We start from the raw sequence: 57,671 nt of genomic DNA on the forward strand, positions 1-57,671 counted from the left end.
TCCAACATCCTCGCTAACCCGCCGATAGAAACGTGGGTCGTTTTGGGCATCGAGCACGACGACTGGCTGGCGGGTGGTAATTGCTGCCCCAACCAAACCTTGGCCAGGTGGAACCCGCACGCCCGCCAATTTTTCTTCGCCCGCCTCAAGCGTCATCACAAAGACCAATTCGTTGGTCACGGGATCGAGCAGTAGCAGTGAACCAGCCTCAACCTGAAAATATTCGTTGATCTTCTTGACCACCAAGCGATAGACTTGGCGTGGATCAAGCGATGAAGTGATTGTGGCGGCGATATCGTTGAGCGTATTAATTTCTTGATTACGTTTAGCGGTATAGTCTTTAAGCTGAACCGCTGAAATCGCTAGAGCCAAATTATGCGCCAACAACTGAGCAGCCTCGATTGCTTCAGCCGACCAACGGCCTTTTTTGGGCAAGAGCAAGGCCAAAAAGCCAATTAATTGCTGGCTGGCCAATAACGGCAACACCAACAATTGGGCTTGGGCACTCTCGTCATTGCTTGGCAACAGGGCAGTTTTTTGTTCGATGGTTTGGGCAATCGCTTGATCGAGCAATTTTTGGGTGGCTTTGCTGGGGTTGCCATAGAGATATGGCGTGGACGAACCGCTATGGTGTTCGTTATCAAGCAGCCCCAACTTAACGACTTCGACCCCAAAACCAGTAGCACATAACTCGGCCACTGTAGCTACCAAAGAACTAAGATTTGCTGCGTTGTTGATTGCCTCGGCAATTGCCAACAACTGAAAACCGCTGATTGGACGTGCGTGATTTTGGGTAGTTGCAACGTCAGCCATATGTATTGTGCTCAAATCGTAGATTTCAGGCTTCTCTGAGGAAAATTATACTGTAGAGCATGCCCCAAACGCAAGGAGTTTTACCAACAAACTTAGCTCCACGCCAGTACATCAACCAGCGTGGAGCCAAGCGATTTAGGCGCTAATTACCACAAAATCAAGGGTAAATTGTTTTCAATACTATGTTGGGCAGCCGCACGTAATTCGTGCAAGGCTTGGTGAGCAGCTTGGCCTTCGGCTCCACGCAAATTGCGCACATGGCCTTCGAGTTCAGTCAATTCGCGCGACAAAGCAACCGATGAGCCAAATGAGACCACATCTTCGCTGCCTTCTTCCCATTCTTCTTCGTCAGCTTCTTCGCCTTCGTAGCTCAACCAAATTGGCTCAGCGAAATCGACTGGCAAATAGTAGCCACCTTCGCCTTGATGGTTGATCAAGTGTGGATATTTGGTTTGGCTTTCGCCTTCCCAAATATTTGCCAACACTGGGTCAACTTCATCATCTTCGAGGTTAGCTGGCAAATTATCCAAATCGCTGCCTTTTTCTGAATGAGCAGCTAAGCGACGCAAGTTGTAGAGATCGGCAAATGTCGCAATGCCGCCGTTGTAAACTTCTGCTCCAGGCATTGAAAGCAGATCAACCTCAACGCCTTCTTCGCGCAACAGGTCTTGAACATCTTCAACCCAAGCTTTTTCTTCTTCAAACATCGCTCGATCATCTTCTGGGCTGACGGTGATCATCGAGCCTACTACTAAATCTAGCTCATGAGTTGGCATGCCATCGGACATGAGAGAATCTCCTTGTATGTGCAAACACGCCCCTAAGTGCAACTTAGGAGCGTGTCCATTATACCATGCTCGTTGTCGGATTATGCCCGAACAACCAAGGTGTCAGCAATTTTATCATGCAAGGCTTGCTTCTGCCCATCCCACAATGGCCACAGATAATCCAAAAGGGTGGCAATCCCAATTACAAAACTAATAATCCCCAAAAAGCCAAATGATGCTGTTGCAGCGCTAAGATTGCCAGCAGCAATATCATCGATACTATTAAAGCTGATCATCCCAATCACCAAATTTATAACTGTGGATGCAATGGTAATCGCCAAACGCTTCACTGCCACCACAAAATCCATTGGTTGATTGGTGCGCCGAATAACCCGAATTTTCACGATTTTTTTACCGATAGTTTGTCCAGTTGTACCATGGAAATAGGCAAAGTAGCCAATATTAATAATGAGATTCAAAAGCGAACCAATAATATACATGCCAAGGCTTGATGCTGAACTGGTGCTTCCGGTGAGATTAAAGTTTGCAGTGACACCAATCCCTGTAATGAGATTTATTATAACGCTTGGGATAAGTAAGATCAAAACATCCAAGAAATATGCGCCAAAACGAATACCCCAACTGGCATACATTCCGGCAGCACTAGGCACTGCATAGCCACCTTGGACAAATGGTTGTTGGCCGTAAGGCTGTTGACCATAGGGTTGCTGACCATACGGCTGTTGTGGTTGTTGACCATAGGGTTGCTGACCATACGGCTGTTGTGGTTGTTGACCATAGGGTTGCTGAGGTTGTTGGCCATACGGCTGTTGTGGCTGCTGAGGTTGTTGGCCGTAAGGATTGTTAGGGTCTTGTGGTTGGTATGGATTACTCATAAGGGCGTTCCTTTCAACACAATCAAGGACTACTTACTTCAACTACATCTTCTCTAACGACGACGGCGTTCGCGTTGATCGTCACCATCGCTGACAACAGCGGTCAATACAATACTAATCAACGAAATAACAATCGACCCAAGCAATGCTGTGCCAAAATCTTCTACATAAAATTGTAGACCTAAATCTTGCGAGATTGCCGATGTGAGCATCAGCATCGCCGCATTGATTACAAAGATAAACAAACCGAGCGTCAAAAATACGAGTGGACATGACAAAAGTTTCAGAATTGGCCGAACCAAGGCGTTGATCAAGCCAAAAATCAAACTAACAGCCAATAAGGTTTTAAGATCAATGCTCAGTGGCTGATCAATTGAGCTAACCCCACCACTGATCCCAGGCACTAAATAAACCGTCACAGCAATTGCAATCGCATTAATCAGCCAACGAATAATCAGACTCATACCATGAACCTTCCTATGCCAAACCAATTACTATACAGCTCAGCCAATTATCGCATGCGGCATCAGCCATATCAAGGGTTTGCTAATGGATTACTAATCACAATCGTATTGGCATAGGTTTGATAAGGCGCTAGTTGCAACCCTACGCTCGCGGTTATTTCACGTTGCGGCTGGCGCGGATCGTTGCTGTTGATCTGCACAATGCTGACCGCAGGATGTTGCAACCAACTGATTGCCCCAAAGCCCTTAAGCTGAACCAACACGGTGGCTTGTTGATTGGGCGCGATCGTCAGGCTACTTGGCGTAGCACTCAACCATTGCTGACTACTTGGCTGATTGAGCAATTGCCAATTGTGGGCCGCCAAATATTCATGGCTTTGATGGCAACCCAAAGCCTGCCCAACACTACTATTGGTATGCGTGCCAACTCCCCAGCGGCCTGGAAAGTAGCCCATCGCCCCATAACGATACTCAACCTGCCCACTACGCTCAATAATTAATTGGAAGGTGTAGGTTGGGGCAGCCGTGGGAAGATGTTCTTCTTGCCAGATTGGAACCTGTTCATAACTCGCCACAAACGTATCAGCATCAACCCTTCCAGCACGGATAATGCCACCCTCTGAAGGATCAAGATCAGTCCAGAAGGGGGCAAGCGTGGCATTGGGCAAATTGTTGGCCGGAAAGCAGTTAGCGCTAGGGGCAGCACTCCGCGTTTGATTCAATGAAACCCAGCCATTTGAACTCAGATAAACCTTGTTTGCCAAAGTGCCAAACAATGGCGCACTAAAGCCCAAATCCAAGGCATCGGTATACACTTGGTCATCATCGAGCTTTAATTCGGCCAAGCCAGTTGTATCGTATAGGGCGGTTCTCGGGACTGGGGTAATCTGCCATTCCTGATTTGGCACATGCGGCGAAACGACTAGCGGCTGAGTGCCCGCATTGGTCAAGGTTACCGCAAATGTGCGTTGTTCAGCAAAAGCCAAGCTAGCACTGATCGGCGGAATTTCAGCCAGCATATGCGGAATATCAGGCGTTAATGTCAGCACATTGGTCTGCTGGAGATTTAAATCAACCATCGTAGCCGCTGGATGATAGCCAGTAGCTTGGGTCGAGATCTCATGGCTGCTGGTTGTCAGGGTCATGGTGTAATGGCCGGTTGGATCGGTATAACTAGAAGGCCCGCCACCAATGCTGACCCGCCCATACACCCCACGTCCATGCCACCGATCAACTAATTGGCCGGTAAATTGGCTAGTATTGGCTGCGGCCTCGACGATCAGTTCTAATTCAAAGGTGTTTGTACCTGAACTAGCGACCACCAAAACATTCGCCCGATAGCTCCCCGCTGCGCTGACTTGGCGGGTATCCAAAGTGATCGGAATCGTCACGAGGGTATTCGCTGGAACAAGCAACTGCTCAGGCAAACTCAGCCAAGCCACATCAACTCGTGCCTGACGTACCGCTGCATAGGCATCGGCACTGCCCCAACCATACACATTATTGGGCCGTGCTGTTGGCGCATCGCCACATTGGGCCGAGTAACGCGCTTCGCTTGTGTTCGTCAACAAGGCTTGGGTTGCAGCTAAATCGCCAATATACTGCGGGTTCGCCGACCAAATTAGCGCAGCAATACCGCTCACATGAGGAGCCGCCATCGATGTGCCATCGAGCAAGGCTGTCGATCCATTCGGCCAAGCTGAAGGAACACGCACACCTGGCGCACTCAAATCGGGGTTGGTACGACCATCGCTGGTTGGCCCACGCGAAGAAAAATCGGCGATCAGATTATTAATATCGACAGCACCAACACTGAACACATTGGCATTATTACCAGGTGCAGTGCTCGTATAGCAGCCAGAGCGCCCAAAATTGCCCGCCGCAAACACACTCAAAATGCCTGCTGCATCCCACGCAGTAATATACCCGCTGTACCACGTGCTTTCGCCTGGCCCACCCCACGAATTATTGATGATGTGTGGACGTAAATCGGGCCGCGGATCGCAAGCAATTTGCTGATTGCGTTCGCAGCCAACCCGGGTTGGGGCAAGCATCCATTGGGCACTTCTGATCAAACTCAAGTCATCGCAGGTCAACGCCCCACACGCGCGGGCGGCAATCCAACGAGCGGCTGGTGCAACACCCAAGGCCATGCCCTGCTGGTCATTCGCTCCCACCAAACTGCCCATCGTGTGCGTACCATGGCCCGCCGGATCGGTTGGCAAACGATACTGATACAGCGGATCAAACCAGTTGTAATCATTGCTCAAGCCATTGGCTGACCAACCACGATAATTATTCAGCAAAGCTGTATGGCTTACGGTAACGCCAGTATCAATATTGGCAACCACAATCCCCTGACCACGCACGCCCCAATCAGACCAAACATGGGGCGCATCAACCGCCGCCACCCCCCACGCCACATTCTCAGGCTCAGTTACAAGAGTCGTCGCTACGCTTGGGAGATTAAAAACATGGTTAGCCCCAATGCTAGCAACCGCTGGATGTTGCGCCAGATCCAAGGCCAACTGCTGATCACCCTCAACAATCAAACTATTGACAATCCACAACGATTGTGGGTTGTGGCCTTGCGCCCGTAATGCGTTTAGCAAAGGGGTTTGGCTATGTTGGGCATGGTCAGTCAGGGTTTTGTAGACGTAATCACCACGTGCAGCCCAATCATCAAAGGTGCTGGCCAAGCTCAAATCGGCTTGCTCGGCCAAAAATACCAGCAGCGTTTGCGGCTGGCTCGGAGCATCATGCCAATAGTTTTGTAAATTTGGGTCAATTTTTTGGGGAAAGCTTGGCACAGCCACCCGCAACAACGGATCAGGCTGGCGTTTGGCTTGGGTTGCAGGCCAAGCCTCGTACAACTGAAGCGTGCGTTGAGGCAAGCCACGATTATCGAAGCTTAGGCCGCGATTGGTTACGCTGGCAATTGGCATAACAAACTGAATGGGCAGGGTTGTTCGGGCACTAACCGAGGGTAAAAGGCCAAAAACGAGCAGGCCGATTGTTAAAACGCGCCACATAGCACCACCTCACAGCTACAGCATAAACTGATTAAACCATGAATAAAGATGCAGGGCTATATTCCAATTGGCCTATTTCGAGGGCGGCAACCACACCCAAACTGAGTGTGGCTGCCCAATTTAGAGGTTACCAGCTAACACGGTCGTACCAGGCGCGGTTTGCGAACCACCAGCCGCCTCAATCGTCACCATCACCTGTTGAAAATCGTTGACTTGACTATCAGCGGTGATCACTAATTGAGCATGACCAGCCGCATTCACGGAAAACTGATCGCTTGGAATTGGCTCTTGACCAGCTCGGGCTAGCCAAAATTGGTAAACTTGGCCTTCAGGCAGGGGCGCTAGGCCATCAACCACCAAAACTGCCGTCTGATTGCCAGGCTGCATATACATTGTGCCAACCGCTTTGGGCGATTGCTCAGTAGCTGCCAATTGGCGCGACGTGGTGGTTTGCGCTACCACAAAGGCAACCGCCTGCTCGGCCTTGGCAATTTGCTCGTCGGCCTGCACGCGCCGCAACCGTTCGCTGGCAACTTCGCGTTCAAGCCCAGCCACATTGGTGCGCAATTGATTATTCTCATTACGCAAGCCAATATTCCAACCACCCAAGGCAATGAGCAAGGCCAAAGCCGCAGCCCACGCCAACGAGAGGCGACGAGTCGTAGGACGGGTTATCGGACTAGTCTGCTTGCTAGCACGAGCACGAGCCAACAACTGCTGCTTAACAATTGGCGCTGGTTGAACCCGTGGGGCCGCCAAAGCCAATTGATGGACAGTCCGTTGCAACTGCTGAATTTTCGTGCGCAGCAGTGGATTATTGGCGATTTGAATTTCGACCGATTGTTGCTCATCGAGACTCAAAATGCCAAGTGCATAACCAATCAAGAGTTCTTCTAATTGTGCATCCATCATTCGTTCCACTGTTGTGTACCCAAAAGATCACGCAGTTTCAAGAGACCAAGCCGCACACGCGTTTTGATCGTGCCCAAGGGATTGCCTAATTTATCGGCAATTTCACGTTGAGTCAGCCCACTAAAATAGGCTAGTTCCAACGCTTCACGTTGTTCGGCAGAAAGCGCCTGCATTGCTGAGCGCACAACTGAGCGTTGTTCACCCAACCAGACAACTTCTTCCACATTGGCTTCATCGGCAATCGCCTCAAGCAATGGTCTTTCAGGGTCTTCATAGGCAGCTTGAGGGCGAGCCGCACGACGGCGCAGTTCGTCGATGCTCAAGTTGCGAGCAATGCCAAAAAGCCAAGGGGCACAATTACCACGGCTATTATCAAATGTGCTTGCCCGTTGCCATACTCGCCAAAAAGCCTCTTGGGTAATTTCCTCGGCAATCTCGCGTTGACGCACGATTTTCAAGGCAATCCCCATCACTGTTGCAGCATACCGATCGTAAAGTTGCGATAGCGCCTGCTCATCGCCCTGGGCAATCCGCCGAATTAACACATTATCACCTGGCGGATCACCAGGCATTGGGCGCTGATTATCGTTAATTGGTACTACGTCCGAAGCATCCGAACGGATGGTTGAAGCAGCCCACCATAGCTGAACCTGTTGAACAATTTGGGCAAACCATGAAGGGCTTGAGATGGCTTTAACGTCGCCTAAATCAAATTTTGGTCGTGCAAACACCATTAGTGCCTCAACTTTGGGTGATGAGTACGCGCAGCATTAAACACGAAAATCTGGAATTGGTACTCAGCAACATTTGGTTTCATGATGAATCATTGTATCATACAGATTAAGCATTGCATGGGGCGATTGTACCGCTCCCCTTGTGGCTTGAAACTCGGTGTTATAATTCCCAAACAATACGCATATCTGTGGAGTATCCAATGGCCGCGAATGAACCTGGTCAGGTGACAAGCCCCGAAGATTCATATCAGCGTTTGCGAACCGAGTATGAACGGTTGCAGTTGCTCTATAGCCTCGCTCAACAGTTTGCGACGATGTTAAGTTTACCCAATGTTTTGCAGCATGTGCTCTCAGCCACAACCCGCTTTACCAATGCTGTGCGTGGTAGCATTTTCCTCTATGGCGAGTACGATGAAGTTCAAATGCATTTGCTTTCTGAGCGTTTTCAACAAGCTCGCTTGACTCCTTTTACTAATCGTATTTTACGCGAAGGCTTGGCAAGTTGGGTGCTCAAGCATCGCCAAAGTGCCTTAATCGCCGATACCAATCTCGATGAACGTTGGATCGATTATCCCAGTGATACGTTGGATGTACGCTCAGTGCTGTGTGTGCCGCTTTTGCGTGGGCGACGAGTGCGCGGCGTGCTGACCTTGGTGCATCCTGAAATTGGTTTTTTTACCATGGATGATGAGGCGCTGCTGAATGTGATTGCCCAGCATGCAGCCATGGCGATTGAAAATGCCCAGCTGATCGCTGATATTAATGATGAGCGGCGCAAGTTCGAGGGAGCTTTCACCGCTATGGAAGAAGGCTTGATTTTGGTTGATGGCGATGGTCGGATTCACTTTGTTAATCCCCAAGCCTTAGCCTTTTTTGCGGTCACTCCACCCGTGCCCGAACACCTGAACGAGCTTTCGCAGCAAGTTTTGGGCTTATTCAAAGAGGCCCAACAAACTGGTGATAGTGTGCGTGCCGAGATTGTGCTTGAGCAGAATCCCACCACCGATCTGGCCATCCACATTGCCTACATCCCCATTTTCAGTGAACAAGAAGATTGGTGGACGATCGTGCTCCACGATATTACGCGGCTGAAGGAGTATGATCGGCTCAAAACTCAGTTTGTCGCCAATGCTTCGCATGAATTGCGCACGCCTTTGGCCAATATTAAGTTGTATGCCCGGTTGGCCCAGCAAGTCAAAGCTAAAACCAAGTTACCTCAATATCTCGAAACTATTGCGAGCGAAGCAGGCCGCTTGGAAGCAATCGTTGAAGATTTGTTGACCCTGACCCGCTTGGATAGCGGCTTGATGCATAGTAGTCCTGAATGGGTTGATATTATTGAATTGTTGCGCAACTTAGCCCAAACCTATCGCCCGCTGGCCGAAGCGCGGGAACAACGCTTGATTTTTCAAGAATGTACCAGCAATTTGCCCAAGCTTTGGTTAGCCCCCGATCAATTTATGCGGGTGGTCGTGAACTTGCTAAGCAATGCCCTAAAATTCACACCAACTGGCGGCACAGTCACGCTATCGGTTGATCGCCAAACCCAAGCGGGGCAGGCTGGCACGCTTATCACCGTAGCCGACACTGGGCCAGGCATCGCACCTGAACATCAGCAACGCTTATTTGAACGTTTTTATCGCGGTAGTAACCCAACCGAGAGTGGTAGCGGTTTAGGTTTAGCCATTGTGCGTGAGTTGTTGGCCTTGATGGGAGGCACAATTTCGGTAGCCAGCACCGTTGGTCAAGGTTCGCAATTCACCTGTTGGTTGCCCTTAGAACAACACACTCACACCGCATGATTACTCAATTAATCGTAATTTTGTTCGTAAACTCTCACCCCTAGAGTGGATATGCATTGTCCATTTTTTGACCGTTTTCGCATCTGTTCTGAAGAAGGAGTACCCCATGCGGATCCTGATTGTTGATGATCATCCGGTGTTTCGGGAAGGGGTACGTGCCCTGCTCGAAACCCACGATGAGATGGAAGTTGTTGGCGTGCTTGGGCATGGGCGCGACGCTGCCGTAGTTGCTAAAGATCAATTTGTTGATGTGGCCTTGCTCGATGTGAGCTTGCCCGATATGCCTGGCTATGAAGTTTGTCGCTCCATTGTGGAAGCGTCGCCACGCACTCGCGTGTTGATGTTGACCGCCAACGACACCAACGATGTGATTCGCCAATCGCTGGCCGCTGGGGCTGCTGGCTATGTGCTCAAAACCGAAGATCCCTCACGCTTGATCAGCCACATCAGTGCAGTTGCTCAAGGTGAAACAGTTTTGGCTGGCCCAATTGCTCAAAAAGTTGTGCGCCAACTATTGGAAGGCCCACAGCCAACCGTCTCGACCAAAACCAACGATGCCCTGAATGCCTTGACCGAACGCGAACGCCAAGTCTTTTTCTTGGCAGCCGAAGGGCGGCGCAACAGCGATATTGCTCAGCAATTAATTCTGAGCGAAGAAACAATTAAAACCCACTTGCGCAATATTTATAGCAAATTAGGTTTAGGCAATAAAGCTGAATTACGCTTGTTCGCGGTGCAAGCTCGCCTCGCACCACCCCAAATCTAAGCTAAAATTCCCACAATCGAGGGATAAAACAGGGCTTGGACGTGGAGATCAGTTCATGCTAAGATGAAAATCATTGCAATTGACCCTTGTGGTTTGAGTACACACTTATGAATGAGCACGCTCCACAACGATTTGTCCGTGATCCGGCGATTGTTACCCGTAGCATTGGGAGTGAAACGGTGTTGGTGCCTGTGCGACCAAACACCGCTGCCCTCAATGCTATTTTTGCCCTTAACGAGACTGCCGCGCTGGTTTGGCAAGCTTTGGCTACACCCCAAAGTCTAGCCGAATTGATCGACCTCGTGTGTGCTGAATACGATGTTGAGCCTCGGGCCGCCCAAGCCGATCTGATTCCGTTGTTGGAATCGATGCTTGAGGCCGCTGTTATTCAGGAGGTTGCCTAAGCATGGAATTATGTGCTGAAACCAACGATGCGGCGTTCAATGTTCGATTAGCAGCTTTAGGTCGCGTGCCGGTCTCGATGTCGTTCGAGTTAACCGAGCGCTGCAATTTAAATTGTCAGCATTGCTATATCAACTTACCAGTTAATCACCAAGCTGCCCGCCAACGTGAGCTTTCGACCGACGAATGCAAACGGCTTTTCGACGAAATGGCAGCAGCTGGCACGCTTTGGTTGCTGCTGACTGGCGGCGAAATTATGGTGCGGCGCGATTTTGAAGAGCTGTATCTCTACGCTCGTAATCTTGGCTTTGTGATTTCGATCTATAGCAACGCCACCATGATCACGCGCCAACGCGCCGAATTTTTGAGCCAATACAAGCCCCATTTGGTCGAAGTAACCTTGTATGGAGCCACCGCCGAAACCTACGAAACCGTAACCCGCGTGCCTGGCTCGTTTGCCAAGTGTATGCAAGGTTTGGCGCTGTTGGCCGAATATGAGATTGATGTGGTGCTCAAAACCGTCTTGCTCAACATCAACTCGCACGAATTTTTGGCAATGAAGGCCGTTGCCGAGCACTATGGCTGGGATTTCCGCTACGATGGCATGATTCACCCACGCTTGAATGGCGATCGTTTTCCCACCACCTTGCGGCTTAGCCCCGAAGAGCTGATCGAAATTGAAAAACTCGATCCACAGCGGGTTGAAGAATGGCAAGATTACTGCAACGGGTTTTTGGGCTACCAAATGAAGGGTGGCGAAAAAACCTTCACCTGTGGCGCTGCCAATAAATCAGGCCATGTCGATGCCTATGGGATGGTCAGCCCGTGTATGATTACCCGTACCCGCGCTGTCGATTGGCGAGCAACCAATTTTATGGAAGTCTGGGATGGCTACTTGGCCGATGTGCGCGAAACCCGCAATACCGAAGCCACTGCCTGCCACTCCTGCGAAATGTCTTTGGTCTGTACCAATTGTCCAGGTTGGTCGGCCTTAGAACGTAACACGTTGGAAAATCGCCCCATTGAATGGGTGTGTGATAGTACGAAGGCGCGAGTTTCTGCTTTTGCCGAAAATGCCGACCGTTGGATCAATAATGCAATTTGTCTAGAGGTTCGCTAACCTCATACCGGGAGGATGTCTCATGGCACAACAATCATCAAGCCAGCCCGAGCGCAAGCCACACAAAGCCTATGTCAAACCAACGATCGAAACGGTTGGCTTGCGGATCAAAGAAGATGTGTTGGCGGTTTGTCGCACGACCAGCAGTGCTACATCGGGCGCAAATTGTAAAATTACCCCCTGTTTTACCTAAGCGTTATTTTCACCATGGTTATGCTTACAATTGGCGGTTGTCGGTTGGCGCTTGATCTGCCAACGTGGCCAGCAATGGTCGATCAACAATTTCAAACCACCAACACAACCGCCGATCTGACGATTCTTAGCTGTGCTGCCGCTGACCGCTACCCGCTTGGTCAGCGGCTTTTTCAGGCCGATCAAGTTTGGGCGCTCTGGCAATCTGCGCATGTTCGCAGCATCGTTGGCCACCCACCAACCCATGCTGAGCCATTATGGGTGTTGCAACAAACCGCCAGCGATACCTGGTTGTTAAGCCATGATCCCAGCATTAGTGCCGCCGAAGTGCTGTTCGATTACCCCGCTTTGCAGCTGATTTTGATCGAATGGCTCAGCGCCAATCAAGGCGGCTTATTGCATGCTTGCGGCTTGATCGATGGCGAACAAGGTTTGCTCTTGGTTGGTCCTCCAGGTGTGGGCAAATCGACTTCAGCTCGTTTATGGCATAGTGCTGGAGCCTGCATTTTGAGCGACGATCGAGTGATTGTGCGCTGGCAAAATGAGCAACTTTGGGCTTATGGCACACCTTGGTATAGCAGCGCTGGCTTGATCGCAGCCCAAGCTGCCCCAGTTCGGACGATTTGCTATCTCAGCCATGGTCCAGCCAACCAAGCGATCAGTTTGAGCAGTGGTCAGGCCTTGCGCCATTGGTTGCCAGAGCAATTTCTGCCCTTGTGGAATCCAATCGCGCTTGATCAGGCCTTGCAAGTTGCCGATTATGCTACCAGCAAGCTGGACCAATGGCACTTGGCGTTTGTGCCCGATTCTGAGGTAATTAGCTATGTGCGCCAACAGCTTGGCTGAACGAGTGCTGAGTGCCGCCGAGGCCTATGATTTGGCGCAGATCGTAGCGCAGGCTGGTGGGCAATTACAGCTTCAAGTCGCGGGCCGCAGCATGCATCCCATCTTGCCCGACCAAACGTTAGTAACAATTGCAGGCTTGCCCAATCGTATCCCACTCGGCAGCGTGGTTTTGGCCAAAGTTGGTCAACGGGTGGTCATTCATCGCTTGCTTTGGCGTAAACAAGCACACTATTTGATTGCTGGCGATGCCTGTCCCTATTTCGATGGCTGGATCGAACGCTCGGCAATTGTGGCTCAAGCAGTAACCTGGCAGGCTGCCGAAAAATCATTGAGCATGAATAACGGGTGGCGTTGGTATCAATGGAGTTTGGCATGGTTGCGCCATGCACGGCGTTGGTTAATTCATCATTTGAGGTAAGTATGCTACAACGTTGGTTAATTGGCTGTTTGGTTGTGTCGCTGATGTTGATTCGACAGCCCGTGATTGCCCAAATTACCACGGCGACACTCACGCTACAACGCCACGATCAGCAACTGCATATCAACGTGCAATTACCCAAACCAACCCTGCAACCCAATAGCATCAACATTGCAGGCTGGCAAAATGATGCCACACCTGATCAGCCGGCCTTGCCGCGTTCAAGCCACTGGTTAGTTGTGCCAGCAGGCTACCAACTCAGACTAAAATCGGTTAATCCTCAACAACTACAACACTATCAGCAACAACTTAGCCTCACTCCTAGCAGTGGTTGGCAGGTTGATCCACTCGCGCCAAGCAAGGCCATAGCGCTAAGCGCACCAAGTGTAGCCGTCAAACAAGCCCAATATCCAACCACATGGGCCAACCTTGGTCAGAGCGTCCAAGTGCGGGAGCAACAACTTGTGCCATTAACTATTTTCGGGGCGCAATGGCAACCAAGCAAACAGCAAATAGTTGTACCAAGCTCAATCGACATAGCGCTAGAATTTGTGGCAAGTACCGAGCAACCCAGCTTGCGAGCTGATCCATTTTGGAACGAACTGCTACGTCAGCAAGTGCTCAATCCCAGCGATCTACAAAATCCAGCATTACGCCCAGCCTTTGCCACAACCACGCCAGTAACCAATGGAGTGCGAGTGAGTTTTGCCAACCCAGGCATCAGCGAAATTCGTTGGAGCGATTTGCAGGCGGCGGGCGTGCCAAGCCAATGGCTCAATCAATCGGCTAATTTACAACTATGGCAAGGGCGCAATCAACTGCCACGGTTGCTGACTGCCACGGGCATGATTTTTTATCTACCGCCCTACAATCGTGATCAAAGCCTGCAAGGGAGCGTGATTGTGCGCTGGAATGGACAGCAACCAGGCAATGTGTTGGTTAGCGAATCAGTCAATTCGGCCAACCCAAGCCTGAGCTACTATAGCGAGACCTTGCGCTTGGAAGAACAAAAACTCTATCTGAGCGCCTTTCCGGCCAGCGGCACAAATCGTTGGTGGTGGCAATATTGGTATAGCCCAGGCTCCGGCCAAAGCGCTCAGCCCTTGCAAATTAATTGGAATTTGGATAATGCAACTCGCTTCGATCAGCCAGCCCGCTTGCGGTTGCGCTTGCATGGCGGCAAGCTTGGCAATCGGCATCAAGCCGAAATTCGCCTGAACAATCGTTTGCTCACAACCGTCACAATAACCGGCTTTCAACTGCTTGAGTCAACGATTAACCTGCCAAGTGGCTGGCTTAGCGCAACCAACCAACTCACAATTACCCCAATGAGTACCGAGCGCGAAACCAGTTTTCTCGATTGGGTTGAGCTAGATTACCAGCGTCAAGCGCAGGCAGTTGCGGGCCAATTACAATGGTCAAGCAGCCAAGCCAACCAAAGCATTAGCAATATCATCAGCGAAAATCCGTTGCTATTCGATGTGCAAACGCCCTTGGCTCCGCGCCGCTTGATTGGCTGGAATTTGCAGCAAGGCCAATTAAGCTGGCAAACCAGTGGCAATCGCCGCTACCTTGTGCAGAGCCAACGCCAAACACCGTTGAGCAGCGTTTGGTTTAGTCAGCCCGATTTGAGCAGCACCAGCCAGCAAGCCGATTATTTGCTGATTAGCTATAACCCAGCCAACTCCTCGAGCTGGAGCGATGCACTGCAACCATTGATTACCCAACGCGCCAGCCAAGGCCTCAAGCCATTATTAATTGATGTGCAGCAGATTTACGATCAATTTGGCGATGGGCGGGTTGATCAACAGGCGATCGCTGATTTTATCAAGTATGCCTATCATAATTGGCAAGCACCAGCGCCTAGTTTTGTGGTGTTAGTTGGCGATGGCACGGCAGATCCGCACGATTATGCTGATATTATTGGACAACCCGTGACCAATTTTATTCCACCCTATTTGGCCGATGTTGACCCGTGGTTGCGCGAAACAGCCGCCGACAATCGCTATGTAACGGTTGCTGGCAACGATACTTTGCCCGATTTGTTCTTGGGGCGCATTCCAGCGCGTTCGCTGAGCGATGTTGAACATGTAGTTGCGAAAATATTAAGTTACGAAGCCACGCCCAGCAACGCCGATTGGCTGAACAAGCTGTTGTTTATCGCCGATGATCCAGATGTATCGGGCGATTTTCCGTGGCTTTCAAATGAGGTGGTGGAAATTTTACCGCCAACGGTTGATGATCAGCAGTTGTACTACACAGCGAATACCAATCTGACGAATTTTCGGGCAGAAATCGTTAATCAGATCAATAATGGTCAATTTTTGGTCAATTATGTTGGCCATGCGGGCATCGATGTTTGGGCTGATCCGACGATTTTCAACCAGCAATCGGTGGCAAGTTTAAGCAATAGCGCCTTGCCGTTGATGCTCTCGTTGAGTTGCTATGCTGGCCATTATCAACAAAATGACCTTGAATCGTTGGCCGAAATGCTGGTGTTGCAGCCTGAGCATGGAGCAGTTGGTATGTGGGCGGCTAGTGGTTTGGGCATCGCCCATGGCCACGATTACCTGAATCGTGGGTTTGTAAACTCGATTATCAACGATGGTTGGCGCTTGGTTGGGCCAGCAACAATTCAAGGCAAGCTTGATTTAGCAGCGGCCAATATCTCGCCCGATTTGCTCGACACCTTCAGCTTTTTTGGTGATCCGGCCTTGCGTTTGCCCTTACCAACCAACAATGCTTGGCAACCACAGGCCGATTATTACGAAGTTTTGCAATATTCACAGGCTAATCGGCTAACTCCATTGGCGAATGATCAAGCCGATTTTAGCCAAATTATCAGCCTTGAACAACCACAACATGGCCAAGTATGGCTCGATGCAGATCAACGCAGCGTTCGCTACACGCCTGATCCCGTTTATAATGGGCTTGATTCATTTAACTATCAGGTGCGCAATTTGAGCTTGAATCAAACCCTAAGTGCGACAGTGACGATTAGCGTAACCGCGATTGCGCCGCAGCTTTACCTACCATTGACCATCGCAGATTATTAAGAATTTGCTTTACAACCAGCGGGCAAAATAAGGCTTTAATGCGATATGTAGCCTTTTAGTCCTATTGCACAATTGTAAAGAGAGCTATATAATTTGCGCCATTCTAGGGATGATTGAAGCATATAGAGTACGAGTTTGTAGTGGTACAACCGCCAACCATCGATTCGACACACGACGATTTGGGCTTGCTTCAAGAATTGCTGGCAGCACCACCACCAGTGCGTTCGTCATTGCATCGGCCAGCCCAACTCCGTTCGCTCAAAGAAGAGCGGAAAACTGCACTTCAGGGTTATCGTTTCCGTGGGGTGCTTGACGCTATTTTAGTGCGCTCGGAACGTTTGTTGATTGTTGGGGTAATCATCTTTTTTGGTTATTGGGTGGTCAACATCTACGGACGCGATTGGTGGTATGCTCGTAACAATCCGGCGGCTCCAGCAGTGGCTTGGGAAGCACTCGCACCAGGAGCTAGTGCCGCTGAACTTGATCGAGTGCTAGGCCAACAATTACCAGTGATTGCACCCGCCATCAGCGCGGCTGCACCCGATTATCTTGTGCCTGCTCAGGCGTTTATCTTGCCACCTGCATCGCCAACCCCAACGCCTGATCCCATGAGCTTTGTTCCCAAACGGATGATCGTGCCAACAATGGAGCTTGATAGTCCGGTGCGTGAAGTTTTTCTGCGCGATGGCATTTGGGAAGTTGCCGATTATGCTGTGGGTTATCATCATGGCACGGCCTTACCAGGCAAAGGGAATAGCGTTTTTGCGGGGCATGCAGGGATTCGCGGTAGTGTTTTCGCCCGCCTGAATGAACTTCAGATTGGTCAAGATATCTACGTCGAAACTGCCGATACCCGTTATCATTATCAAGTCCAGACAATTCAACAAGTTTGGCCAAACCAAGTCGAAGTTATGTATCCAACCGAGCAAGCAATTATCACCATGATCACATGTACCGCTTGGGACACCCAGCGGTTGGTAGTTAAGGCTCGGCTGATTGATCAGGCAGCGCTCTCCTCTTAATTGCGGAGGCAATAGATCGAGGGGTTTCGCATGAAATCTTTTTTTCGTCGGCAACGCCCGACATCCCTCCGCGAACGAGGTAAAGGCAAAGTTCGCTGGACAATCTGGGAGTTAACAGCGCTGGTTGTTAGCATCGTTATGATGGCAACCCCTTTGTTAGCTGCGATTAGCAGTGCTATTTTTCCATTTAATGCTCAGGCGCAAGCCACGATTCGGCCAACGTCAGCAGCAACACCGGTTACGCCGTTACCACCAACCGCCACCCAGACCTATCCGGTGCCAACCGAAACACCGCTTGTCACGCCGTGTCCAACGTTTGAGCCAACCGAAACACCAACCGAAACCGCCACAACCTATCCTACACCTGGCACACCTGGCACACCGACCGATACGCCAAGTGTCACGGATACGCCAACGACAATTATTACGTCAACCAATACACCAGCTGTGACCGATACGCCGAGCGTCACCGACACCCCAAGTGTGACAGACACGCCGAGCGCACCAACGGCTACGACGATCATCACACCAACTGAAACCAGTGTTGTAAGCCCAACGATACCCCGTGGTGGGATGAGTGGAAGCACGCGTTTGCATCGGCCTTTAGCCCAAACGCCTGATCCATGTGCAACACCACCAACGATTGTCATTCCACCAACCGATACCATTCCACCTGATGAAACACCAACGGGCACAATCACTGGTCCGGTTACACTGACCCCAGCAACGCCAACCATTGATTGTTTGGTTGCAAGTTGTACGCCAGTTCCAACCCTACCAACTGATATTGCCACGGCAACCGAAACCACCTTGCCAGCCGATGAGCCAATCGCGGTGGGCAAGAGTAGTTCGCGGGCGCTCGTGCAGCCTGGCGAAACATTTAGTTATATCATCACGGTAAGTTTCCAAGATAATGGCGATGGGCAAACTTCGCGCTCAGTCAGCATTAGCGACCCATTACCAAGCCAGGTAACCTTTATTGCAGTTCAACAACTTGGCACAGCGACCTGCGTTGGTGGCACAACCGTCAACTGTAATGGGACGGTCAGTGCAGGTAACCCAATTGTGGTCACGATTCAAGTCCAAGTTAATGCCAGCGTGGCATTGGGCACGAATATCGTTAATATCGTTAGTGCCACGGCGGCCAATCGCACGTTGCAAGCAAGCGATACCGTGATTGTGCCTGATACCTTACCAACCAGCACGCTTGGCACAGCTGGCCCAAGCTTCACGCCAATTGTTGTGACCAATACACCAATTACGCCAATTGTGACCAATACTCCGATTACGCCAATTGGTGTAACCAATACTCCACCTACCAGCACACCAGTCACACCAATTGGTGCAACCAACACACCTGGTGGCTCAACCAGCATACCTGTTACGACTGGTCCAAGCAATACGCCACGGCCAAACCAGCCGAGCAATACGCCACGGCCAAATCAGCCGAGCAATACGCCACGGCCAAACCAGCCGAGCAATACGCCACGGCCAAATCAGCCAAGCAACACACCACGGCCTGATATTACGCCAGTGCCAGCAACCAATGTGCCTGTTGCCACGGTTGTTCCACCAAGCAACCCAAGCGCAACGCCACGCCCAGGTGTGCCAGTGCCTTCGGCAACTCAGCGCCCAGGCGGTGGTTCAAATCCAAGTGCAACGCCACGGCCAGGCGCACCAGTGCCTTCGGCTACCAATGCACCAGCTGGCAGCCAACCAACCAATGCACCCGCGCCAGCTACAGCAACGCCAACCAATCCAGCTGGCTTCGTCACCGATCCAATCGTGACTGGCTTGCAGTTCCAAAAGAAGAGCGATTGGGGCAGCCGCTTTGCAGGCGAAAGTTTGATTTACACAATCACGATTATCAGCCCAACTAATTCGTTGAATGCTGGTACGATGCGTGATGTCGTGGTGGTTGATCAATTGCCAAGCAACTTGGAAACCAATGGCCCAATCAAGGTCAGCGACCAAAATGCACGGGTTGAACAACAAGGCAACCAAATTACCGTGCGGGTCGGGGTCTTGCCAGCAGGCCAAACCTTGACAATCATGATTCCAGTCAAGATCAAAGATGGTGTGGCTGCTCAAACGCGGATCGTCAACCAAGCTCAGTTGAATTTCACTGGCTTGGCCCAGCCAATCTATTCGAATATTTCGAGTGTTTTGGTGGTCGGCGAAGCTCCTGCAGTCAGCGCCACAGCAGTTCCTAAGGGCAATGTCGGCGGCGGTGCTGCAACTGCCAACCCAGCAACCGTCACGCCAAATACTGGCATTGGCGGCGGCCAAGGTAGTGGCGATGGCACTGGCGCAACCGATGTTGGGGTTAGCAACCCAGCTACGAATATGGGTATTCCAGCAGCAGGCTTTGTGCTCTTCGCCCTGACGATGTTCGTTCACGTTATACGGGTTCGCCGCGAAATGACGCGGATCTAAACGACAATTTCAACCAAACCAAAACCCCGCTCACGTGAGCGGGGTTTTGGTTTTAGCTTATTTAATCAATACTTGGCGATCATGTTCAAATTGCCAATCGCTGAGCGCTTCCAATTCAACTTCTAAGCGTGGATGTAACGGGTCAATCCGTTTGACCAGATGAATATCGACAACCCGATTATCGTTAATTCCAAGGCTGGTGCAAATACTATCTTGGGTTATTTTGAGGCCGCCATCGAGATCGCGGCGCAGCGGCGTTTCAAAATAGAAATCGAGGAATAGCGCAATATAACCTTGATGAGCTAGCGCCAGAAATTGCTCCGAGATCGTATCGCGTTGTTGTAAAAGCGCTAGTTGGCGTTTGACTTGACGTTTGAAAGCTTGGGCTTCGCGGCTGAGCACACGGCGATTACCAACCGTCACATATTGGCTGTTGATTGATGGTGGTAATGGCAAACTAAATTGAACAACCACATGCCCCTCCAAACAACATCAAATGCAAACACAAGCTTAGTATAGCACATGCTTGCCAAACATTTGTGTTATTTGATTAAAAATTTAATCGAATAGCCTAAAAAGCTTTGACTTATCGCCTAGAATATGCTATAGTTGGCAAGCCAACACCCTAACGCTGATGAGGTCGCGTTTAGGGCTTTGTTGTGTTTTGATGTCCTTTTTTGGAAGGAGCCTCCTATCAGAGACAAGCTACGAATCAATAATCGGATTCGCGTGCGTGAAGTGCGTCTGATCGACGAAAACGGGAACCAAGTTGGGATCATCACGACCCGTGATGCACTCGACATGGCACATGACCGCGATCTCGACTTAGTTGAGGTTGCCCCGAATGCTAGCCCGCCGGTTTGCCGCCTTATGGATTACGGCAAGTACCGCTACGAGCAAACCAAGAAAGAACGCGAAGCCCGCAAGAATCAAAAACAGGTCGAACTGAAAGAGATTCGCATGCAGCCGCGCACCGACACCCATGACTTGCAGGTAAAGGTGAACAATGCTCGCCGTTTCCTCGAAGAAGGGCATAAAGTGAAGTTCTCGGTACGTTTCCGTGGGCGTGAAATCACTCACCCTGAAATTGGCCGCGAAATGCTCGAGCAAATTGCCGAGGATTTACGCGATCATGGGGTGCTTGAGCAAAAACCCACGCTCGAAGGTCGGGCCTATTCGTTGATCATGGCCCCATCACCAAGCAAAACGCAGCCTGCGAAACGTAGCGATAAACCGGCTCCACCATTATCATCATTAGGAGATATTGATTTCGATGCCGAAGATGAAGACCAACAAGCAGGCCAAGCGCCGCTTTAAAATCACTGGCACCGGTAAGATTATGCGCACCAAGGGTGGCAAAAGCCACTTCCGCCGCCGCAAATCAACCCGTGTCAAGCAGGCTCTCGATAAGATGTTCCCAGTGAGCCCATCAGACGTGAAGCGTCTGCAACGCTCATTGCCTTACGGCCTGAAGTAGTTCGCCCGTCGGAAAATTGATGCTGGTTAGTAGCGGGATCAGGGTTACAAGCTTTGCAATGCTCCTGTACCGTCTCGCCAGCATTTTGTCTGTACTCAATTTGGAGGTATCTCGATGGCACGTATCAAACGTGGCATTATGACGCACAAGCGTCACAAGAAGCTTTTGAATCAAGCCAAGGGTTTCCGCGGCAGCCGTTCTCACAACTATAAAACCGCTCACGAAGCAGTGATGAAGGCGCTTGCCTACGCATATCGCGACCGCCGCAACCGCAAACGCGATTTCCGCCGCTTGTGGATCGTGCGGATCAACGCTGCTGCTCGCTTGAATGGTTTGAGCTATAGCAATTTGATCAATGGCTTGAACAAGGCTGGCATCGTGATCGATCGCCGCCAATTGGCCGACTTGGCTGTCCGCGATGCTGCCGCTTTCACGGCAATTGTCGCTCAAGCTAAGCAAGCTTTGGCCTAGTTCAAGGCATGGTGCTGTGTTGATCGACCTCATTACCAGCACTGCTAATCATCACGTTAAATACCTGCGTTCGTTGTTGCGTTCCCGTAAGGATCGTCATAGCGAACGCAGGTTTGTTGTTGAAGGGGTGCGCTTGGTTGGCGAAGCGCTCAATTTTGCCACACCAAGTTTGTTGCTCTATGTGCCTGAGCAGTTGGCAAGCACCGAACGCGGCCAGCAGTTGCTCGATCTCATTGCTCAATTGCCCAATGCTTTTGCAACAACCCCAGCAATCTTGGCTGGACTCAGCGATGTTGAGACCCCTCAAGGCATCATCGCGGTTATCCCAATGCCTCAATTCACCAGCCAATCAGCCTCATTAATCTTGATGCTCGATGGCGTGCAAGATCCTGGCAATGTTGGCACGCTGTTGCGCTCAGCCGAAGCCGCTGGCGTTGGCCAAGTGTTGTGTTTACCAGGCACTGCCGATGTGTGGAGTCCCAAAGTTGTGCGCTCAGGTATGGGCGTGCATTTTCGGCTACCCATCGTCGATGGCTTAAATTGGGAAACTGCCTTGCCGCTGATTGAGCATTGCCAACAACGCTTCGCGGCGGTGCAAGATTCACCCTTATCCTATGATCAGGCTGATTTGACCCAACCAACTGTGTTGATTATCGGCAATGAAGCTAACGGCGTTTCGGCCACCACCCTCAGCTATTCCAGCACCATCACCATCCCCATGCTTGGCTCGCTCGAATCGTTGAATGCTGCGGTTGCCGGCAGTGTGTTATTATTCGAGGCCGCCCGCCAACGCCGAGTAAAGTAAAAAGTCAGAAATCAAAAGGCAAAAAGCTCAATTAATGCAGTAGAGCAAGGGTTATAGACTTCATCCAAAATTCTCTGCGCCGCTGCGTTAAAAAATTATTCTCCAAAGTACCCCAAGTACAGGGTTTAGCCACAGACGAGCACAGATTTATTTGATTATTTGGCTATTGGCTGTTTGTAATGGGTCATTGGGTTAACAACCAGTTCTAGCATGCCCTCACCCCAACCCCTCTCCCACAGCGGCGGGCGAGGGGCGTTCAACCGTTCATAATGGGATGGTTCCCTATCGCCTCGCATGCGGGAGAAAGGCAGCGGTTGCCACCCTCATAAACAATTACGGCTATTGGCTTTTGTTGTTTGACTTCTGCCTTTTGATTTCGCCTTCATCCCTCATAATTAAAAAAAGCTCCTCGCCCGCCGAAGCAAGCAAGGAGCTGGGATTCATCTATGCTCAAACATTTAGAGCAAGAGCTTGAATGGGTTTTGCAGCAAGTTCTTGAGTTCAACCAAGAACTGGGCAACGCTTGCTCCATCAGTGGCGCGGTGGTCAGCTGAAACCGTGACATTCATCAATTGACGAATCACAATTTCACCATCGCGGACAACTGGAGTGGCAATTGTGCTGCCAACTGCCAAAATTGCGCTTTGGGGTGGCGTGATAATCGCGATGAAGTTGGTGACATCGAACATCCCCAAGTTGCTGACGGTAAACGTGCCGCCTTGGAGATCGTCGAGGCCAGCTTTGCCATCGCGGGTGCGGCCAATCACATCGCGCATTTGGTTGGAGATTGCGCCGAGGCTCAAGCTATCGCAGTTGCGCACGACTGGAGCCAACAAGCCAGCATCGGTTGCTACAGCCACGCTGATGTGAACATCTTTGTGAACCAACAACTTATCGCCAGCGAAGGTCGAGTTGAGTGCGGGGAACTTCTTCAAGGCGATAGCACAAGCCTTCAGCAACAATTCAGTCACTGAAAGTTTGCCACCATGAGCTTCACGCAACTTAGGCAACAAGGCTTGAATCGCATCCATTTCAATCGTTGAAGTAACGAAGAATGGTGGCACTTGTTGTTGGCTTTCGACCATGCGCTTGGCAGCGGTTTGGCGTAAGCGCGAGAGTGGCTCCTCGGTGTAGACCGAATTTGGTGCTGGTGGCGCGAAGATCAAGCCAACTGGTGCTGGCACTGGTGATGCAACTGGAGCCGCTTGTGCAGCAGCTGGCGCAGCGGCTGGGGTAGCAGCAGGTGCAGCCTTTGGTGCAACGGCAGCAGCCAATACATCGGCCTTAACAATTCGGCCATCAGGGCCAGAACCCTTGAGGCCAGCCAAATCTACGCCGCGTTGTTCGGCCAAACCGCGAGCAGCTGGAGTTGCAAACAAGCGCCCAGTGCTGGTTGCCGGAGCACTGGCTGCTGGTGTAGCCTCAACTTTTTCTGGTTGAGCGACCACGGCAGGAGCCGGCGGAGCGGCCTCGCCACCCTCGCCAACTGCTGGAGCATCGCTGGAAGGCGTAACGCTGGCATTGGCTGCTTCGGCCTCGTCATCGCCTGAGCCATCGTCAATTTCGGCGATTGGCGCACCAACTGGCACGGTTTCGCCTTCGTTGACCAAGAACTTTAAGATTGTCCCAGCCTCAAAAGCCTCGATTTCAATCGTGACCTTATCGGTTTCGACTTCAGCAATTGGTTCACCACGCGAAACCTCATCGCCTGGCTTTTTCAACCATTTGGCCAAAGTACCTTCGACCATATCGTAGCCCATTTTGGGCATTTCTAGTTTCTTCGCCATCGTGACCTCGTGTGTTGGTGGTTTGGCAACAAGCTTAGAATTCACGAAACCGTTTTCTTTAGCCTGCTGCCAAGCCACCCAACCTCAACTACTGCTGCCGAATCTTTTGGGTCTTGCCTGCCAGCACATTCTTGACTGCTTGAATGACTGAATCGGCATTGGGAACCACATGGGCTTCCAAGTTTTTGGCATACGGCATTGGCACTTCGTCAAAGCCCACGCGCCAAATTGGAGCATCCAAGTGATCAAAGCCTTCGGTATACAAGCGAGCGGCAATTTCCGAGCCAACACCAACTGATGTCCACTCTTCGGTGGCAATTACAGCGCGGTTGGTTTTGCGGAAACTTTCCAAGACTGGCTCCATATCGAGCGGACGAATGGTGCGCAAGTCAACCAAGGCTGCATCGATGCCTTCGCTTGCCAAGGTTTCAACGGCTTGTTGGCAGTAAGGAATCATGCGGCCATAGCCCACAATCGTCACATCTTTGCCATCGCGCAACAAGTTCGATTTGCCAATCGGAACGGTGTAGCTTTCTTCTGGCACTTCGCCCTTGATGTTGTAGATCCCAGTGTGTTCGATGAAAATCACGGGATCGGGATCTTCGATCGCGGCCTTCATCAAGCCTTTGGCATCGTATGGAGTGCCAGGCACAACCACTTTCAAGCCTGGCATGTAGGCATAGTAGTTATCGAAGGCTTGCGAGTGGGTGGCGCTCAATTGACCATAGCCATTGGGCATGCGGAACACGATTGGGCAGGTAAATTGACCACCGAACATATAGTGCAATTTAGCAGCGTGGTTGATAATCATATCCAGCGCCAAAATTGCAAAGTTGGTGGTCATCATTTCCACGATCGGGCGCAGGCCGTTCATCGCAGCGCCGATGCCTAAACCAGCATACCCAGCTTCAGCAATTGGCATATCTTTGATGCGTTCGGGGCCGAATTCTTTTTCAAACCCTTTGGTGACACCGTAAGCGCTATCGTAGTGAACAACATCTTCACCAATGATAAACACCCGTGGATCGTTGGTCATTGCTTCGCGCAATGCTTGGCGCAAGGCTTCCGAGTAGGTTATAACGGGCATTGATATCTCCTTAGAGCGGCTTCGAATAGATTTCGGTCCATGCTTCGCTCAGGTCTGGGGCAGGGCTTTCTTCGGCAAATTGCACCACTACATCCATTTCCTTTTCAACTTCTTTATCGATTTGCTTGGCTTGTTTTTCAGTCAACAAGTTTTGATCGATCAGTTTTTGCTTGAGCAAAGCAATTGGGTCGCCGGAACGCCGAGCATTAATATCGTCGCGAGTTCGATACATTTGAGGGTCGGCAGCCGAGTGACCACGGAGACGATAGGTCATCGCTTCTAAGAAATATGGGCCTTCGGTGCGGGCATGGTTGACGGCGTAAAGGGCGCGAGCACGCATTTCTTCAACGTCGTTGCCATTCACCCGTTCGCCAGGCATAAATGGCGAAGCTTTTTTGTGAATTTCGGTGACCGAGGTGTGCACGCTGAGCGGCGTACCCATGGCAAATTCGTTGTTTTCGCATAGGAAAACGATTGGCAATTTATATAATGCGGCCATACTGACGGCTTCGTAGAATTCGCCGCCATTGGTTGCGCCATCGCCAAAGAAACACATGACAACACCATCTTGATCAGCTTGGCCAAGCACTTCGCGCTTGTATTTGATCGAGTAGGCAATCCCCATGGCCAACAGCAAGTGGGCACCAACGATGGCGTAACCGCCCCAGAAATTTTTATTTTTATCAGCAAAGTGCATTGAGCCGCCTTTGCCTTTACCGGTGCCAGTGCTGCGGCCAAACAATTCAGCCATCAGAGGTTTGGGTTCCAAGCCACGAGCAAGGGCGTGGCCATGGTCGCGATAGTGAGTGACTAAATGATCTTGTGCTTTCAAGGCACCAATCGCACCAACCGCGACTGCTTCTTGCCCAACATATAAGTGCAAGAAGCCGCCGATCCGAGCACGGGTGTACTGTTGCTGGCAATGTTCTTCAAATGAGCGAATCAGCACCATCGTGCGGTAATCGGCAAGTAAATCTTGCTTTTCCATCAAGGCTCCTTTATCGAGGGTTGCAGAAGAAGAAAAGCCATACCTGGCCGTCCTATCAACGGGGATAGAACGCCTCTATAAATTAAGTAGTTTAAGGTGATTTGTGTCGTCGTTGACAGGCCTTTTGTACCATTGGCTATTATAGCATATCGCATTGCATGCCGTCAGAGAGCTTTATTTTCGACACAGTGCGTCATAAAAAAGTCAAAAGGCAAAAGATTAAAGTCAAAAGCTGCCTTTTGATTTCTGCCTTTTGATTTTTGCCTTTATAATGCTGATTGGCTTAAACTACTAGATACGATGAGGTAAAACGGCATGCGAGTACCGCTTTCGTGGTTACGCGAATTTGTTGATATAACGATTAGCCCAGAAGAATTGGCCGAGCGTCTCACGCGGGCGGGCTTGGAAGTTGCCAGCATCGATTATGTCGGGCTGCAAGCTCCTGCCGGCTCAGCGTGGGCACCAGATTTGAGCAGCGCCACCCCACCAGATTATATTCCGTGGGATCGCGAGACGATTTTCGTGGGCCAGATCGTCGATGTGCAGCCGCACCCCAACGCTGAACGCCTAAAATTACCACGCATTGCCTATGGCGAAGGCCGCGAATTGACCGTGGTGACCGGCGCACCGAATATCGAGCTTGGCATGAGCGGCCAAAAAGTGGTGCTAGCCACTAAAGGCGCTCGCCTGCTCGATGGTCATAGCGAAACCCGCCAATGGTTGACGCTCAAACCAACCAAATTGCGCGGCGTACCGTCCGAGGGCATGGTTTGCTCAGAAATGGAGCTGGCGCTCTCCGATGAACATGATGGCATTATCTTCTTGCCCGATGATGCGCCAGTTGGCACGCCCTTGGCCGATTATTGGGGCGATGCCGTTTTAGAAATTGAAACGACTCCTAACTATGCCCATACCCTAAGCATTCTGGGGGTTGCGCGGGAAGTTGCGGCCTTAACTGGGGCCGAATTGCGCATGCCCAGTTTTGATTTGCCAACCAATGGCCCAGCCATCGCCGATAAAATTCAGGTTGAGATTGTTGATTCAAACATTTGCCCACGCTTTGTCGCTGGCTTGATCGAAGGGGTGAAGATTGCCCCCTCGCCGTGGTGGATGCAACGGCGCTTACGCTTGGCAGGCCAGCGCCCAATTAACAACATTGCTGATATTACCAATTATGTAATGTTGGAACTGGGCGAACCAAGCCATGCCTTCGATGCAGATCAGGTGGCCCAAGGGCGCTTGATTATTCGACCAGCCGCCGCAGGCGAAAAGCTCGAAACGCTTGATCATGTTGTGCGCGAATTACGGCCAATCGATACAGTTGTGGCCGATCCCAATGGCCCTTCAAGTTTGGCTGGGGTTATGGGTGGCGCAGCCTCGGAAATTAGCGATAGCACGGTCAATGTGTTATATGAAGCAGCCTTGTGGAATCCGATTGCGATTCGCCGCACGGCCCAACATTTCAAGCTTTTCTCCGAAGCTTCCAAACGCTTTGAGAAAGGCGTTGATCCAACGCTGCCACCACGCACAACGATTCGCGGGTTGAACTTAATTCAACAATTAGCTGGCGGCACGATTGCCAATGGATTAGTTGATGTTTGCCCTGTGCCCTTCGCCCGCCGCGAAATTGAGCTAGCCTTGGGCGAAGTAAAACGCATTTTGGGGATCGATCTTGAGCAAGCCGAAGTTGCCAATTTACTAAGTCGTTTGGGTTTTGAATGCGCGGTAGTTGAATCAAGCCGTGGCCCTGCCTTGCATGTGCTAGTGCCAGCCCATCGCACCGATGTTGAAATCGAAGCCGATTTGCTCGAAGATGTGGCCCGTATGTATGGCTATGATCGCATCCCCGAAGCCTTGATGGCCGACACGCTGCCAACCCAACGTGCTAATCCGTTGTTCGAGGCCACCGAACGCTTGCGCGATATGTTGGTAGCCGCAGGTTTGGATGAAGCAATCAGCTACTCGCTTAGCAACGACAGCTTGCAAAATTCGGTATATGTAAGCGAAAATGGGGCAAATGCTGAACAATTTGTGCGCTTGGAAAACCCATTAACTCCTGAGCGATCAGTGATGCGCCGCTCTATCTTGCCCGAATTGTTGAGCATTGTGGTCGGCGATTTGCGCGAACGCGAACGGGTAGCCTTGTTTGAAATTGGCGCGGTGTTCCACCCTGTGGCGGGCCAATTGCTACCCGACGAGCCACGCAACTTGGCACTTATTTTGGCTGGCACGCGCCAACCAAGCACTTGGAGCCAACCAAGCCCCGAAGGCTTCGATTTCTTCGACCTCAAAGGCGTGATTGAAGAAGTGTTGCGTCGCCACGGCTTGCGTGATCGCGCCAGCTTCCAAGTTGCCAGCGACGAGCGTTTGCACCCAGGCCGCAGCGCTAAAATCGTGGTTGATGAAGTGGTGGTTGGGGTGTTTGGTGAGTTACATCCTTTGGTGCGCGATCGCTTTGGCTTTAGCGTGCCACGAGTTTGTATCGCTGAACTAAGCGTTGATCAATTGCTCAAGGTCAGCCAACCAACCAAATATACCAGCATCTCGCGCTTCCCCGCCACGGTACAAGATTTGGCCTTGGTTGCCAACGATGAGCTAGCCGCTGACCTGATTGCCAAAACCATCAAGCAGTATGGTGGCGAATTCTTAGAAGATGTACGGCTGTTCGATGTCTACACTGGCTCGCCGATTCCAGCTGGTCAGCGCAGTTTGGCCTTCCGCCTACGCTTCCGCGCCCCTGACCGCACCTTAGCCGACAAAGATTTGCTCAAAACCCGCGAAAAGTTGCTCAAGCAGCTAGAACGCGAATTGGGCGTGCAAATTCGCAGCTAACCTATTTTAGCGATGCAGGCATGCTGTACATTCGGCATGCCTGCATTTGCTATTTAAGCAATTTGCTGTTTTGCCAACTCTAAGGCGGCGGCTAAATCGTTGGCCTCAGCAATGCCACCTTGGGCTTGTTGAACGCTACCACCGCCCTTGCCGCCAAATGCTGCCACAACCTGCCGCAAAATTGCCCCGCAATCCAAGCCTTGGCCGGCAAAGATTAATTGGGGTTTGCTAGCTGCCACGCCAAACAAGGCTACCCCGCCTGCCTGAGCCACCAAATTGGCTAGTTGGCGCACGGTTTGCGGTTCGCGCAGCCAAACTTGGGCCACAACCTTTAATTGACCAATCCGCTGAGCTTGCTCAACCAACGCTTTGGCTTCAAACTCCAATAGTTGTTGCTCGGCCTGCTGAAACTGTTTGCGTACTTGTTGTTCTTGCTCACGTAACCGTTCGATCGCTTGCTCGGCTTGAGGTTGAGCCACGCTAAAACCTGCGGCGATTCGGCCAAGCGCAGCATTCTTCCAACGCAAATCCTGCAACGCTCGCCCACCACACACAAATTCAATTCGCACACTCTCGCCACGCTTTTCGCTGCGCCGAATATGAATCTGACCAACCGCGCCAGTCGCATTGGGGTGGGTTCCGCCACATGCTGAATGATCAAAATCGCCAGCCGAAACCACGCGAATTGCTCCAGTTACGCTGGGAGCTTTGCGCAAGGCCAGCGTGGCAAGTTCTTCGGCGCTGACAAATCGCGCCAAAATCGGCAAATTTTGCCAAATTACTTGGTTGGCGAGAGTTTCAGCCTCGCCAAGTTGCTCGGAGTCAGCTTCACCAGTGGCTAAATCAATTGTGACATACTCGCTGCTGAGATGAAAACCAACTGTGCGCCAATTGAATAGCTGATCAAATGCTGCCGAGAGCAAATGCTGGCCATGATGTTGCTGCATATGATCGAAGCGTCGTTGCCAATCTAGGCGACATTCCACGCTATCGCTATCAATTGGCGCAGCGAGGGTATGCCACACCAAATCATGATCATCAGCCTGCACATCGACCACCGCCACCCCGTTAATCCAGCCATGATCAGCGGGCTGACCACCACCTTCGGGATAAAAAGCGCTGCGATCAAGCGCCACCCGTTGCTGATCGCGAGCTACAATTTGGGCTGACCATTCGCGCAAATAGGCATCGTGCCAATAAAGTCGTTCAGTGCTCATCAACTGCTCCTGCAAAACAGAATATGCTATGATAGATCAATCTGTGTCAAGGAGGAACCTCAATGACGAGTAAGGCCGCCGAGTATTACGCTAAAGAAACTGAACGGGTCTGGACGATTGTGGCTGAGCAACCCGAAGCTAATTTGTATCGGCCAATTCGAGACGATGGCTGGAACGCTTGGCAAATTGTGGCGCATATTGCTTTAACCTCGCGCCAGATGTTGCGCCTAGCCCAAAAGCAACAACAACAAGCCCAAACTGGCGATATCAGCCCAATTTTTGCCCCCGATTTTGATGTTGATCGCATGAATATTGAGCAAGTTGCGGCTTGGGAAGGCAAGAGCTTTGCCGAAATTCGTCAACATTGGGATAAAACGGGAGTGCAATTGGCCGAATACATTACAACGTTGCAACCAGCCGATTTAGCATTACCCGTCGAATTTGTTAAAAAGCAACAGATGACCCTTGAGCAACTATTAAATCTGATTTCATTGCATATTCGGTTACATCGCAATGAAATCGAAACGGGCCTACGCTCGCTAGAATGAGGCACCATGATTCTCGTTGATGCACACCTCGATTTGGCTTATAACGCAATTAACCTTGGCCGCGATTTGACCAAAACCGTGGAACTTGGCCGCCAACGTGCAACCGAACAAACCGTTGAATGGATTGCTGAGGCTGGTACCTTGACCACTACCTTGGCTGAAATTGGCTTGCACACGCCAAGTATTGTGTGTGGCACAATTTTTATTCTGCCAGCGGAAGCCCAAACTACGCTTGATGGCGTGGCCTATGCTACCCCCGACGAAGCCCACGATCAAGCGTGGGAGCAACTAAATTGGTATAAACAACAATGTGCCGCTGGCTTTTTGCACCTTATCGACAATCAACCAGCCCTCCAAGCGATTCAAGCTCGCAACCAATCAGTGCCAGGGTTGGTCTTGTTGATGGAAGGAGCAGATGGCTTGCGCACGCCCGATGAACTAATCGAGTGGTATGCTGCGGGTTTGCGCTGGCTTGGCCCAGCATGGCAAGCAACTCGCTATGCTGGTGGCACTGGTGCACCAGGCTCATTGACCAAATTGGGCTTGGAATTATTGGAATTGATGCAAAGATTAGGCGTGGCGCTCGATGCCAGTCATTTGGCAGAGGAAAGTTTTTGGCAAGCACTTGAGCACTTTCAAGGGCCAATTGCGGCCTCGCACTCCAATTGTCGCAGCTTATTAGTTGGAGCCAGCCACCAAGATCGCTATTTAAGTGATGAGATGATCAAAGCGATTATTGAGCGTGATGGCGTGATTGGAATTGCACTCTACAACCGTATGCTGCGGGCCGATTGGGATGGTAGCAAAAATCATGTCTCGTTGGAGCATGTGGTGATGCAAATTGAGCATATCTGTCAGCTGGCAGGCAATACGCAGCATGTGGCGCTTGGCTCCGACCTCGACGGTGGCTTTGGAGTTGAGATGATTCCGGCTGAAATTGATCGCTGGAGCGATTTACTAAAGATCGGCCAAGCCTTAGCGAAGCGGGGCTGGCACGAAAATGATATTGCCAAGGTGCTCGGCCAAAATTGGCTGCGTTGGTTTCAACGAATTATCTAGGTTGCGGAGTTTGTGATCCACGAAGGACACGAAGATTGAGACTAGCTATGTTGGCCGAAGGCTCTAGGCTATCGAGACATGAGGTAATAGCTTAATAATTTCGATAGCCAAAAGTCTAGAGCCTACTCACTTCGTGCTCTTCGTGTCCTTCGTGGTTAAACTTACCTATCAAATCATTCGGCTAAGGCCAATTTACCAGCCTGAATCACCTGTTTCAGGCCTTCGATATGCGGGTACATCACGGTATCTTCAGCTAGAAATGGCACAACCTGGCGAATTACTTGATGGGCGGGCGCAGTTCCTTGGCCCAGCTGTAAATGCTCGTGTTTGCGCCAACGTAAATCGATCGCTTGGGCCGCGCATAAGGCTTCACAGGCCAAAATACCCACCACATTATCGAGCATCTCGGCAGCCTGACGGGCAGCAGTCGGCCCCATACTGACATGATCTTCTTGATTACCCGAGGTAGGAATCGTATCAGCAGCAGCGGGGTGTACCAGCACTTTATTTTCGCTCGCCAAAGCCACAGCCGTATATTGAATCAACATCATGCCTGAGTGCAGGCCGCCTTGCTCGGTTAAAAACGGGGCGAGTAAATTGCCATTCAAACCTGCATCAACCAAGCGAGCAGTGCGGCGCTCGCTGATGTTGCCCAATTCGCTCAACGCCACTTTCAGAAAATCCATGGCTAATGCGAGAGGCTCACCATGAAAGTTACCGCCCGAAATCGCCTCATATTCGCCATGGGGTTGCGCAGGATCAACAGGAACAATCAAGGGGTTATCGGTAGCGCTGTTGAGTTCAATCTCGGTAGCCCAACGCCCATAACAGGCTGCATCGCGAATTGCCCCATGGACTTGAGGCACACAGCGCAACGAGTAGGCATCTTGGACTTTATGCGGCCCATAAATAGTCGGATCAGCGGCTTGGCTGGGGTAAACAAAGCTACTGCCTTGCAACAATTGACGAATGCTCCGCGCACTATCAAGCTGACGTGGATGCGGACGAATTGCATGCAACCGCTGATCGAAGGCTGCTGGCAAAGCCGCCAAAGCTTCCATCGACAAGGCGGCGATAGTCTCGGCACTGCGGCAAAGTTGCTCGGCATCGTAGATTGCCAAGGCGGCTAAGCCACTCAATAATGCCGTGCCATTAGTTAATGCTAAGCCTTCTTTAGCCTCTAAAACCAAAGGTTCTTGCTGCAAGTGGGCTAAAACTTCGGCTCCACTCATGCGTTGGCCATGGACTGGCGATTGACCTGGAGCAACCGCCTCGCCCAAGCCCAGCAAAATCAAACAGGCATGGGCGAGGGGAGCCAAATCGCCGCTAGCTCCAAGCGAGCCTTGACAAGGAATAATTGGCAAAATATCGGCGTTGAGCAGATCAAGCAAGGCTTGTGCAACCAGCGGGCGAATCCCTGAAAAGCCTTTAGCCAAGGTATTGACTCGCACGATCAACATGGCGCGTACTTGGTCGCGGCGCAGCGGCGTGCCTGTGCCAGTGGCGTGGCTCATAATAATATTGCGTTGCAACTCGCGCACATGGTCGCGATCGATTGTACGATTTTGAAAATGACCAAAGCCCGTGGTAATGCCATAGACCACGCGACCTTCGGCCACAAATCGCTCGACGGCAGCGCGAGAATAGTGCATTCGTTCAATTGCTTCGGGCGCTAATTCGACCTTAATTGCCGGATTACGAGCGGCAGCCACCAAACCATCAACTGTTAACTGCTCGCCATTGAGCACTAAACATTCCACAATGCTACCTCGCTAGCTTAATTCGCTTTCGGCGCTAGTATACCAGCCGTCAGCAAATGGTGGGCTTGCGATGGGTTTAATTATGGTTGAGCTAGGACGATGTAGCCCTTGCGCCACTCTCTCTCCTCTCGGGAGATTCTGAGTAGGCGCAGGTTTTAGATTGCCAAAACGGTGTGGAAGTGAGCGCGATACGGCGCGTAGCTAGCTAACTCGCGCACATAATCGCAGATTTCGCTGCGCAAAATGGGGTCGTTGTAGGTTTGAACTAATAATTCCAACGCATTAACCACATACGAACGCGGTTGATAATCGTAACACGACGATTTGCCTTCACCGGCGATGGAAAGAATGCCTGCCTCACTGAGTTCTTTGAGTGCTCGCTCAATACTCCATATATCGCGCCCTAGCTGGCGAGCGATGTGAGTAGCAGTGCCTTGATTAACTGTTCGTTGTGCAAATAGCATGACACAATGCAGTTTTTCGGGAGTATCGATCGCTTGCTCAAGCAACATATACACGCTTGAAGAGATCATGCTCGCCTCCTTGCAATCCTCTTTGACTGCGCGGAAAAGAGACCCCGCTATCTTGGCGGTTTACAGGCACCACGGCCTGTTGGTGTATCTTCCGTTCCTTCGCTTTCTGGGTCAATAGATCAGCCGACAGCGGACGGTGGTAGTGGTAGTTGGATGAGATTTTGAGGTAGAAAATTGCTGTTGTTATGTTATGTCTCCCCGATTATATCACAGTTTCCATGAATAGCTAGATTAATTTTACCTAAAAAAGAGCGGATATAGGTATATAGGTGAACTTAGTTTAACCGCTAAAAACCCGTTGCATATCGGATATGCAACGGGTTTTTAGCATTAATTTGCTTAAAAAGCTTAAGCTGTCAGGGTTACTGTGCCGGGGCTATCGTTGGCATCCGAATCATCGCTCTTGTCATCGACTGGTGGTTCAGCCGAAACTGCTGCGACCAAATCTTTCTTATCAAGATTGATTACGGTTACGCCTTGAGTTGTTCGCCCATACTTAGAAATCTTGTCGGCACGAGTACGCATCACGACACCATTGCGGGTAATTGTGGTCACAATATCACTATCAGTCAACACCAATGCGGCGGCAATAATATCGCCTGGCTTGAGCCGCATGGTAATCACGCCTTGGGTTGCCCGCCCCTTGACCGGATAGTCTTCGAGGTCGGTGCGCTTGCCCATGCCGTGAGAGGTAATCACGAGCAGTTGTGAATCTGGCCGCACCAAATCCATGCCGACCACTTGATCTTTGGCTGACATTTTGATGCCAATCACCCCACTAGCTGGCCGACCCATCGGACGCACTTCGGCTTGACTGAAGCGGATGGTTTGGCCATGTTGGGTAGTCATCAAAATATCTTCGTCGCCATTGCTAGTTTTGACCCAGCGCAGTTCGTCGCCAGTATCAAGCCCGATCGCGATCAAGCCATTCGAGCGCACTGAGCTATATTCGCTCAACTTGGTGCGTTTGATTCGGCCTTTGACCGTGGTCATCACCAAATATTCGCCATCGTCGAAATCGGGCACAGCGATCAATGATGTGACCAATTCGCCTGGTTCGAGCGAGATCAGGTTGACCAGCGGCAGACCTTTGGCGGTACGGCTCGCATCGGGAACTTCATGAACTTTGAGTTGATAGACTTTGCCACGGTTGGTAAAGAACAAAAGATCGTTCAGGGTATTACACATCAAGAGATGTGCCACCACATCATCTTCTTTGGTGGTCATGCCCTTAATACCACGGCCACCGCGATTTTGCACGCGATAGGTATCGCCAGGCAATTTCTTGATGTAGCCACGATCGGTCACCGTCACCAACACATTCATGTCGGGAATCAGATCTTCGGTGCTGATATCGCCAGTGGCATCGGCAATGATCCGTGAGCGCCGCACATCACCATATTTTTCTTTGAGTTCAGCCACATCGTCCTTGATAATTTTGAAAACCCGTTCGGGCTTGGACAAAATATCTTCAAGGTCGGCAATCGTCCCCAAGACTTCTTTATATTCATCCTCGATCTTTTTGCGTTCGAGGCCGGCCAAGCGCCGCAATTGCATTTCCAAGATCGCTTGCGATTGCAATTCGCTGAGCTTGAAGTTTTTCATCAAATTGCTGCGGGCAGTTTCAGCGGTGCGGCTAGCGCGAATCGTGGCAATCACTTCATCAAGCTGATCGAGCGCAATTTTCAAGCCTTCGAGAATATGCGCCCGTGCTTTGGCTTTGGCCAGATCATGCTCGGTACGCCGCCGAATGACAATTTGGCGATGCTCGATATATTCTTGCAAGGCTTTTTTAAGCGAAAGCGTGCGTGGCTGCTTGCCATCTTCGACCAAGGCCAACATATTTGCGCCAAAGGTGGTTTGCATGCTGGTGTATTTGAATAGATGATTCAGCACTTTCTTGGGCTGGGCATCTTGCTTCAAGATAATCACCATGCGAATCCCTGAACGGTCGGATTCATCGCGCACATCGCGAATCCCTTCGATCCGTTTATCTTTGACTAACTCGGCAATCCGTTCAATCAAACGGGCTTTGTTAACTTGATAGGGCAATTCGGTCACGACGATATGGAACGCACCGCGAGCAGCTTCTTCGATGTGGGCTTTAGCGCGAATCAAAATCCGGCCACGACCACTCGAATAAGCGCTGATAATCCCTTCAGTACCCAGAATCGAGCCGCCCGTTGGGAAGTCGGGGCCAGGGATAAATTTGATCAAATCTTCAACGGTTGCATCGGGATTATCAACCAAGTAGCCGATGCCATCGCACAGCTCGCCAAGGTTATGTGGCGGAATGTTGGTGGCCATACCAACCGCAATCCCAGCTGAGCCGTTGAGCAGCAAGTTGGGCAAACGCGCTGGCAACACCAATGGCTCTTGATAGCCGCCATCGAAGTTGGGGCCGAAATTCACCGTATCGCGGTCGATATCGCGCAACAATTCCTCGGCAATTTCTTTGAGCCGCGCTTCAGTGTATCTGTAGGCCGCCGCTGCGTCGCCGTCAACACTGCCAAAATTCCCTTGGCCATCGACGAGCGGATAGCGCATATTCCATGGTTGGGCGAGGCGCACGAGGGCATCATAAACCGAAGCATCGCCGTGAGGGTGATACTTCTTGAGCACTTCGCCGACAACCCCAGCGCATTTGGAATAGCGCACGTTGTGCAATAGCCCTTCGCGGAACATTGCATATAAAATCCGCCGCTGCACAGGTTTGAGACCATCGCGAGCATCAGGTAAGGCCCGCGATACAATCACACTCATTGCATAATCGAGATAGGCGGTACGCATCTCGTCAACAATCGCAACAGGCTTGACAATCCCTATTTCCATGAATTTTATCCCTTGCGTAAGCGCTAAATCCCTAAAGTTAAGCTTCCTGTATTATACCGCGAAATAGCCATAATGTCGAATATTTTTAGCACAAATATGCTGAATTTAGGTAAATTGATCAGCAGTCGGCCTATCGTTGCTATACTACAGCTAGCAAACTATTCATCTTTGTAGGCCAAGAAATTGAGCGTTATGCTGCGATTGTTTTTATTGGAACAACACGATAGCGTTTTGCGGCAGGTTGAACTGCAACATGTGCTTGAACAAGCCGACCAAATGCGCCAGGCGTTACGTTTGCAAGGCTATACGGCGCTTGGCCCAGCCTTGCAAACGTGGGACACCTATGCCCAGCGCGTACTCTATCAGCCGATTGCCCATGTGTTTGATCCCAAGTTGGGGCCAGAATATCGGGTGCATCAAATCGAAGCTCGGTTGGTGGCAGAAGTCATTTTAGCAATTGATGCTCAACAGCGCTACAACCTAGCAGGAATTTACGATCAACTGTATGAGCAAGGGCTAGAGCCACTAGCCGCGCCGTTGATTCCAGTTTTGCCATTGGTTGGGGTTGAACCACGCGTGCAAGCCTATATTCCAGTTTTGCCGTTGGGAGCACGGGCCTTGTGGCCACGCCATACGTGGTGGGTGCGCAAACTTGGCTGGCAACGCCCAGTGCCAGAGCTTGGGCAACAATTAACCTGGCGTGATCAATGGCAGCATACCTGGCCGCCATTTTTGCGTTTACAACTGGCTGCGCTAATCATCATTCTCTTGCTCAGCATGCCATGGGCGATGCTTCAATGGTGGCTGGGAGCCGAACCCCAAATTCTGTTGTTCAAGAGCTTTGAGATCTTCACAGCCCTGCGCTGGTTTGGTATGATTGGCAGTATGCTATTGGGAGTGGTGATTTGGCGACAACGCGGCAGTGCAATTCAGGCATGGAACCGTTTTTGGGCAACGACCCCAACACCACCTCTTTTGATCATTGAGCTAGAGTCGGAGAAACAGCGTGAGCAATGATTATTTTCCTATTGAACAGTTAATCGCCCAACAATTGCCCGAGGCGATGGCCTTGCAGTTGCATGTATTGCCAGCCCACCAAGAATTAATTGCGCCCTTGCCAACCGGCTATGTTGGCCCCGTCATGGCGGCGGCTGAACAATGGCTGAAAGTACATGGCTACCGCACCTTAGGCCCATGGATGATCGCCTGGGGGCCAACTGGTCAGCCACAATTACGTCGCCCAGTCAGTGGCGCACTCAAAGCCATCCGCGAAAAAGATTTTCAAACCGTTGAAGTGCCCGAACAATTGCTGCTGGCAGTGCCATTTGTGGGTTGGCCTGTGCTGCCCCACAACTTTACCCAACCTGTTAATAATGTTGGGCTGAACATTATGGGTTCACCGTTGTTGCTAGCCTTAACCGACTCACCGCCAACCATGGCGTGGGTTCCGGTCGTACCACGCGGCACGAATACACTCTTTTCGATCGAGCGTAGCAAAATTGGCCTCTTGCCAGCTCCACCCAAGCCGGGCAAACAAATTTCGATGCTTGATGCTTGGCGGCGGGCAGGCTATACCCTTGGGCGTTTTGCCACAATCATAATCGGTGGATTAGGTTTTATCATATCACTCACTGTGATCATGGGGGTGCTCATAGGTGGCGAACCAATTGCTTCAATTCAAGGTGTAGCCTATGTGTATACCATTATCACAGGATTTCTGGCAGTTTTGTGGAGCCAAGCTATTATTATCACGTTGATTATTATATTTGCAATTATTGGGGCGTATAAAATGAATGCGATAGCCAATTGGAATCGCTTTTGGCAGCAACGCCCAGTTCCACCCGAACTCTTGCTAGGTAGTCGTGGTGATGGCCAAGTTGGCACATGGTTGGGCTAAATTACCAACCCCAATCGTCATCACGGCGGCGCTTGCGGCGACGTTTGCGCCATGGCATCAACAGCGATTTATGATACGGCTCGCGGCCTTCGATCAGCCAATCGGCAATCGAATGCACGGCTCCGCCAGTAACAAAACCGACTAATGCATAAACGATGAGTTGGCGATCGCTATACCACAGTGCCTTGAGATCGGCAATAAAGGCGGCGCTAATCGTGGCAGTATCAACCGGCGTGAAGCTATTGATTAAGGTCATGCCCAAATAAAACGAGAGCCAGACCATCACCAAAAAGTAGCCAAGCCGAAATAATGGGCCAAATACGAGGCTATGCGAAATTCCAGCACGATGCGGCACAAGCTCACGATAGGGCCACCAAATAAATCGCAACGGCCCCCAACGGTTATAGGGTTCGGAAGCCAAATCCAAATCGGGCGAAAAGGCCATGCCCGAAACAATATGGCTTCCGGCCCAAACAAATGCCCCTAATAAATCGCTATTTGGCACAATCCGCCAAATAATCGGAATGCCCACAATGCCCGTAAAGACTGTCAACATATCATGAGTTTTACCATCAGGCATTGTTCAACGCTCCTACAACGTGCCAACCGCTAGTTCAGATGTGCTATTATCTTTGATTGCTGGTTGGAATGCAAGGGTTTAGGCTGGTTTTTTGGCTGGTGGTTTATTAATAATCATGGTATCAACGGAGTAGGGGCCACCACCGTTCAAACAAATGACCGTACAGACGGTGAGCAAAACCAGATCGTATTCCATGCCATTGGCATAATAAAAGAAGCTGCCCCAATGGACTTTGATCGCGCCCAACATCACGCAGCTCAGCAAAAGCGCGGCCCAACGGCTATAGACTCCAACAGTTAATGCCAAGCCACCCAAAAATTCGATAGTCGCGACCAACCAAGCCAAGACCGCCGGAATTGGCAATTGATACTCATTGCCAAAGGTAGCGGCAACCCCGCCAATCATTGTAACTTTCGACCATCCATGGATCACGAAGACCATGCCGACAACGACTCGTAATAGCGTCCAGCCGATAGCACTCAGTTGTGCGCTTTTCATCGCGAACTCCTTGCGACAAATCGTAGTAAACGCCGCTATGATACACGCTAATAGGCTTTTTGTGTGCTACACTAGAGCCAGCGAGTTCAAAAATACCCCCAAAGGAAAGCAGTTTGACAGGCCGTGTGTAATCAACTACAATGCGACAAAATGCTGACAGGAAACTCTCCACGCTAGGGCGTGCCAAGTTTCTGCCAGTTTTTTCTGTTGCGGTGAGGTGTATGATGTTTGAGAATCTATCCGACCGCTTAACCGATGTTTTCAACCGGTTGGGCAGCAAAGGCCGCCTAACTGAATCTGATGTTGATGCGGGCTTGCGCGAAGTGCGTTTGGCCTTGTTGGAAGCAGACGTTAACTTCAAAGTCGTCAAAGATTTTGTGGCGCGGGTGCGCGAACAAGCGATTGGCGAAGAAGTCACCAAGAGTTTGACTCCTGGTCAACAAGTGATCAAAATCGTTCACGACGAGTTGGTGCACTTGCTTGGTGATGCCAATGTGCCGATCAACGAATCGAAAAACCGCGAGCAACCGACGATTGTGATGTTGGTCGGGTTACAAGGTGCTGGTAAAACAACCATGGCTGCCAAATTGGCGCTGTATATGCGCAAAAAAGGCAAAACGCCATTGTTGGTTGCCGCCGACATCTACCGACCCGCCGCGATCAAGCAGTTGGAAACGCTCGGCAAGCAATTGAATATTCCGGTTTATAGCGAAGGTACTGAGGTTGCGCCGCCCGATATCGCTGAGCACGCCTTGCGCCAAGCGCGAATCAATGGCAACAACTTTGTGATCGTCGATACCGCCGGACGCTTGCAAATCGACGAACGCTTGATGACCGAATTACAACAAGTCGTCGAACGCATTGGCCCAACCGAAATTATGTTGGTCGTCGATGCCATGATCGGTCAAGAATCAGTCAAAGTGGCCGAGGCCTTCCATGCCAAAGTACCATTAACTGGCTTGATTATGACCAAGATCGACGGCGATGCCCGTGGTGGGGCGGCGCTCTCGATGCGCGAAGTCACTGGAGTGCCAATTAAGTTCCTTGGGACGGGCGAAAAAACCGATGCCATCGAACCATTCCACCCCGATCGTCTAGCCCAACGAATTTTGGGCATGGGCGATGTGATGACCTTGATCGAGCGAGCTGAGCAAGTTTATGATAAAGATGAAGCCAAGAAAATGCAAAAGAAGATGCGCAAAGGCACCTTCGACTTTGAAGATTTCCTTGGCGCAATGAATTCAATGCGTAAACTTGGCCCAATCCAACAAATCTTGGGCATGATTCCTGGGCTAGGCAAGCAAATGCGCCAAATGAAAGAGCTTGATGAAGCCCTTGATGATCGCGAAATGAAACGGATCGAAGCAATTATTCAATCGATGACGATCAAAGAGCGCCGTAACCCCGACTTGCTCAAAGATCCCAGCCGCAAGCGCCGGATCTCAGTTGGTAGTGGTACACGGATCGAAGATGTCAATGCATTGGTTAAGCAGTTCCGCGAAATGCAACGCATGATGAAACGCTTCAGCAAGGGCGGCCAAAACCCGCGCGACCTGATGCGCATGTTCAAATAATTATTCATAGAACATAGAGCATAGAACATAGAACATAGAATGTTTGTGGCCTATAAATCGTGTTCTAGCTTTACTTTTCAATTTTGGAGGAAACACTCGAATGGTTCGTATTCGTCTGCGCCGGATGGGCATGAAGCACAAGCCCGCTTATCGTGTTGTTATTGCAGATTCACATGCACCACGCGATGGCAAGTTTATCGAAACGATTGGCCACTACAATCCTCAAGCACAACCAAAAGTTGTGTTTATCAAGGAAGATCGCGCTCGCTATTGGCTGAGCGTTGGTGCACAACCATCAGATACCGTAGTGCGCTTGTTGAAAAACTTGGGCGTGGTTGATGCTGAAGGCAAATTGATTGGCGAAGCTCCAGCTAAAGTTGAAGCTCCAGTCAAGAAGGCCAAGAAAGCTGTCAGCAAAGCAGCAGTTGCTCCAGTAGCCGTTGCAGCTCCAGTCAAGGCCGAAGCCGAAGCTGGCGAATTTGCTGGTAGCGTGCGCCCATTGGCCGATGGTAGCGCCCCAGAAGGCTATGCCATCAAAGGTAACCAAAACTCAATGTTGTACCACGTTCCTGGTAGCCGCTACTACAATTCAACCGTGGCTGAATTGTGGTTCGACACCGTGGAAAGTGCCGAAGCCGCTGGCTTCCGCGCTCCTGGTCAAAAAAGCGCCGAGTAAGCTCGCGAAGCGGGTGTGAGGCCGCATGCCTCGCACCCGCCGATTGCCCAAGGATGCAGCTATGGAAGATTTATTGAAGTATATCGTCGAAGGCCTGATCGACACCGACGAAATTAAAATTAGCAAACGCACTGGTCACCACAGCATTACCCTCGATCTGCGCATTCCCCAAAGCGAAGCAGGGAAGGTCATCGGGCGCAATGGGCGTGTGGTCAAAGCCATTCGCGACGTATTGGGCATCGTTGGCGCTCGCCAAAACAAACGGGTCCACCTAGAGGTTAATTCGTGACAGCTCCAAATCAAGATGATTTCTTGTTAGTTGGCCGCATTTCAGCGGCGTTTGGCGTGCGCGGCGAGTTGAAGATTTCAATGATCTCATCGCACCCCGAACATATTCAAAAACTTAAACAATTGTTTGTGGGCGATCTTTCCAAGCCTTATACGATTGGCCGCCTGCACCAACACAAAGGCAGCCTGTATTTGTTGCGGCTGAATGAGGTTGATACCCGCGACGCTGCCGAAGCGATGCAAGGCCTTGAAGCCTATATTCATCGCAGCGATGCAGCGCCCTTGGCCAATGATGAATATTTCTTGCACGATTTGGTTGGCTTGCAAGTGCAAACTGAGGCCGGCGAAGACATTGGGCGAGCAGTTGAAATTATTGAAACTGGCGCAAATGATGTATTAGTCGTTCGCAAATTAGGCCAAGCCGATATTTTAGTGCCGATGGTGCGCACGGTCGTTCGCTCAATTGATATTGCTGGCGGCACGATCACCGTAACCTCGCTAGCCGATATTGTGCCTGAGTAAACGCCTCAGCTTTCCCACCAATCTGAATTGACAGCGGCTCATTGCACTGCTACGATGAAGCCGCACCTTGCTTCTAGCCTCAGGTATCAGTCGGAGAATACAGCTATGCGGCGGATAATCTGGTTGACTCTGGTTTTTGGTTTATGTTTTTGGGCTTTTCGCACCTCCCAAGCAGTGACCCCTGCGCTCACCGATACCTATGGGTTTGCTTCGTTTTGGCAAACTAATGGCGGCGAGTTGATTTTTGGTCAACCAATTACCGATCCCTTAGAACAAGATGAGCTGGTTGTGCAATATTTTGAAAATGCGCGCTTCGAGTATGATCCGCAAACTGATAGCGTTGGCTTGGGCTTGGTTGGCCGCGAACGCACCGAATGGCGCGATTTTGGCCCACAACCACGTTTAGCCGCCGCAAGCTTACGCCCCGAAGGCGCTAACTACGATCTAACTGGCAGTTTCCGCACATTTTGGGAAACCAACGGTGGTGTAGCAATTTTTGGTTTGCCAATTAGTCCAGCTCAATTTGAAGCGCGGCCAACCGGGCGCTTCAAGGTGCAATATTTCGAACGAGCCTTGATGATCGAGCACCCTTTGTTGGCAGGCACGCCTGAGGAGATTGAGCTAGCACCGCTGGGCCAAGAGGTTGCTGCCGCCAGTGGCTTAGTTGAAGGCATGAGCTACGAGCAGCCCTATTTATTTGAATTTGATCCAGTTGCCCCCGCTCCGGTGCAAACTGCGGCCCCCCAACCAGTTGCCGAGCCAACCCAAGTGCCGCCAACCGCCGCACCTGCCCAACCAACCAGCCAACCTGTGCCCACTGCCACGCCCAAGCCAGCCAATCCCAACGTTGGCAAACGCATCGAAGTTGATATTAGCAAGCAATGGTTGTATGCCTACGAAAACGGCACAGTCGTGTTTGATGCGCCTGTTGCAACCGGCAAAGATGGCTTCAACACGCCAACTGGCAGCTATGAAATTTATGCCAAAGTGCCGCTGCAAACCATGCGTGGCTCACTTGGTGGCGAGACCTGGGTTGTGCCAAATGTACCGCATGCCATGTACTTCAATGGCAGTGTGGCGCTCCATGGAACCTACTGGCACAACTTATTTGGCAGTGGCACGCGGATTAGCCATGGCTGTGTTAACTTACCACTAGATGCTGCGGCCTGGCTCTACAATTGGGCTGGTGTCGGCACAACCGTCCAAGTATATTACTAAAATTTATGCTGGCGGGCGGCCTGCTACACGTTGTTGAGGAGAATGATATGACCCAACACGTTGGAATTATTGACCTTGGCTCCAACACCGCCCGCATGATCGTGGTGCAATACCAGCCCTATTACTCCTTCAAACTGGTCGAAGAAGTTAAAGAAAATGTGCGCTTGGCACATAATGTTGGCGCTGATAATCAATTGCAAGCTGAGCCGATGGCCATGGCAATTGAAACCTTGCGCATGTTTAGCAATTTTTGCCGTGCCTTGGGGGTTAATGAAGTTGTGGCTGTGGCCACCAGCGCCGTGCGCGATGCCGCCAATCAAGCCAGCTTTTTGGCCCAAGTTAAAGAAGAAACTGGCCTCGATTTACGCGTACTCAGCGGCGATGAAGAAGCCTACTACAGCTACCTCGGGGTGATTAATACCCTTGGGGTCAGCAATGGTTTTATGTTTGATATTGGCGGTGGCAGCGTCGAATTGGCCTTAGTTCGAGGCCGGGGCTTGGCGCATACCACTTCATTACCACTTGGTACAGTGCGGCTCACCGAGCAAATTTTGCGCAGCGAAACCCCCAGCAAAGCCGAACTCAAAGCCCTCGATCGCCATTTAGATGAGGCGTTAGCCGAACTAGACTGGTTTCGACCACAAGGTAGCAAATTGCCGTTAATTGGGGTTGGCGGCACGGTGCGCAACCTTGCCAAACTCGAACAACGTGCCCAGCGCTATCCACTCGATATTGTGCATGGCTATACGATGTCGTTGCAACGGGTCGATGAATGGGCTACCCGTTTGAGCAAACTCAATCGTAATGAGCGCGAGCAGCTTGATGGCCTCAACAATGATCGCGCCGATGTTATTACCGCTGGTGTACTGTTGATTCGAGCGTTGATGCAACGTTGTGGTGCTGATAGTTTGTGGATTTGTGGTCATGGTCTGCGTGATGGTATCTTCTACGAGCAATTTCTGCGTGGCTCACAACCGCCCTTGCTCGGCGATGTCCGCCAGTTTTCGGTCGAGAATTTGGCACGAATCTATGGCTACAATGTGGTACATGTTGCCAAAGTGCGCGAATTAAGCCTCGCCTTGTTTGATCAACTGCAAAGTTTGCATGGCTATGGAGCGTGGGAACGCGAATTACTCGAAGCTGCGACGGTAGTCCATGACATTGGGGTAGCAGTCAATTTCTACGATCATCATAAACATGGCTTATATTTAATTCTCAACTCAATGCTGAATGGCTATACCCACCGCGAAATGGCCATGGTAGCCTTGCTCACTCGCCATCATCGTAAGGGCGGCGTGACTGATGCAGGCTTGGGTGGGGTTTTGGCTGAGGGTGATCTTGAGCGGGTGGGCAAATTAAGTGCCTTGCTCAGAATAGCTGAATATCTAGAGCGCTCCAAGAGCCAAGTTGTGCAAAGTATCGTGTGCAAAATTGAGAAAAATCAGGTGCGGGTGAAGGTGCAGGCGGTTGGCGACGCTTCGATTGAAATTTGGGATGCGAATCGCAAAACCAATCTATTTCGCAAAGTCTATGGAGTTGAAATGTTGATTGAATAGCCCTAGCAAGCTTGGGGTTTTGCTAGGGCTATACCTTAGAAAATAGCAGGAACAACTGCTAATTGATCGCCGAGTTGGGTTTGGGATTGTTGAATAACCCCAACTGGCAATTCGAGGGTATAACGGGCCTTGGCTGCGCCAGCAAATGGCCGCCAGGGCTTAAAGTTCTCGCGCAGCCCCACCACCTGATGCTGTCGATCAACAAAGATCACATCAATCGCAAAGCGCATAAAGAACATATGAATATTATTATTGGGATAGAGAATTAAGCCTGTATTGGCAGGCAAGTGCTTGCGCCCCATCAGGCCCATACCACGGCTCAAAAAGCTATTAGCAAACTCAGCGTATTCAACCAAGCTGCTATTGCGCGTTAGATTACGAATAGCGTGTTGCGACACTAGAGACCACCACCAAGCAAACGTGGAATAGCTGGCCCCAAGATAACCACGAACATCGAAGGGAAGATCAAGAACACCAATGGAAAGAGCATCTTAATTGGAGCTTTTTGAGCTTCTTCTTCGGCACGTTGACGACGGCGCAACCGCAATTGGTCAGATTGAATTTTGAGCATTTTGCCCATGCTCACCCCAAGTTGGTCGGCTTGAATAACCGCCGAAACAAACGAGGTTAAGTCTTCAACCCCAGTTCGTACAGTCATTGAGCGAAATGCTTCATGGCGTTGGGTACCCAAACGAATATCGGAGAGCGCCCGGCGGAACTCGCGGCACAACTCGTTATCCCATTTTTCAGCCACCCGTTGGAGTGCAGCATCGAAGCCTAAACCAGCAGTAACACTGATCGAAAGCAAATCGAGCGCATCGGGCAACGCCTTAAGAATCAACTTCTGGCGCTTTTTAATTTGACGACCAAGCCACATAGCTGGAAGCAAAAAGCCCAAAGCTCCGCCAACCCCCGACCATTGAATTGCGCTGAGAGTTTGCACTTTGGCCAGCATACAGATTAAAAAGATGACCCCAAACAGCGCTAGGGCCATAAAAATCCGCATCCCAGTAAACATCGTTGGCGTTAAATTACCAGGATTACCAGCCAGCATGAGATTATTACGCAGTTTATCGTTGCCTTTGCCCGATTGACCAAGCTTGACAAACACATTGTTCAGCATGGGGGTTACAACCCGCTGCATAAACGGCAACTGCAACTCCAGATCTTCAAGGTTCATGGAGCGCTCAGTAAATTGCGCCAACCGACTAGAGACCGTATCAGTTTGGCGGCGTTGGTTGAGCACCATAAAGCCAACCCCAAAGACAATCACTAGTACAACGAGTCCAATAAGTAAGGGCATAACAAACTCCCTTTAGATTTCAATATTAACAATGCTTTTGATTGCGAAGAACCCTCCAATCATCATCATTGCGCTACATACGGGCATACAACACCAAGCATCTGGTGGCATCCCAATCGTCATCAGTGGAGCCATATAATCTGGGTTAAGCATGGTGATAATCACAGCAATCGAAATTGGCAGGAAGGTCACCACATAGCCAGAATAGCGAGCTTGTGAGGTAAGCACCCGAATTTGGCCTTTGATCCGAACCCGCTCACGAATGGTATGGGCAATCGTATCCAGAATCTCGGCCAGGTTACCCCCAACCTCAGCCTGAATATTAATCGCCGAAACCATCAGATCAAGGTCATCGCTTGGAACGCGGCGCAAGAGATTATTCATGCCATCTTCGAGTGAGAGGCCTAAACCAACCTCTTGGACGACACGACGAAACTCAACTGAAATCGGTGGTGGCGCTTCACGCGAAACCAAATCCATCGATTGGAGCAAACTATAGCCAGAGCGCAACGAGTTGGCCAACAAACCAACCGTATCGCCTAATTGATTATTGAAAGCCTTCAAGCGTGAGCCTTGCTTAAAGCTCACGACTTTATCGGGCACAATAAAGCCAATAATCGCGCCGACGACCCCACCAGCAACCACTGCCAAAAAGTTGGCACGGCCCAAAAAGACCCCAAACAAGGCAAATAAGATCACCGAGCCGAATTTGAACATAATAAATTCAGTTACGGTCAGTTTAAGGTCGGCCTGAGCTAAATCGCGGGCTAAATCTGAGCCTTTTTGACCACGGTTGACCATGGAATCAACCCGACTGGCCAAGGCACTCATACCCCGTTCATTGCTGTCAGTTTGGCTGCGATTGCGTTCGGCAAAGGTCGCTAAACGACCATCAACCGAGTTGGATTTGGTTTCTTTCAGCTTACGAAAGATAATCGCCCCAGCAGCAAAGAGAACTAACGCAATGATTAAGGGAATTGTCCATGGTGGTAAATTTGCCATGGCACTAGTTCCTTTCTAGCGAGTAATGCCGTTTAGTAAAAGCGCTCTGAACTATTGCCAAAGACGTTCGGTGGCAGGTAAATATTCAAGGCTTCAAACCGATCAAGGAAGCGTGGCCGAACCCCGGTTGGCCGGAGCGACCCTACAATCTTACCACGTTCATCGAGGCCAGTTTGCTCAAAGATGAAAATATCTTGGAGCACCACCAAATCGCCTTCCATTCCGGTTACTTCGGAGATGGCCATAACCCGCCGCGAACCATCTTTAAGTCGGGCTTGTTGCACAATCAGCTCAATCGCCGAGGCAACTTGTTCACGGATAGCCTTGAGCGGCAAATCCATCCCCGACATCAAACACATAGTTTCAATCCGGGCAATCGCGTCACGCGGGGTATTGGCGTGTAGGGTGGTCATCGAGCCTTCGTGGCCAGTATTCATTGCTTGCAACATAGCCAAGGTCTCGCCACCGCGACATTCGCCGACGATAATGCGTTCAGGTCGCATCCGCAGGCAGTTGATAATCAAATCGTTGATTGAAATTTCGCCCTTACCTTCGATATTGGCCGTCCGCGATTCGAGCGAAATCACGTGATCCTGTTGGAGCTGAAGTTCGGCAGCGTTTTCAACCGTAATCAAACGTTCATCTTCAGGGATAAATGAGGAAAGCACATTCAATAAGGTCGTTTTGCCCGAACCGGTACCACCAGAAACCACCACATTGATCCGAGCACGAACGCTGGCCGAAAGAAACTCCATCATTTCGCGACTAATCGCCCCAAACCGAATCAGATCTTCGGGGCCAAGCGGCTTTTTGGAGAATTTCCGAATCGTGATGACTGGACCAATCAATGAAATAGGCCGAATAACTGCGTTAACCCGCGAGCCATCTTGAAGCCGGGCATCGACCATGGGCGAGCTTTCATCGATCCGGCGGCCAAGAGGCGACACAATCCGATACAACACCCGCATCGCGTGTTCATCATCGATAAATGTTGTGCCAGAAAGCGTCAGCTTCCCACGTTGTTCGATATAGATTTTGTTTGGCCCATTGACCATAATTTCCGAGATGCTCTCATCTTTGAGCAGCGAATCGAGCGGCCCAAGCCCAACGATATCCGACATCAACGATTCGACCAATTGTTGGCGTTCGACCCGACTTAACACGATATTTTCGCTATCAAGGACGACACTCAAGAGATCTTCGACCGTTTGGCGGATTTTGGTTTCACTTGTGCTATTAACATCGCGAACTTCTTCAGTCAAACGTCGCTGGACACGATGTCGAACATCAAGTAGGCGATCTTGGGCAGAAACTGAAGCAGAGCGCGGAATAGCTCCATCAGGGCGTGTGGCAGCAGCACTCGATTGTGCTGCTGCTGTAGGTTCGGAAGCCGAGGATGGGGACGTATTTCCTGCAATACGCTTTAGGAGCGACATAAGCCACCCTCCATGCGTCTAACGTTTGGTCAATCGGGCGAAGAGACCCTTCGGTTCTTCTTTTTTCGGTTGTTGCGGGCGTGCGCCTTCGCGGCTGGTACGGGTTGTTCCCGAGATGAGATACGCTAGGTTGGCCACATCGATTGAAATTTGATGCCGGGGCTGATCGATAATTAAAGGTACGCCGCGGTTGATCGCATTGACCATTTCAAATGGCGCATTGCCAATTTGGGCCGCAACCTTATGTTGAATATTGGCCTCGACTTGATCGACCCGAATGCCAAATTTAGCATCGGCTTTGTTCAAGACCAACACCAGTTTTTCATCGTTGTAGCCAAGCAACTCGGCCACTTCCAAAAACTGGCGAATATTCTTAATCGACGAGAGTTCCATCGTCATCAACAAAACAATCCGATGGGCTGCATCTAATACGGCCATGGTTTGATCTTGGAAGGATGATTGGGTATCGACCACCACATAATCATACTCTCGCCGCAGGGCTTCAAGCACTGTTCGGACATGATCAGCCGTGACTAGTTCGCCCATTTGTGGGTTAGCCGGAGCCAACAACACCTTGATCTGTGAGGCATGGGTCGTCATCACATCATTCAGCAAATCCTTATCAAGATCGTCAATCCGCGAGGTGAGATCGTTGATCGTTTTGGAACTGTTGATGTTGAACATCACCGCAATATCGCCAAACAGCAAGCTTGCATCGACCAAACAAATTTTACGATTACCAGGCAATAATTTTAATGCAACCGCCAAATTTGAGGCAATTGCACTCTTGCCAGTGCCACCTTTGGGGCTATAGACAGCAATAATTTGGCCAGTTGATTGATCATGTTCTTCAACCTGTTGGGCCGCTACCACAAAGCGTCGTTGGGTTTGCTGCAAGCGATAAACTTCGCGGATGCTACTGGCGAGTTCATCGCCACCAACTGGTTTCGTGAGAAACTGACGCGCACCAGCCAACATTGCACGGCGCAGGTAATCGGTTTCGCCTTGCACGCTCATCATAATGACTTGCGTATTTGGCACCTGCGCCATGATTGCCTCAGTTGCTGCAATGCCATCCATATCGGGCATGTTGATATCCATCAAGACAACATCGGGTTGAATTTGCTTGGCCTGCGTCACGGCCTCGCGCCCCGTTGCTGCTTTGCCGACAACTTGCATATCTTTCTCAAAAAACAATAATTTTTCGAGGTTATCACGAGTATCTGCAATATCGTCAACAATTAGTACGCGAATTTTATCGGACTCAGCCATGCAATTCTCCTTGGTTGTATTAAGGCGTTTGAGTTGGCACTGCTGTTGGCAATGGTTGTTGTTGTGGTGCGTTTGGTAATCGGAATGGAATAACAACTGCCGGCTGTTGTGGAGGCTGTGGTGGTGCAGGAGCATCCAACAGTTTCACAATCATGTTGGGTTGGGCATAGACTTGTGGTACGCCATATAAGCGCATCAACAGATCCATTGTTACCCCAGTTGTGGCAATTCGATCATCTTGATCATCAGCACGCCGCACGACTACATTTAGTTTACTACCAGTTTTAGCTTTTGTATATTCTAACAGCTCGGCTTGTTGGGCAGTCAAGGCCACCACAATTTGCCATTGCGAGCCTTCAGTAAAGATTGGCTCAGGAGTTGCTTGAGGTTCAACGGGATTGCCATCGACAACCACCTCTATGGTTGGTTCAGCCGCAGGCGGGGCAGCACCAGTTTGTTGGCCATCAGGTGAGATTAATGGTGGCGCGACAACCTTCAAAACGGGCACATTTTGGGCTAATACATGGGTGCTAATATCAAGGTATTTTTCATCAACGAGGGTAATTATCCCGTCTTTGTCAATCCCTGTAAAGCGTAAATAGGGTTGTTCAAGGCTATAGCTGCCGAGAATATCAATGTTATTACCTTCGGCGACAATCCCACCAATATCGCTGACAAACATGTTGTAGGCTTTAAGCGATTCTTCGCCAGCCACCGGAATTGGCAGCTTTTCGGCAATCCCAGCGTTGCGGAAGGTTGATTTTTTAATCCGCTCACCGCCACGAATGTCGGTGGTCGTTACCTTCCCTTGAACCACGCTATAAAATTCGGTGTACAGTACATCGTCGGGGGTAACATCGCTAGGAGGAACTTCAAGCGGGTTGAAGTATTGCTCAAGATCCGCACCAGTAATCAATTTGTTGGCTTCGATATCGGTCGCCGCTTCTAAAATTTGCACATTCGGAACCGGCATATTGGTTGGCTCAAGTAATGAGGGGTCTCCACTTGTTTGGCTTTTTTGCTGATTGGTTAAATAAACATACCCGCCAGCAAGCGCGGCTATGAGAACAACGACGGCAAGAATCATGCCCAGAGCTGGGTTTTGGCGCATAAAAATACGTCCTCCGAAACAATATTGGGAGCTCGTGAGGCAAGCGTGCCCCCGTTTTATAGTGAGGTTTGCGGCTATTATACACGATTGATCAACTGTCCATCACAGCTTTGCAAGCAGATCAAGCAGCCTAATGATTAAAGAGTGGTTAAATAATCAGCCAGCATCGTTGATGCTGGCTGAGCACGTAGCGTTTTATTTGGCAATCTCGCGCGAAATTACCAAGCGTTGAATTTCACTCGTGCCTTCATAAATTTCGGTGATCTTGGCATCGCGGAAGTAGCGTTCAACCGGATATTCTTTGGAGTAGCCGTTCGAGCCGAAGATTTGCACGGCTTTGGTGGCTGTCCACATGGCGGTTTCCGAGGCATAAACTTTGGCCATCGCCGCCGCCGCAATATAATTCTCGCCCTGATCTTTAAGCCATGCCGCATGATAGGTCAACATCCGAGCAGCTTTAATTCGCGTCGCCATATCGGCTAAGGTAAAACCCACCGCTTGAAAATTGATGATCGATTGGCCAAATTGTTCGCGGACTTTGGCATAATCCAGGGCCGCTTCATAGGCTCCTTGGGCAATCCCCAAGGCCTGCGAGGCGATGCCAATCCGTCCACCATTCAAGATCGTCATAGCGATTTTGAAGCCTTCGCCAGGTTGGCCGAGCATGCGGCTTTTGTGCACTCGATAGCCATCATACGACATTTGAGCCGATTGCGCCGAACGAATGCCCAATTTATCTTCAACCTTAAGGATTGAAACGCCTGGCTCATGGGTATCAATTAAAAATGCGGTGATGCCTTTGACTCCTTTTTCTGGGGCAGTCATGGTCATCAACAAAATTGTGTCGGCTTTTGAGCCATTGGTAACCCAGTTTTTGGTGCCCGTAATGATGTAGTAATCGCCATCTTCAACAGCGCGGGTTTTCTGGGCCGCCGCATCCGAGCCTGCGCCAGGCTCTGAGAGCGAGAAAGCGCCGAGTTTTTGGCCACTAGCCAAGGGGGCTAGGATATCACGTTTTTGTTCTTCAGTGCCAAATTTTTCAATCCCAGCACATACCAATGAATTATTGACCGAGGCAATGACCCCAACCGAGGCATCAACCCGTGAAAGCTCCTCGATCATAATTGCATATGAAACGTAATCGAGGCCTGCTCCACCGTAGGCTTCATCGATCGCCACGCCCATAAAGCCCAATTGGCCCATCTTTTGCACAATGTCAGTCGGCCAAATTTTATGCTCATCACGCTCAGCAACTGTTGCCCGAATTTCACCTTCGGCAAATTCGCGAGCCGCTTTACGCATAAATTCCTGATCGTCCGAGAGCTTGAAATCCACGTTGATTCCTCCAAAATCTGTCGAATGCGCTTAATCGTGATTATACGCGAGGATCGGCTGATCGTTCTAAATCGACCCAGCGCACTAAACTGCGCAAGGGATCACGCCCATCGTGATGCCAAGCCGCTTGGGGAAAGGCTTGTTGCCCCGCTTGGCAGATACGCATCACGCCAATTGCCGCCAGCGCCTCAGCCAATTCATGACGCTGTGCAGCACTACATACCAGCGTAACACTTTGCAGATGTTGATGCAATGGCTTTAATCGCTGTTCAAACTCAGCCCAATCGGTCACTGGCACAAGTTTAATCAAGCGGCCAGCCGCTGAGGGCAAGGCTTCACGTTGATCAACCACCACGAGCCATGGCTGATCGGGCTGGCTCAACAGTTGAATTGGCTGGCCGCTCAGGGCTTGCCATTCATAGTCGTCAGCACTACGGCGGGTAGCAGCCAGAATCGAGCTACTCGCCGGATAGCGCTGGCTCAAATCAGCCAAGGCTTGGTTTAGGGCAAGCCCCAATTGGCTTAATTGCTCAGTCGTTGGCGCTTCAACAACAATTGCTTGGGGCGAAACGCAGCCTTGTTGCTCCAGTATCACGCTGTCATAGGCCAATTTGCTGGCAATTTCAGCCAAATTTGGCGAAGCCAACATGCTTTGGCTAAGATAGGCCAACGAGTAACGTGAGCCATAATCCAGCCAGCGAATATGCGCAGGGCTACGTTGGCGTACCGCTGCAATCGCTGCATCGCTGGCATTGGCAATAATCGCCTCGGCACTGGCCAAAATTGGGGCTTCGAGCACTTGATCGCCGCCGCTCCACCAGAGCACTGCAATGCTATCAGCCAATTCAGGTAGTTGCTCAATTAAGCTTGTGGCAAAGGCCGCCGCCCACAATGGCTCACCACGAGCCACTTTAACCAAACTTGGCGACTTGACCAGCAAGCCATCGATCAGGCTTTGAATCGCCACCCCAGGCACGTTGCCAGCGCAAATATGCCACGTTAGGCGCGGGCCAACTACGCGACTTTCGCCAACCACACTTGGTCGCCAGCCATCAAGCACCAAGGGGTCGCTAAATTGTTCGTTCAAGCGTTGCCAAAGTTGTGGAGCACGCCAATCGGCCAGCATGCGATCGAGCACTTCGTTCAGCATGGCCAGGCTATAGCCATTAATCTGGGGTAATTGATCGAGTAATTGCCAACGCGGCGGATAATCTGGCGCAAGCCATTGTTGCGCCGCCCGATCGATCGCTGCCACAATTGTGGTGCTCGGGATTCGTTGCAAGGTGCTGGCGCTGGAACGTAAATGCTCGACTAATTGCAACATCTGACTGGGGCTTGGTTGGGGCATAAGCACCCTTAACCCGCCAAATTGCTGGCTGGTTTGAGGCCAAGCAAAATTTGACGGCAAGCAGGCGCTCATTGGCTTAATGCAGCCATACAGGCCTCGCGAATCGCCCAGGCTTTGGTGAGGCTTAGCCCTTGGCTGGTAGCCCATTTCAAGAGAAAATTACGATGAACAGTTCGTTTGAAATCGCCAATTTGCTCAGAATTAATCTGTTGCTCTTCAAAAAATTGCAAAATTGGCTCAGCCTTTGGTGAGCGCGTTACATCAATGTTCCAACGGCCATAGCGTAAAAAACAATGGGCTTCAGGAATCGAGGGTAAATTATTCGAAGCAAGAGTTTCACCCACACCTGGCGTATTCTTGCCATCCATTAGATAAATCCCGAAATATAAATTAATTGGCAAGGCTAATTCGCGGGCCAACTCGGCCAAGAAGGCATGTTTGGTGCTGCTGGTACCACGTTTTTCGCTCAAGACCAAGCGCCAATCGAGTGGGTTGGTATTGCGCCCAAAAGGTAGCGTGGCAATCCAGCGGGCTACTGCTTGATAATGTTCTAATCCTTGAGAGATCAGGCTCGCGCTTATTGGCAAATCGGCATCGAGTGGCACATCAGGCAAGCGTCCAACAATCATGACATCATCTCCATTGAATATGTGGCGATAACCGGACTTGCTTCACGATCGCAAAGTTGTTGTTGGCGAACCCGCCCCCAGCGGTAGTAGCCAAGCCCTTGCGGCGAATTGGATAAACGATGGCAGGGAATAATTAATGCTAAAGGATTATGGCGCAAGGCTTGATTGATCGCATGAGCAGCTTGATACGGCGTTGGCAACGTTTGGGCAAGCTGTTGATATGACCATTGCTGACCAAAGGGAATTTGGATTATTTGTTGCCAAATTGCTTGCTGCTGCGCCGAGCCATGCCAGGCAATTGGTAATGCAAATTGCTGGCGTTGGCCCGAAAAATAGGCCTGATATTGATAAAATGCTTGGTCAAGCAATGTATTTGAGCGATAGAGCAACAAGCGTTCGGGGTAGGCTTCGGTTAATTCAGCCAACAACTCACTATCATCATCGGCAAAACTGGCCAACAACAACCCCTCGGACGCAGCCGCCAGCAGCAAACGCCCAAACGGGCTGGTTTGAATACAATACTCTACGGGCATAATGCTATTTTCTAGTCAGCGGCAAATAGATGGGCTGAAGCTGATCAACCACCCGCAGGCTTACTTGAACGGTGCGTGAAGCAACACCATCACCATTAACCGTAAACTGATAACTATAGGTTCCGGCACTTAGGCTACCAACTTGTGCCTTGATCGTCAAATTGGCGGTGCCAACCACGCTACCACTGCTCGGCGTAACGGTTAAACCCGCCGAAGCATTGCTAATATTCCAAACGAGGGCATTTTCGCTGCCGCCATTGCTCAACGGAATATCGGCCCGTGCCTCGCCACTGCTAACTTCGGCCAATAAACTCAGCGAATTTTGCACATTCAAGCTGACCGGAATTTTCTGCACAATAAAAATTGGGTCGTTGGTCAGCACAATACTAGCGGTTGTGCCATTAATCGTTGGGCTAAACGATTGATTATTGCGGGTGCGGAAAATCCATTGCTTGCCAGCAGTCAGCGGGAACTGAATGGTGGTATTAGCCCCGGGAGTCCAAAGCACATCAATTTCGGTGTTGCCACGGCTATACCGATAGGCATACACGCCGCCAGTGTTATTGCTATTGGCAACATAATTGTGGGTATGCACGCCAGTTCGAATGCCAAGCGGGGTGGCCTCATTCAATAAACCAGCCATGGTTTGAAAAGCGGTGTAAGCTTGTTTTTCTGGCTCAGGCGTATTTAAATCATTAAGCAATTCCGAGCCACTAAATGGGTGCGAACCATTGAAAGCATCTTCAAGTTGCAACCAATTAATATGCTGCACACCTAATTGTTGGGCAATCACAAAGCTACGAATTAGGTAGCGAGCTTGATTTTCGGCGCTAACCACGGGGCAACTGGTCGAGCCAGGGCTGGTACACCAACCAATCTCGGTGATCCATATTGGGGCGCTAGGACGGCCAATATCGTTAGTCAACCAATTACGGGTGTTGAGTAAACGCCCTTCGAGCGTGACGCTTGAAAATGTGCCGATCGCATCGGGGGCAATCGTCGGCATGTAGGGGTGAATTCCCAGCACATCAAAGCTGGTTTTGGCCTCAGGTATTTGGCGAAACACCCCATTTGTGCCATTGAGAAAATCGAAGCCATCGCTAAAGCCATCGAACACATACACCCCGCCAGCTACCACAATCGCCGTCGGATCAGCTTGTTTGATCGCGGTATAGGCGGCGACCAAAATTTCGCCATAACGGCGGCGGCGCAAAGCCTCGTTGTTGTTGATTGAACTCCAGGTAGCAACAAAGTTTGGCTCGTTCCAAATTTGCCAAGCAGCAATGCGCGGCGAGCCTGGGGCATCACTGACTCCATCGCCATCGTAGCGCTCGACCATCCAAGCGGCAAACTCGGCGTATTGGGCCGGATCGCTCGGCGGACACCAGTAGTTGTTATTGCCAGCACACGAAGATTCGCGTGCCCACGCTGGGGTCGTCAGCAGCATGCCAATAATCCCAAGGTTGGCATCGGCGACGGTTTTGATTCGGCTATCGTAGGTGGTGCGAAATGTGCCATTGTTTGGCTCGATTTCGGCCCATGGCAACTCTTCGAGCGACCAATCGGCGTTGGCCGAGGCCATGGTTTGGGCTAATTGCGCCACATTATCGCCACCAGCCACCCGCTCATTTTTGGTGAGGTAGCCATTGATGCCCCAAGGCGTGATTGTGCTGGGCTGAGCAGACGGCGCATCGGGAGCAGCCGGAGCAGGAGTAACAAGCCCAAAGAGCATCACCAGTAATAAACCAAATTTGCGCAAAATAACAACCTCGTGAACAAAAAAAATCAACTGTGTACATTATACACAGTTGATCAATTT

The 57,671-nt window shown here is 50.7% G+C and carries 53 protein-coding genes, 1 tRNA gene and 1 pseudogene (1 of these 55 cut by a window edge); 26 read left to right on the top strand and 29 right to left on the bottom strand.

The genetic code is table 11. The features are described from left to right. The 7 genes from DEF47_RS19055 to DEF47_RS19085 form a co-directional block, all read right to left on the bottom strand. Window positions 1–813, bottom strand: an 813-nt coding sequence (locus DEF47_RS19055) for a GAF domain-containing protein (RefSeq protein ID WP_287045298.1), incomplete at its 3' end; no start/stop codon positions are given. 146 nt (window positions 814–959) lie between these two features. After that, window positions 960–1,601 carry a putative DNA-mimic protein gene (locus DEF47_RS19060; RefSeq protein WP_012192177.1) on the bottom strand — a complete coding sequence of 214 codons (642 nt, stop codon included), beginning with the start codon at window positions 1,599–1,601 and terminating at the stop codon, window positions 960–962. 80 nt (window positions 1,602–1,681) lie between these two features. Beyond that, on the bottom strand, window positions 1,682–2,476 hold the full coding sequence (locus DEF47_RS19065; RefSeq protein WP_012192176.1) for an RDD family protein: 795 nt from the start codon (window positions 2,474–2,476) through the stop codon (window positions 1,682–1,684). A 53-nt stretch (window positions 2,477–2,529) separates the two neighbouring features. Then, window positions 2,530–2,940, bottom strand: a complete 411-nt coding sequence (locus tag DEF47_RS19070; protein ID WP_012192175.1) for a phage holin family protein — start codon at window positions 2,938–2,940, stop codon at window positions 2,530–2,532. A 71-nt stretch (window positions 2,941–3,011) separates the two neighbouring features. Further along, entirely contained in the window at window positions 3,012–5,972 is a 2,961-nt protein-coding gene (locus tag DEF47_RS19075; protein WP_012192174.1) for a S8 family serine peptidase, read from the bottom strand. A 120-nt stretch (window positions 5,973–6,092) separates the two neighbouring features. Then, window positions 6,093–6,881 carry an anti-sigma factor domain-containing protein gene (locus DEF47_RS19080; protein WP_041304935.1) on the bottom strand — a complete coding sequence of 263 codons (789 nt, stop codon included), beginning with the start codon at window positions 6,879–6,881 and terminating at the stop codon, window positions 6,093–6,095. Beyond that, on the bottom strand, window positions 6,881–7,618 hold the full coding sequence (locus tag DEF47_RS19085) for an RNA polymerase sigma factor (RefSeq protein ID WP_287045299.1): 738 nt from the start codon (window positions 7,616–7,618) through the stop codon (window positions 6,881–6,883). Before DEF47_RS19085 ends, DEF47_RS19080 begins: the two co-directional genes overlap by 1 nt. Window positions 7,619–7,818: 200 nt before the next feature. Here DEF47_RS19085 and DEF47_RS19090 point away from each other — a divergent pair, with 200 nt between their 5' ends. From DEF47_RS19090 to tasC, 10 genes are all read left to right on the top strand, one after another. Then, window positions 7,819–9,420, top strand: coding sequence for an ATP-binding protein (locus DEF47_RS19090; RefSeq protein ID WP_012192171.1), 1,602 nt, complete (start codon window positions 7,819–7,821; stop codon window positions 9,418–9,420). 106 nt (window positions 9,421–9,526) lie between these two features. Beyond that, the gene (locus tag DEF47_RS19095; RefSeq protein WP_012192170.1) at window positions 9,527–10,186 is read left to right on the top strand and encodes a response regulator; all 660 of its coding nucleotides are present in this window, start codon (window positions 9,527–9,529) and stop codon (window positions 10,184–10,186) included. A 107-nt stretch (window positions 10,187–10,293) separates the two neighbouring features. Next, window positions 10,294–10,590, top strand: coding sequence for a PqqD family protein (locus tag DEF47_RS19100; RefSeq protein WP_012192169.1), 297 nt, complete (start codon window positions 10,294–10,296; stop codon window positions 10,588–10,590). Between the two features lie 2 nt (window positions 10,591–10,592). Then, the gene (locus tag DEF47_RS19105; protein WP_012192168.1) at window positions 10,593–11,708 is read left to right on the top strand and encodes a radical SAM protein; all 1,116 of its coding nucleotides are present in this window, start codon (window positions 10,593–10,595) and stop codon (window positions 11,706–11,708) included. 22 nt (window positions 11,709–11,730) lie between these two features. Continuing rightward, window positions 11,731–11,901, top strand: coding sequence for a hypothetical protein (locus tag DEF47_RS19110; RefSeq protein ID WP_287045300.1), 171 nt, complete (start codon window positions 11,731–11,733; stop codon window positions 11,899–11,901). A 14-nt stretch (window positions 11,902–11,915) separates the two neighbouring features. Next, window positions 11,916–12,746, top strand: coding sequence for a phosphoenolpyruvate carboxykinase (ATP) (locus DEF47_RS19115; RefSeq protein ID WP_012192167.1), 831 nt, complete (start codon window positions 11,916–11,918; stop codon window positions 12,744–12,746). Then, on the top strand, window positions 12,724–13,164 hold the full coding sequence (locus DEF47_RS19120) for a S24/S26 family peptidase (protein WP_012192166.1): 441 nt from the start codon (window positions 12,724–12,726) through the stop codon (window positions 13,162–13,164). Before DEF47_RS19115 ends, DEF47_RS19120 begins: the two co-directional genes overlap by 23 nt. Window positions 13,165–13,166: 2 nt before the next feature. Continuing rightward, a complete protein-coding gene (locus tag DEF47_RS19125) occupies window positions 13,167–16,220 on the top strand; it encodes a C25 family cysteine peptidase (protein ID WP_012192165.1) in 3,054 nt (1,017 codons plus the stop codon). A 140-nt stretch (window positions 16,221–16,360) separates the two neighbouring features. Then, a complete protein-coding gene (gene srt, locus DEF47_RS19130) occupies window positions 16,361–17,242 on the top strand; it encodes a dedicated sortase (RefSeq protein WP_287045301.1) in 882 nt (293 codons plus the stop codon). 30 nt (window positions 17,243–17,272) lie between these two features. Then, complete coding sequence (gene tasC / locus DEF47_RS19135; protein WP_287045302.1) at window positions 17,273–19,678, top strand: sortase-dependent surface protein TasC; 2,406 nt, start codon at window positions 17,273–17,275, stop codon at window positions 19,676–19,678. A 57-nt stretch (window positions 19,679–19,735) separates the two neighbouring features. Here tasC and DEF47_RS19140 read toward each other — a convergent pair whose 3' ends face one another. Further along, complete coding sequence (locus tag DEF47_RS19140) at window positions 19,736–20,152, bottom strand: RusA family crossover junction endodeoxyribonuclease (RefSeq protein WP_012192162.1); 417 nt, start codon at window positions 20,150–20,152, stop codon at window positions 19,736–19,738. Between the two features lie 255 nt (window positions 20,153–20,407). On the opposite strand from DEF47_RS19140, the gene infC reads away from it, so the two are divergent. The 4 genes from infC to DEF47_RS19155 all read left to right on the top strand — a co-directional run bounded on the left by infC (window position 20,408) and on the right by DEF47_RS19155 (window position 22,431). Beyond that, window positions 20,408–20,995 (top strand): translation initiation factor IF-3, encoded by a 588-nt coding sequence (gene infC / locus DEF47_RS19145; protein ID WP_502697257.1) that lies wholly within the window; start codon window positions 20,408–20,410, stop codon window positions 20,993–20,995. Beyond that, entirely contained in the window at window positions 20,952–21,155 is a 204-nt protein-coding gene (rpmI, locus tag DEF47_RS25215) for a 50S ribosomal protein L35 (RefSeq protein WP_054535718.1), read from the top strand. The genes infC and rpmI overlap by 44 nt, the downstream gene beginning before the upstream one ends. 114 nt (window positions 21,156–21,269) lie before the next feature. Beyond that, a complete protein-coding gene (gene rplT / locus DEF47_RS19150; protein ID WP_012192160.1) occupies window positions 21,270–21,626 on the top strand; it encodes a 50S ribosomal protein L20 in 357 nt (118 codons plus the stop codon). Between the two features lie 16 nt (window positions 21,627–21,642). Beyond that, complete coding sequence (locus DEF47_RS19155; RefSeq protein WP_012192159.1) at window positions 21,643–22,431, top strand: TrmH family RNA methyltransferase; 789 nt, start codon at window positions 21,643–21,645, stop codon at window positions 22,429–22,431. A 458-nt stretch (window positions 22,432–22,889) separates the two neighbouring features. Here DEF47_RS19155 and DEF47_RS19160 read toward each other — a convergent pair whose 3' ends face one another. The 3 genes from DEF47_RS19160 to pdhA all read right to left on the bottom strand — a co-directional run bounded on the left by DEF47_RS19160 (window position 22,890) and on the right by pdhA (window position 26,293). Continuing rightward, window positions 22,890–24,218: a dihydrolipoamide acetyltransferase family protein gene (locus tag DEF47_RS19160; protein WP_012192158.1), complete on the bottom strand. Its 1,329-nt coding sequence runs from the start codon at window positions 24,216–24,218 to the stop codon at window positions 22,890–22,892. A gap of 88 nt (window positions 24,219–24,306) precedes the next feature. Beyond that, window positions 24,307–25,305, bottom strand: a complete 999-nt coding sequence (locus DEF47_RS19165; RefSeq protein ID WP_012192157.1) for an alpha-ketoacid dehydrogenase subunit beta — start codon at window positions 25,303–25,305, stop codon at window positions 24,307–24,309. A gap of 10 nt (window positions 25,306–25,315) precedes the next feature. Next, a complete protein-coding gene (pdhA, locus tag DEF47_RS19170; RefSeq protein WP_012192156.1) occupies window positions 25,316–26,293 on the bottom strand; it encodes a pyruvate dehydrogenase (acetyl-transferring) E1 component subunit alpha in 978 nt (325 codons plus the stop codon). Between the two features lie 315 nt (window positions 26,294–26,608). Between pdhA and pheT the strand changes: the two genes are divergently transcribed. Further along, a complete protein-coding gene (gene pheT, locus DEF47_RS19175) occupies window positions 26,609–29,125 on the top strand; it encodes a phenylalanine--tRNA ligase subunit beta (RefSeq protein WP_012192155.1) in 2,517 nt (838 codons plus the stop codon). A gap of 53 nt (window positions 29,126–29,178) precedes the next feature. Here pheT and DEF47_RS19180 read toward each other — a convergent pair whose 3' ends face one another. Further along, complete coding sequence (locus DEF47_RS19180) at window positions 29,179–30,342, bottom strand: alanyl-tRNA editing protein (RefSeq protein WP_012192154.1); 1,164 nt, start codon at window positions 30,340–30,342, stop codon at window positions 29,179–29,181. A gap of 62 nt (window positions 30,343–30,404) precedes the next feature. Here DEF47_RS19180 and DEF47_RS19185 point away from each other — a divergent pair, with 62 nt between their 5' ends. After that, window positions 30,405–30,890 carry a DinB family protein gene (locus tag DEF47_RS19185; protein WP_012192153.1) on the top strand — a complete coding sequence of 162 codons (486 nt, stop codon included), beginning with the start codon at window positions 30,405–30,407 and terminating at the stop codon, window positions 30,888–30,890. Window positions 30,891–30,896: 6 nt separating this feature from the next. Next, window positions 30,897–31,949 carry a dipeptidase gene (locus DEF47_RS19190; protein WP_012192152.1) on the top strand — a complete coding sequence of 351 codons (1,053 nt, stop codon included), beginning with the start codon at window positions 30,897–30,899 and terminating at the stop codon, window positions 31,947–31,949. A 173-nt stretch (window positions 31,950–32,122) separates the two neighbouring features. On the opposite strand, the gene hutH is transcribed toward DEF47_RS19190, so the two are convergent. The 3 genes from hutH to gyrA all read right to left on the bottom strand — a co-directional run bounded on the left by hutH (window position 32,123) and on the right by gyrA (window position 37,074). Next, window positions 32,123–33,709: a histidine ammonia-lyase gene (gene hutH / locus DEF47_RS19195; RefSeq protein WP_012192151.1), complete on the bottom strand. Its 1,587-nt coding sequence runs from the start codon at window positions 33,707–33,709 to the stop codon at window positions 32,123–32,125. A gap of 155 nt (window positions 33,710–33,864) precedes the next feature. After that, on the bottom strand, window positions 33,865–34,242 hold the full coding sequence (locus DEF47_RS19200) for a hypothetical protein (RefSeq protein ID WP_012192150.1): 378 nt from the start codon (window positions 34,240–34,242) through the stop codon (window positions 33,865–33,867). A 348-nt stretch (window positions 34,243–34,590) separates the two neighbouring features. Continuing rightward, complete coding sequence (gyrA, locus tag DEF47_RS19205; RefSeq protein ID WP_012192149.1) at window positions 34,591–37,074, bottom strand: DNA gyrase subunit A; 2,484 nt, start codon at window positions 37,072–37,074, stop codon at window positions 34,591–34,593. 192 nt (window positions 37,075–37,266) lie between these two features. Here gyrA and DEF47_RS19210 point away from each other — a divergent pair, with 192 nt between their 5' ends. Both DEF47_RS19210 and DEF47_RS19215 read left to right on the top strand, forming a co-directional pair. Further along, window positions 37,267–38,091 (top strand): hypothetical protein, encoded by an 825-nt coding sequence (locus tag DEF47_RS19210; RefSeq protein ID WP_012192148.1) that lies wholly within the window; start codon window positions 37,267–37,269, stop codon window positions 38,089–38,091. Then, the gene (locus DEF47_RS19215; RefSeq protein WP_012192147.1) at window positions 38,081–38,971 is read left to right on the top strand and encodes a hypothetical protein; all 891 of its coding nucleotides are present in this window, start codon (window positions 38,081–38,083) and stop codon (window positions 38,969–38,971) included. The genes DEF47_RS19210 and DEF47_RS19215 overlap by 11 nt, the downstream gene beginning before the upstream one ends. A 1-nt stretch (window position 38,972) precedes the next feature. Here DEF47_RS19215 and DEF47_RS19220 read toward each other — a convergent pair whose 3' ends face one another. Continuing rightward, the gene (locus DEF47_RS19220) at window positions 38,973–39,551 is read right to left on the bottom strand and encodes a metal-binding protein (RefSeq protein ID WP_012192146.1); all 579 of its coding nucleotides are present in this window, start codon (window positions 39,549–39,551) and stop codon (window positions 38,973–38,975) included. Window positions 39,552–39,629: 78 nt separating this feature from the next. After that, entirely contained in the window at window positions 39,630–40,049 is a 420-nt protein-coding gene (locus DEF47_RS19225) for a DoxX family protein (protein ID WP_012192145.1), read from the bottom strand. A gap of 224 nt (window positions 40,050–40,273) precedes the next feature. Between DEF47_RS19225 and ffh the strand changes: the two genes are divergently transcribed. From ffh to DEF47_RS19255, 7 genes and pseudogenes are all read left to right on the top strand, one after another. Next, a complete protein-coding gene (gene ffh, locus DEF47_RS19230; protein WP_012192144.1) occupies window positions 40,274–41,623 on the top strand; it encodes a signal recognition particle protein in 1,350 nt (449 codons plus the stop codon). 100 nt (window positions 41,624–41,723) lie between these two features. After that, window positions 41,724–41,990 (top strand): annotated as a pseudogene (gene rpsP, locus DEF47_RS19235) (30S ribosomal protein S16); the annotation flags it as partial. A gap of 123 nt (window positions 41,991–42,113) precedes the next feature. Next, a complete protein-coding gene (locus tag DEF47_RS25295) occupies window positions 42,114–42,299 on the top strand; it encodes a sunset domain-containing protein (protein ID WP_456237438.1) in 186 nt (61 codons plus the stop codon). A gap of 61 nt (window positions 42,300–42,360) precedes the next feature. Then, window positions 42,361–42,588, top strand: a complete 228-nt coding sequence (locus DEF47_RS19240; protein ID WP_041304926.1) for a KH domain-containing protein — start codon at window positions 42,361–42,363, stop codon at window positions 42,586–42,588. Beyond that, on the top strand, window positions 42,585–43,109 hold the full coding sequence (gene rimM / locus DEF47_RS19245; RefSeq protein ID WP_012192141.1) for a ribosome maturation factor RimM: 525 nt from the start codon (window positions 42,585–42,587) through the stop codon (window positions 43,107–43,109). The genes DEF47_RS19240 and rimM overlap by 4 nt, the downstream gene beginning before the upstream one ends. 105 nt (window positions 43,110–43,214) lie before the next feature. Continuing rightward, on the top strand, window positions 43,215–44,327 hold the full coding sequence (locus DEF47_RS19250) for a L,D-transpeptidase family protein (RefSeq protein ID WP_012192140.1): 1,113 nt from the start codon (window positions 43,215–43,217) through the stop codon (window positions 44,325–44,327). A gap of 47 nt (window positions 44,328–44,374) precedes the next feature. Further along, on the top strand, window positions 44,375–45,883 hold the full coding sequence (locus DEF47_RS19255; RefSeq protein ID WP_012192139.1) for a Ppx/GppA phosphatase family protein: 1,509 nt from the start codon (window positions 44,375–44,377) through the stop codon (window positions 45,881–45,883). Window positions 45,884–45,918: 35 nt separating this feature from the next. Here the strand turns inward: DEF47_RS19255 and DEF47_RS19260 are convergent, their stop codons facing one another. From DEF47_RS19260 to DEF47_RS19315, 12 genes are all read right to left on the bottom strand, one after another. Then, window positions 45,919–46,281, bottom strand: coding sequence for a DUF192 domain-containing protein (locus tag DEF47_RS19260; protein ID WP_012192138.1), 363 nt, complete (start codon window positions 46,279–46,281; stop codon window positions 45,919–45,921). Continuing rightward, the gene (locus tag DEF47_RS19265; protein ID WP_012192137.1) at window positions 46,281–47,186 is read right to left on the bottom strand and encodes a type II secretion system F family protein; all 906 of its coding nucleotides are present in this window, start codon (window positions 47,184–47,186) and stop codon (window positions 46,281–46,283) included. The genes DEF47_RS19260 and DEF47_RS19265 overlap by 1 nt, the downstream gene beginning before the upstream one ends. A 12-nt stretch (window positions 47,187–47,198) precedes the next feature. Further along, a complete protein-coding gene (locus DEF47_RS19270; protein WP_012192136.1) occupies window positions 47,199–48,188 on the bottom strand; it encodes a type II secretion system F family protein in 990 nt (329 codons plus the stop codon). A 32-nt stretch (window positions 48,189–48,220) separates the two neighbouring features. Next, a complete protein-coding gene (locus tag DEF47_RS19275; RefSeq protein ID WP_012192135.1) occupies window positions 48,221–49,624 on the bottom strand; it encodes a TadA family conjugal transfer-associated ATPase in 1,404 nt (467 codons plus the stop codon). 18 nt (window positions 49,625–49,642) lie between these two features. Continuing rightward, window positions 49,643–50,896, bottom strand: coding sequence for a CpaE/TadZ family protein (locus tag DEF47_RS19280; protein WP_012192134.1), 1,254 nt, complete (start codon window positions 50,894–50,896; stop codon window positions 49,643–49,645). Window positions 50,897–50,915: 19 nt separating this feature from the next. Beyond that, window positions 50,916–52,007, bottom strand: coding sequence for a CpaB family protein (locus tag DEF47_RS19285; RefSeq protein ID WP_012192133.1), 1,092 nt, complete (start codon window positions 52,005–52,007; stop codon window positions 50,916–50,918). 195 nt (window positions 52,008–52,202) lie between these two features. Then, window positions 52,203–53,342, bottom strand: a complete 1,140-nt coding sequence (locus DEF47_RS19290; RefSeq protein WP_012192132.1) for an acyl-CoA dehydrogenase family protein — start codon at window positions 53,340–53,342, stop codon at window positions 52,203–52,205. Window positions 53,343–53,382: 40 nt separating this feature from the next. Continuing rightward, the gene (locus tag DEF47_RS19295) at window positions 53,383–54,690 is read right to left on the bottom strand and encodes an acyl-CoA reductase (protein WP_012192131.1); all 1,308 of its coding nucleotides are present in this window, start codon (window positions 54,688–54,690) and stop codon (window positions 53,383–53,385) included. Between the two features lie 68 nt (window positions 54,691–54,758). Continuing rightward, window positions 54,759–55,319 (bottom strand): hypothetical protein, encoded by a 561-nt coding sequence (locus DEF47_RS19300; RefSeq protein ID WP_012192130.1) that lies wholly within the window; start codon window positions 55,317–55,319, stop codon window positions 54,759–54,761. Continuing rightward, window positions 55,316–55,852: a methylated-DNA--[protein]-cysteine S-methyltransferase gene (locus DEF47_RS19305; RefSeq protein WP_012192129.1), complete on the bottom strand. Its 537-nt coding sequence runs from the start codon at window positions 55,850–55,852 to the stop codon at window positions 55,316–55,318. Before DEF47_RS19305 ends, DEF47_RS19300 begins: the two co-directional genes overlap by 4 nt. Window positions 55,853–55,856: 4 nt before the next feature. After that, a complete protein-coding gene (locus DEF47_RS19310) occupies window positions 55,857–57,611 on the bottom strand; it encodes a BACON domain-containing protein (RefSeq protein ID WP_012192128.1) in 1,755 nt (584 codons plus the stop codon). Window positions 57,612–57,670: 59 nt separating this feature from the next. Next, a tRNA-Leu gene (locus tag DEF47_RS19315) sits at window position 57,671 on the bottom strand; it runs 85 nt beyond the window's last position.

Source organism: Herpetosiphon sp. (assembly GCF_003512625.1).
Taxonomy (GTDB): Bacteria; Chloroflexota; Chloroflexia; order Chloroflexales; family Herpetosiphonaceae; genus Herpetosiphon; species Herpetosiphon aurantiacus.

Coding starts and splice junctions, on each gene's coding strand:
- DEF47_RS19060 (WP_012192177.1), bottom strand. CDS start 1,601: ATGTCCGATGGCATGCCAACTCATGAGCTAGATTTAGTAGTAGGCTCG.
- DEF47_RS19065 (WP_012192176.1), bottom strand. CDS start 2,476: ATGAGTAATCCATACCAACCACAAGACCCTAACAATCCTTACGGCCAA.
- DEF47_RS19070 (WP_012192175.1), bottom strand. CDS start 2,940: ATGAGTCTGATTATTCGTTGGCTGATTAATGCGATTGCAATTGCTGTG.
- DEF47_RS19075 (WP_012192174.1), bottom strand. CDS start 5,972: ATGTGGCGCGTTTTAACAATCGGCCTGCTCGTTTTTGGCCTTTTACCC.
- DEF47_RS19080 (WP_041304935.1), bottom strand. CDS start 6,881: ATGGATGCACAATTAGAAGAACTCTTGATTGGTTATGCACTTGGCATT.
- DEF47_RS19085 (WP_287045299.1), bottom strand. CDS start 7,618: ATGGTGTTTGCACGACCAAAATTTGATTTAGGCGACGTTAAAGCCATC.
- DEF47_RS19090 (WP_012192171.1), top strand. CDS start 7,819: ATGGCCGCGAATGAACCTGGTCAGGTGACAAGCCCCGAAGATTCATAT.
- DEF47_RS19095 (WP_012192170.1), top strand. CDS start 9,527: ATGCGGATCCTGATTGTTGATGATCATCCGGTGTTTCGGGAAGGGGTA.
- DEF47_RS19100 (WP_012192169.1), top strand. CDS start 10,294: ATGAATGAGCACGCTCCACAACGATTTGTCCGTGATCCGGCGATTGTT.
- DEF47_RS19105 (WP_012192168.1), top strand. CDS start 10,593: ATGGAATTATGTGCTGAAACCAACGATGCGGCGTTCAATGTTCGATTA.
- DEF47_RS19110 (WP_287045300.1), top strand. CDS start 11,731: ATGGCACAACAATCATCAAGCCAGCCCGAGCGCAAGCCACACAAAGCC.
- DEF47_RS19115 (WP_012192167.1), top strand. CDS start 11,916: ATGGTTATGCTTACAATTGGCGGTTGTCGGTTGGCGCTTGATCTGCCA.
- DEF47_RS19120 (WP_012192166.1), top strand. CDS start 12,724: ATGTGCGCCAACAGCTTGGCTGAACGAGTGCTGAGTGCCGCCGAGGCC.
- DEF47_RS19125 (WP_012192165.1), top strand. CDS start 13,167: ATGCTACAACGTTGGTTAATTGGCTGTTTGGTTGTGTCGCTGATGTTG.
- tasC (WP_287045302.1), top strand. CDS start 17,273: ATGAAATCTTTTTTTCGTCGGCAACGCCCGACATCCCTCCGCGAACGA.
- rpmI (WP_054535718.1), top strand. CDS start 20,952: ATGCCGAAGATGAAGACCAACAAGCAGGCCAAGCGCCGCTTTAAAATC.
- rplT (WP_012192160.1), top strand. CDS start 21,270: ATGGCACGTATCAAACGTGGCATTATGACGCACAAGCGTCACAAGAAG.
- DEF47_RS19160 (WP_012192158.1), bottom strand. CDS start 24,218: ATGGCGAAGAAACTAGAAATGCCCAAAATGGGCTACGATATGGTCGAA.
- DEF47_RS19165 (WP_012192157.1), bottom strand. CDS start 25,305: ATGCCCGTTATAACCTACTCGGAAGCCTTGCGCCAAGCATTGCGCGAA.
- pdhA (WP_012192156.1), bottom strand. CDS start 26,293: ATGGAAAAGCAAGATTTACTTGCCGATTACCGCACGATGGTGCTGATT.
- pheT (WP_012192155.1), top strand. CDS start 26,609: ATGCGAGTACCGCTTTCGTGGTTACGCGAATTTGTTGATATAACGATT.
- DEF47_RS19180 (WP_012192154.1), bottom strand. CDS start 30,342: ATGAGCACTGAACGACTTTATTGGCACGATGCCTATTTGCGCGAATGG.
- DEF47_RS19185 (WP_012192153.1), top strand. CDS start 30,405: ATGACGAGTAAGGCCGCCGAGTATTACGCTAAAGAAACTGAACGGGTC.
- DEF47_RS19190 (WP_012192152.1), top strand. CDS start 30,897: ATGATTCTCGTTGATGCACACCTCGATTTGGCTTATAACGCAATTAAC.
- DEF47_RS19200 (WP_012192150.1), bottom strand. CDS start 34,242: ATGATCTCTTCAAGCGTGTATATGTTGCTTGAGCAAGCGATCGATACT.
- gyrA (WP_012192149.1), bottom strand. CDS start 37,074: ATGGAAATAGGGATTGTCAAGCCTGTTGCGATTGTTGACGAGATGCGT.
- DEF47_RS19210 (WP_012192148.1), top strand. CDS start 37,267: ATGCTGCGATTGTTTTTATTGGAACAACACGATAGCGTTTTGCGGCAG.
- DEF47_RS19220 (WP_012192146.1), bottom strand. CDS start 39,551: ATGCCTGATGGTAAAACTCATGATATGTTGACAGTCTTTACGGGCATT.
- DEF47_RS19225 (WP_012192145.1), bottom strand. CDS start 40,049: ATGAAAAGCGCACAACTGAGTGCTATCGGCTGGACGCTATTACGAGTC.
- ffh (WP_012192144.1), top strand. CDS start 40,274: ATGTTTGAGAATCTATCCGACCGCTTAACCGATGTTTTCAACCGGTTG.
- DEF47_RS19240 (WP_041304926.1), top strand. CDS start 42,361: ATGGAAGATTTATTGAAGTATATCGTCGAAGGCCTGATCGACACCGAC.
- DEF47_RS19250 (WP_012192140.1), top strand. CDS start 43,215: ATGCGGCGGATAATCTGGTTGACTCTGGTTTTTGGTTTATGTTTTTGG.
- DEF47_RS19255 (WP_012192139.1), top strand. CDS start 44,375: ATGACCCAACACGTTGGAATTATTGACCTTGGCTCCAACACCGCCCGC.
- DEF47_RS19265 (WP_012192137.1), bottom strand. CDS start 47,186: ATGCCCTTACTTATTGGACTCGTTGTACTAGTGATTGTCTTTGGGGTT.
- DEF47_RS19270 (WP_012192136.1), bottom strand. CDS start 48,188: ATGGCAAATTTACCACCATGGACAATTCCCTTAATCATTGCGTTAGTT.
- DEF47_RS19275 (WP_012192135.1), bottom strand. CDS start 49,624: ATGTCGCTCCTAAAGCGTATTGCAGGAAATACGTCCCCATCCTCGGCT.
- DEF47_RS19280 (WP_012192134.1), bottom strand. CDS start 50,896: ATGGCTGAGTCCGATAAAATTCGCGTACTAATTGTTGACGATATTGCA.
- DEF47_RS19285 (WP_012192133.1), bottom strand. CDS start 52,007: ATGCGCCAAAACCCAGCTCTGGGCATGATTCTTGCCGTCGTTGTTCTC.
- DEF47_RS19295 (WP_012192131.1), bottom strand. CDS start 54,690: ATGCCCCAACCAAGCCCCAGTCAGATGTTGCAATTAGTCGAGCATTTA.
- DEF47_RS19300 (WP_012192130.1), bottom strand. CDS start 55,319: ATGATTGTTGGACGCTTGCCTGATGTGCCACTCGATGCCGATTTGCCA.
- DEF47_RS19305 (WP_012192129.1), bottom strand. CDS start 55,852: ATGCCCGTAGAGTATTGTATTCAAACCAGCCCGTTTGGGCGTTTGCTG.